This is a genomic window from Bacillus sp. UNC69MF (assembly GCF_000746035.1).
Lineage (GTDB): Bacteria > Bacillota > Bacilli > Bacillales > Bacillaceae > Bacillus > Bacillus velezensis.
The window spans coordinates 692059-749729 of record NZ_JQKM01000003.1; the positions used below are offsets into that span (position 1 = coordinate 692059).

Here is a 57671-nt window from a genome sequence, read left to right on the forward strand (position 1 = left end):
AACACGCCGGATCGTCTGGCAGAACATCGGATTTGCTTTAGGCGTAAAAATCATTTTTCTCCTGCTTGGCGCATTCGGATTCGCCACCATGTGGGAAGCGGTCTTTTCAGATGTAGGCGTCACGCTGATCGCCGTTGCCAACGCGATGCGCGTCATGAGAGTGAAAGCGGAATAATTGTCAAAGATAATTCGTTTTTCAGGGTTTTCTTAAACAAGGTTGTCTTGGTAAAATAGAGAAGCGGGCCATCCGGCATCCGCTTCTTTTTTATTTTAAAAACAATGAGGTGTCTGAGTGAAAAAGAAACAATCGTCTGCGAAATTTGCGGTGATTCTGACGTTAATCGTTGTCGTTTTATTTGCGGCCATCGTAATTATTAACAACCAAACGGAAAAAGCGGGCGAAACAGTCGCCGAACAGCCTTCTATTAAAGGACAGCCCGTGCTCGGCAAAGACAGCGCGCCTGTTACGGTAGTTGAATTCGGAGATTACAAATGTCCGTCATGCAAAGTATTTAACAGCGATATCTTTCCGAAAATCAAAAAAGATTTTATCGATAAAGGCGACGTGAAATTTTCATTTGTGAACGTCATGTACCACGGAAGCGGCTCGCGTCTGGCGGCTCTTGCTTCAGAAGAAGTGTGGAAAGAAGACCCGGCATCATTCTGGGCATTCCATGAAAAGCTGTTTGAACAGCAGCCGTCAAGCGAACAGGAATGGGTCACGCCTGCATTGCTTGAAAAGACGGTCAAAAGCACCGCAAAAAAGGTTGATCCTGACAAGCTGAAGGAAAACCTTGATAAAGAGACATTTGCAAAAGAGCTGAAAGCTGACACTGACCTGAATGATAAATTAAACATAACGGCGACACCGACGATTTACGTAAATAACAAAGTGATTAAAAAATTCTCTGATTATGAGGAGATTTCAAAAACGATTAAGAAAGAGCTGAAAAATGAAAAATAGAATTGTATTTTTATATGCTTCTTGGGTGATAGCTCTTGCTGCCATGCTCGGCAGCCTTTATTTCAGCGAGATCAGAAAATTCATACCGTGCGAGCTGTGCTGGTATCAAAGAATTCTCATGTACCCGCTTGTCCTGATTTTAGGAATCGCCACCTTCCAGGGTGACACGCGCGTGAAAAAATACGTGCTGCCGATGGCCGTCATCGGCGCGTTTATATCGATCATGCATTACCTTGAGCAGAAGGTGCCCGGTTTTAGCGGCATCAAGCCGTGTGTCTACGGCGTGCCTTGCTCATCTGAATATATAAACTGGTTCGGTTTCATTACCATTCCTTTCCTGGCATTGACGGCATTTATTCTCATTATTATCTGCATGTGTTTTGTCAAAACGGAACGCACGGCAAAATAAAGAGCCTGCTCCATGGGAGCGGCTCTTTTTCTATTATTTGTACCAAGCTTTGTTTGTCGCAATCTGTCTGTTATGGGAGCTGTCCCAAATATCCACGGAATAGGCATAATCATAATTCATGACGCAGCGGATGCCGCTGCCTTGGGCGTCATGCTGAAGTCCGAAGTTATGGGAAAACTCGTGCTGTGCCGCTTTCGCCGTGTTGGCCGTTCCTTGATCAAGGTTCACGCTGAAAGCCGGGCCGCTCGGTTTGCCGTTATATACATACGCGATACCGCCGGCGTCAAAACTTGATTTTGCGGTAAAACCGACGACAAAATGATAATTTTGATTTCTGAAGCTGCCTTGGAGATTCGATAAAATCTGAGAACTGTTTGAGCCGGAGGAATTCCAAGCCTGCACGGCCTGTACGACGAAATCAATGTTGTGATCACGGTTAAAAGCAACATCCGCCTGCTCCACGATCTGGACGATTCGCGTTTGCCAGTCGCTGTATTTGGCGCGGTATTCAGCGTCCGCCACCGCCAGCACTCTGACCTTCTGGCTGCCCGTGCTGGCTTTAGTTGAGGCTTTATCCTGACTGACATTGGCATTGAATCGTTTCGTGCCGACCTGCTTGCCGTTTTCATCCAGAATTTTTGTGTCAACCGTCTGTTCGACTTGGACCGGGCCCTTCAGATCTTTAAAATGATCGGCTTTCGGAAGCGGGTCCGTATACACCGTTTTCGCCGGCTCCGCATGAGTGTGCGAATGCGTATGGCTTTCGGCTGACGGCAGTCCGGGAATTAATCCGGCGGCCAATAAAACAGGAAAAACAAGTGAACTGATTTTCATCTCATAACCCCCTTTTTGTTAGAGAAAGTATTCAATGAAACTTCCAATAAACCTCCCAAAATAGTATAAAATAGGTAAATGTTCTTGCTCCCAGCCGTTGCGAGTGAGGTTGTCCCGGATTAGGAATCAGAATCTTTCAAAAATAAGGTTGATTTTAAGAGAAAGCGATTATAAAATCTAATGGTCGTCAGAAAATTTAACAAATAAAAAGGAGCATATGGAATGGCCTGGGAGCTGCTTAGTGTAATCGGCATCATTGCGTTTGCGGTCAGCGGAGCGATTGTTGCGATGGAAGAGGAGTATGATATTTTAGGCGTGTACATCTTGGGGATTGTAACGGCGTTCGGCGGAGGAGCGATCCGAAATCTGCTGATCGGTGTTCCGGTCTCCGCCTTGTGGGAGCAAGGCGCGTTTTTTCAAATCGCTCTCGCATCAGTTACGATTGTCTTTTTGTTTCCGAAGCTGCTGTTAAGACATTGGAGTAAATGGGGCAACCTATCCGATGCCATCGGGCTTTCGGCGTTTGCCATCCAAGGCGCTTTATATGCCGTGAAAATGGGCCATCCGCTCAGTGCGGTGATTGCGGCAGCGGTCCTCACCGGCAGCGGGGGCGGCATCATACGGGATTTGCTCGCGGGCAGGAAGCCGCTTGTGCTCAAGGCGGAAATTTATGCAGTCTGGGCCGCGCTCGGAGGGTTAATCGTGGGCCTCGGCTGGGCCGGGGATGCCGCCGGTTTGTATGTGCTGTTTCTTGTGCTTGTGGCATGCCGCATCTGCAGTTATGTGTTCAGGTGGCGCCTGCCGAATCGTTCCTATCATATAGATCAGTAAAAAACCGATTTCACAAACGAAATCGGTTTTTTTTCATAACGGCTTCTGATAAAAAAAGACGCCCGATATGATAAGAAAAAGGGTATTTGACCATAATGCTGAATAATATGTTGCATATATGTTTGTATGATGAAAGCCGGATTTGTCAGCTTGATGTCGGAGGTGCCGCTGATGGCAAAACGTGATAAAGAGTGGAAAGAAGAGCAGGAAAGAATCAATTTTGTCATGAAGGAACTGGAACAGAAACAAACTCATCTTGAAGCCTCATCGGGCGGATTGAAGCAGGATATTGTCGGGCTGAGAAAAACGTTTTGGGATGATGTCACCGTGAATATGGATGACGCCCACGAAGCGGCTGAGACATTTTCAAGCATTAAACAGCAGGCAGAAATGCTTTCAGAACGTGAACGGACGCATCGGCTTCAATACCGGCAGCTTCAAAAAATCCAAAAGCTGAAAACCTCTCCTTACTTCGGCCGTGTCGATTTTACGGAAAAAGGGGAGTCCTCTTCCGAGCGGATTTATATCGGGCTGACTTCTTTGATGGATGAAAACAACGAGCAATTTCTCATTTATGATTGGCGCGCGCCCATCTCATCTCTTTACTATCAATATTCCCCGGGAAAAGCCCGCTATGAAGTTCCCGAAGAAACGATAGAAGGAGACATCACACTGAAGCGGCAGTTTATCATTAAAAAAGGGACGCTTAAAGCGATGTTTAACACGGATATGACGATTGGTGACGAAATGCTGCAAGAGGTGCTGAGCGGGCATTCCGGACAGCATATGAAAAACATCGTGTCAACCATCCAAAAAGAACAGAACGAAATCATCCGGGATGAAAAAAGCAAATATCTCATTGTTCAGGGAGCCGCCGGAAGCGGGAAAACATCCGCGGCGCTTCAGCGGGCCGCTTACTTGCTGTACCGCGGGCGCGGGGTGCTTGATGCCCGTCAGATTGTATTGTTTTCCCCGAACATTTTGTTCAACAGTTATGTGTCCGCCGTATTGCCGGAATTGGGAGAAGAGAATATGGAGCAGGCCACCTTTCAGGAATATATCATCCGCCGGCTCGGACGAAAGTTTGATTGTGAAAGCCCGTACGAGCAGCTTGAATATTGCCTGACTGAACAAATTCAGGACGCACTTTCCGTAAGGCTCGCAGCCATTGCTTACAAAGCGTCATCAGCTTTCCAGGCCATGATTGACCGCTACGCCTGCTCGCTTTCCGGCTCTGGCCTGATGTGTAAACAGATCAGCTTCCGGGGAGACATCCTGATTTCAAAAGAACGGATTGAAGCCTATTTTTATTCGCTTGATCAGCAGCTGCCGATTCCGAACAGAGCGGAGCTGACAGCGGAATGGCTTCTCGCGGAAATCAGCGCTCTCGAAAAAAAGGAGCGTAAGAAGGAATGGGTCTTGCAGGAGAGCGAGCTGCTTGATAAGGAAGACTATGCTGAGGTTTATCAAACACTCAAGAAGCAGGCGGCAGATGATGAACCTGCATTTGACGACCATCAGCGCGAACAGCGGCTGCTTGGCGCCATTATTGTCGGCAAAGCCTTTAAACCGATTAAGCAGGCCGTCAGACGGCTCGGCTTTCTCGATATAAAACGGATGTATCTCCGGCTGTTTTCAGACTGGGGAGCTGATGAAAAGCCCGATCATTGGGAGAGCATCGGCGCTTTGACCAGAAACGCATTTGCAGAACGGTCACTTCCGTATGAAGATGCCGCTCCGTATCTGTATTTGCAGGATCTGTTAGAAGGAAAAAGAAAAAACACACAAATGAAGCACGTCTTCATTGATGAAGCGCAGGATTATTCCCCATTTCAGCTCACGTATATTCAAAGCATCTTCCCAGCGGCAAAGATGACGGTGCTCGGTGATGTCAGCCAGTCGATTTATGCCCACACCATTACGGGCCCTTCTTCCCTCGCCGGCTGCTTTCGCAATGGTGCAGAAAAGTATGTCAGCCTGAAGCGGACTTACAGATCGACGCGGCAGATTGTTGAATTTACGAAAGCGCTGCTGGCTGACGGCGATGACATTGAGCTTTTTAACCGGAACGGGGAAAAACCGCGTGTTTTGCGGACGGATACAGAAAATGCGCGGCAGGAACAATTGGCGGATACAATCCGGGAGCTCAGACAAAAAGGCTGGGAGACGGTCGCCGTCATCTGCAAAACGGCCGCGGAAGCCAAAAAAGTGTTTCAGGCGGTCAGCGCCGAGAGCGGTGTCCGCTTGATCAATAAAGAAAACCAGCCTTTTCAAAAAGGGGTATGCGTCATTCCCGTTTATTTGGCAAAAGGCATTGAGTTTGACGCCGTCATTGCCGCTGATGCCTCTGCTGCCCAGTACAAAAGCGAACATGACCGTAAGCTGTTATATACGGCCTGTACGCGGGCGATGCATCATCTGACCGTATTGTCTCCGGGAGAACACTCTCCTTTTATTAAAGAAGTGCCCGCCGGCTTATTCGTGTAAGCCCTTTGCCAAGTGCAAAGGGCTTTTTATCATTAGTAATCTTAATCGTTGTCATCATGATTATATATTTTACTTACATACAAACTTTCGGTAAAGTTTCAATTAGAATATTATTTTGACAATTCCTATAGAAATAACGTACGTTACGTTTAATTCCTTGTGAGGTGGATATCGTTGCAACTTCAGGTCATGAACAGTCCGTTTAATCAGGAGCAGGCAGAGCTCCTTAACCGCCTTCTGCCGACCTTGACAGAATCACAGAAAATCTGGCTGAGCGGTTATTTGGCTGCGGCCCGGTCCGAATCCGGTGAAACAGCCGCACCCGCTGCTCCGGCTCCTGCAGAAAGCCCGGCAGTCTCAAGAGAAGTGACCGTATTATACGGATCGCAAACGGGAAATGCGGAAGGTCTTGCGAAACAGACGGTAAAGACGCTTGAGGAACGGGGATTCCAGGTCACCGTCGCGTCGATGAACGATTTTAAGCCGAATAATCTGAAAAAAATAAACAATTTACTGATCGTTGTGAGCACGCACGGAGAAGGCGATCCGCCGGATAACGCGCTGGCCTTTCATGAATTTCTTCACGGCAGACGCGCGCCGAAGCTTGAAGCGCTCCGTTACTCCGTTTTGGCGCTCGGGGACAGCTCGTATGAATTTTTCTGCCAGACCGGCAAAGAGTTTGACGAGCGTCTTCAAGAGCTCGGCGGCACACAGCTTGCGCCGCGGGTTGATTGCGATCTTGATTATGATGAGCCGTTTTCTGAATGGCTTGACGCGGTCATCGGCGGTTTGAACGAAGGAGCGGGAAATCAAACAGCCGAAGCGCCTGCCGAGACGCCGGCTCTCGGTGAATCCGTTTATTCCAGAACGAACCCGTTTCGGGCGGAGGTTCTTGAGAACATCAATCTGAACGGACGCGGTTCGAATAAAGAAACACGCCATCTCGAGCTTTCGCTTGAAGGATCGGGCCTCGCGTATCAGCCCGGAGACAGCCTCGGCATCTATCCGGAAAATGATCCGGCGCTCGTTGATGAGCTGATCAATGAGCTGAAATGGGACCCAAAACAGGAAGTGGCGGTGAATAAACAAGGAGAGCGCCTCCCGCTGAAAGATGCGCTTACTTCTCATTTTGAAATAACCGTCTTAACAAAACCGTTCCTGCAAAAGGCCGCACAGTTTACGGCTGACCAAAAGCTGAGTGAACTTCTGGCCGAAGGAAACGAAGAGCAGCTGAAAGCATACATCAACGGCCGTGATCTGCTTGATCTCGTCCGGGATTTCGGTCCGTGGGAAGCGACAGCGGAAGACTTTCTTTCCATCCTGCGTAAAATGCCGGCCCGGCTCTATTCGATCGCAAGCAGTTTAGAAGCGAATCCGGAAGAGGTGCATCTGACAATCGGAGCGGTCAGATATGACGCGCACGGCAGAGAACGAAAAGGCGTCTGCAGCATTCTTTGTGCGGAAAGACTCCAGCCGGGAGATACGCTTCCGATATACATTCAGCACAACCAAAACTTCAAGCTGCCGGAAAACCCGGATACACCGGTCATTATGGTCGGGCCGGGGACAGGCATCGCGCCGTTCCGTTCCTTTATGCAGGAGCGTGAAGAAACCGGAGCTGAGGGGAAAACATGGCTGTTTTTCGGGGATCAGCACTTTGTCACTGATTTTCTGTACCAGACGGAATGGCAAAAATGGCTGCAAAACGGTGTTCTCACAAAAATGGACGTCGCTTTTTCCCGGGATTCGGAGGAAAAGGTATATGTGCAGCACCGCATGAAAGAACAAAGCAAAGAGTTGTATGAATGGCTGCAGCAGGGAGCCGCCGTATACATCTGCGGTGATGAACAGCATATGGCGCATGACGTGCACCAGGCGCTTCTCGATATCATTCAGGAAGAAGGCGGCATGAGCCGTGAAAAAGCGGAAAGCTTCCTGGCAGACATGCAGCAGAAAAAACGCTACCAGCGTGACGTATATTGATTTTGGTTTGAAAGGAGCTTATTCAGCATGGTGAACAACATTTTAAAAGCGCCGGAAGGCCCTCCAAGTGATGTTGAGGAAATTAAAGAAAAAAGTGATTATTTGCGCGGCACATTGAAAGAAGTCATGCTCGACCGGATTTCAGCCGGCATCCCGGACGAAGACAACCGGCTGATGAAGCATCACGGAAGCTACTTGCAGGATGACCGCGATCTCCGTAATGAACGTCAAAAACAAAAGCTTGAACCGGCTTACCAGTTCATGCTGCGCGTTCGGATGCCAGGCGGCGTGTCAACTCCGGAACAATGGCTTGTCATGGATGAACTGGCGCAAAAATACGGAAACAATACATTGAAGCTGACAACGCGTGAAACGTTCCAAATGCACGGAATTTTAAAATGGAACATGAAAAAAACGATTCAGAAAATCAATGCGGCGCTGCTTGATACCATTGCGGCCTGCGGAGATGTCAACCGAAACGTCATGTGCGCTTCAAATCCGCACCAGTCTGAAATTCATGCGGAAGTATACGAATGGTCGAAGAAATTGAGCGATGACCTTCTTCCGCGCACGAGAGCCTATCATGAAATCTGGCTTGATGAGGAACGTGTGGCGGGCACTCCTGACACGGAAACGGAACCGATGTACGGGCCGCTGTACCTGCCGCGGAAATTCAAAATCGGAATCGCCGTGCCTCCGTCCAATGATATCGATGTCTTTTCTCAAGATCTCGGCTTCATTGCCATCGTGGAGGAAGGCCGTCTTATCGGATTCAACGTTGCAATCGGCGGCGGTATGGGAATGACGCACGGCGATACGGCCACTTATCCGCAGCTTTCAAAAGTCATCGGCTTCTGCAAACCGGAGCAGCTGTATGATGTAGCGGAAAAAACCATTACGATTCAGCGCGATTACGGAAACCGTTCCGTCAGAAAGAATGCCAGATTCAAGTACACTGTTGACCGTCTCGGGCTGGAAAACGTAAAAGCCGAGCTGGAAAACCGCCTCGGCTGGCAGCTGGATGAAGCGAAACCTTATCATTTTGACCATAACGGCGACCGTTACGGATGGGTGAAGGGTGTAAAAGGTAAATGGCACTTTACGATGTTTATCGAAGGCGGCCGCGTCACGGACTATGAGAATTACAAGCTGATGACGGGATTACGTGAAATCGCCAAAGTCCATACGGGAGATTTCCGTCTCACCTCTAATCAAAACCTGATTATAGGCAATGTCTCGAGCCAGAAAAAGAAACAAATCAGCGCATTAATCGAACAATACGGTCTGACAGACGGCCGGCAGCATTCCGCCCTCCGCCGCAGTTCAATGGCTTGCGTCGCGCTTCCGACATGCGGGCTCGCCATGGCCGAAGCCGAGCGCTATCTGCCGAAATTGATTGATAAGATTGAAGACATTGTTGACGAAAACGGGCTGCGGGATGAAGAAATCACCATCCGTATGACCGGATGCCCGAATGGCTGCGCCCGCCATGCGCTCGGCGAAATCGGATTTATCGGAAAGGCGCCCGGAAAATATAATATGTATTTAGGAGCGGCGTTTGACGGCAGCCGTTTGAGCAAAATGTACCGGGAAAATATCGGTGAAGAGGAAATTCTGAGTGAGCTTCGCACCATTCTCCCGCGCTACGCGAAAGAGCGTGAGGAAGGCGAACACTTCGGCGATTTCGTCATCCGCGCCGGCATCATTAAAGCGACGACAGACGGCACGAATTTTCACGAATAAGATGAGCACTTAAAACCAAGGATAGAGACACACTGACGGTGCGTTCTCTATCCTTTACTAAGAAGCATAAACGCTGCACCGCGTCATGAAACAGATGACGCAGCTTGCGAAAAAGCCTGTTTTCAGAGAAAACAGGCTTTTTCTTTTTCCGGAAAAAATGTAGCTGAAGGCAAAAAAAGTTCCCCGTGAGCACGTTATGAGAAATTTTAAATAAAAACGGGTAAAATAAAAGAAGAATGGTTGCGTGCGGAAAATATATTGAATCTGCCCGATCATCGGCTCCGGCCTTTGGCAAAGGCAGAGATCAGGCAATAATGATATGATGCAGCAGATGAAGGAGGTCATGCTTTGGACATATTTTTAGTCGTACTCGTACTTTTAACCATCATCGCGATCTCAAATATCGTAAATCGGTTTGTCCCCTTTATCCCGGTGCCTTTGATTCAGGTGGCGCTCGGTATCATTGCGGCGTCATTTCCGCAGGGGCTTCACTTTGAACTGAATACCGAATTGTTTTTTGTTTTGTTTATCGCTCCGCTGCTTTTTAACGATGGAAAACGGACGCCGCGTGCGGAACTTTGGAATTTAAGAGCGCCGATTCTGCTGCTTGCGCTCGGGCTCGTGTTTGCCACGGTGATTGTCGGCGGTTACACGATTCATTGGATGATTCCGAGCATTCCGCTGGCTGCCGCGTTCGGGCTGGCGGCGATACTGTCACCGACTGACGTTGTCGCGGTCAGCGCGCTGTCAGGGCGAGTGAAGATGCCAAAAGGCATTCTGCGTCTCCTTGAAGGAGAAGGACTGATGAATGACGCATCCGGCCTGGTCGCTTTTAAATTTGCGATTGCGGCTGCCGTGACGGGCGCATTTTCGCTGGCGCAGGCCGCCTTCAGTTTCGTTCTGATTTCAGCCGGCGGTTTACTCAGCGGTGTCGTCATTTCTTTTTTGATTATCCGTTTCCGGCTGTTTTTGCGCCGCCTCGGCATGCAGGATGTCACGATGCATATGCTGATTCAAATTCTGACGCCGTTCGTCATCTATCTCGCGGCTGAAGAAATCGGCGTTTCCGGCATTTTAGCTGTTGTGGCCGGCGGCATCACGCATGCGGTGGAGCAGGACCGTCTTGAATCAACGATGGTCAAACTGCAAATCGTCTCTTCAAGTACGTGGAATATTATTTTGTTCATTCTGAACGGTCTTGTTTTCGTTATTTTAGGGGCGCAAATACCGGATGTGGTCTCCGTCATCTTTAATGATACCGCGTTTAACAATATGATGGTCATCGGGTACATTATCGTCATTACGCTGACGTTAATGATTCTCAGGTTTTTGTGGGTGCTGTTTTTTTGGAACGGCAAGTGGTTTTTTAACAAGGATCAGAGCATTTATAAACCCGGCCTGCGCTCGACCCTGCTGATTTCGGTTTCAGGCGTCAGGGGAGCGGTCACGCTTGCGGGTTCCTTTTCCATTCCTTACGTGCTCTCTGACGGCTCACCGTTTCCTGAACGGAATTTGATTCTCTTTTTAGCCGCGGGTGTTATTATGTGCACATTGGTGCTGGCGACAATCGTACTGCCGATTTTGACAGATAAGCCGGAAGACAATGTGAAAGAGAAGAAAGTCAAATTGCTGACAGCGAGACGGAAGCTGATAAAGGCAGCCTTAACGGCCATTAAAGAAAATATGAATGAGACAAACAAAACGGCTTCTTTTGCGGTTATTGCCGAATACAATGAGAAAATGAAAAATCTCAGATTTCAGCAGTTCACCGTCAAAAACCGCACGAAAAAAGATGAGCGGAAAGTCCGCGCCCAAGGGATACAGGCTGAACAGGAAGAATTGCTGCGGCTGATTGAGCGGGGCGACATACCGGAAGAAACGGCTGACAGCCTTCAGGAACGGTTTGATGAACTGGAAGTGCTGTATACGAATCCGTTTAAAGTCGGCTTATCTAAGAAAAAGCTGAAACGCCTGATGTACTGGATCTTTTTCGGTGAACAAAAAAAGCCGGAAATGACGATTTTAAATGAAGAAGGCCTCATCCGCGCCACAAGGGTTAAAACGGCAAAAGCGGCCATTGAAAGCCTGAAAAAACACATGACTGAAGAAAATAAAGATGTGACGCTTGCCGTCATTTCCTTTTACAATCACCTGATTTTCAGGCTGGGGCACTCGTATCACGAACAGAATCCGAGCCGCCGTTTTGAAAATCAAAAACTCGAAATCAAACTGCGGGCCGTGCAGGCCATCCGCAACGAAATCCAAACATTGTTCGAAGAGCGGGAAATTTCCCGCGATATGTCACATGAGCTTCGCCAATACATCAATGATGTGGAAGCGGCCATGCTTGACGGAGATGAATAAATCAAAAAAGTCCGGCATCTGTCGCCGGACTTTTTTTGATTACGGACGATGGAATTCGACGTGATCGCCGTCGCGGTCAAACCAGCCTCTGAAGGCCCAGTTGATCCAGCCGCCATCACCTTTATTGGTGAAGCTTCCGTCTTCAAACACCCAAATGCCGTACGTGATGCCGTCATAAACGGCGGAACCGTAAAACTGAACGCCGTTAAAATGATCTTCATATTCCTGGCTTAAATTAAACACCATGACGTTATATTTTTGTCCGGAAGCGTAGAATGAAGATTCCATTAAGTTTTTGACGAAGCCGTCACGGTTTTGCGCCGACTTAATCGCGTCAGCAATCGAATTGCCGATGCCGAGCAGGTCAACGTCAATGTTTAATCCGACATCTTTTGCTGAGGCATCTGATGATTGCTGTGCCATGTTTTGAGGGACCGGGGTTTCTTTTGCGGATACAAAGGACAGAGGAGTCAGAGACAAAGCGGCGCCAAGGGCAACGGACATCGGGATACGCATACGTTTCATATGATTTCCTCCTTCAATTGTGTGGTGGCTACAGTAGCGATTTACCCGGACAGTTACCCGGTTAACCGGAATTTTTGAAAAATAGGAAAATAATAACGGAAGTGGTGCTTGGGCACTAAAGATGGTTTTTGTGATGACGATGAGCGTATAATTGGTTTCTTACAGCGGAAATGTGAGATAATAATAACCGTTTACATAATGACTAGAAAGGATGGTTCAACGTGGCAAAAAGCTTAAAAGATACTGTAAAGCTTCATAATGGCGTTGAAATGCCGTGGTTCGGCCTTGGCGTCTTCAAGGTGGAAAACGGAAGCGTAGCGGCGGACTCCGTCGAAGCGGCAATCAGAAACGGCTACCGCAGCATTGATACGGCGGCTATTTACAAAAATGAAGAGGGTGTCGGCGAAGGCATCAGAGCTGCGGGCGTTGCCAGAGAAGAGCTGTTCATCACGTCAAAAGTGTGGAATGAAGATCAAGGATACGAAACGACACTTGACGCGTTTGAGAAAAGCCTTGAGCGCCTCGGCCTCGATTACCTCGACCTTTACCTGATTCACTGGCCGGGCAAGGATAAATATAAAGACACATGGCGCGCTCTTGAAAAGCTGTACAAAGACGGTAAAATCCGCGCAATCGGCGTCAGCAACTTCCAAGTGCATCATTTAGAAGAACTGCTGAAAGATGCTGAAATCAAGCCGATGGTCAACCAGATTGAATTCCACCCGCGCCTGACTCAAAAAGAAGTAAGAGATTTCTGCAAAGCGCAGGGCATTCAAGTGGAAGCATGGTCTCCATTGATGCAGGGACAGCTCCTCGATAACGAAGTGCTGTCACAAATTGCGGAAAAACATAACAAATCGGTTGCTCAAGTGATTTTGCGCTGGGATCTTCAGAACGAAGTCGTTACCATTCCGAAATCGATTAAAGAGCACCGCATCATAGAAAATGCCGATATTTTTGATTTCGAACTGTCACAGGAAGAAATGGAAAAGATCAGCGCATTGAACAAAGACGAGCGTGTCGGCCCGAATCCGGACGAGCTTCTGTTCTAAGAAAAAAACAGCCCTTTACGGGGCTGTTTTTCTTTACATAAATGTCTGTGTCTGACGTTTTACGCTGAACCTGTATGCGGCTATTAATAACAGGGCGGCGGCGAAGGCTCCCAAAATGATGATGTTCAGCATCAGGCTTTGGAACGTGCGGCCTTGCTGCAATTGATCCACCGTATCGAGCACCCAGCGCTGAGGCAGAAATTCGGCGATTGTCTGCACCGTTTTCGGCATAATATTGCCCGGAAAGAAGCAGCCGGCCAGCAAGCATGTCGGCACGACGATCAAATTCAAAAGCGCCGATGCCGAAGCGCTGCTATTGGAAAAACCGACGGCAATAAAGGCGACCCCGATCGCGCTTAATGCAAACAGCATCATCAGGACGAACAGCTGCCACAGCGGGAATGACGGATGAATATGAAAAGCGGCGCCCATAAAGAGAACGGCGAATAGAATTTGGACGGCCATGATAATGATATTCACCGCCGCGTTCGCCAATACATACTGCTTTGATGTGATCGGCGTTGACAGAAGCCTGTAGTATGTCCTGTTTTCTCTCTCTTTAATCATTAGTTCCGTCAGGTTGCCTGCGGAATAGAGCATAATGATAATGAGATACCCGATGACTGAGTAAGTCATTTCTTTATGGTTCGATGTATCTTGTAAAACAGCGGACTCCGTTTGAATGGGAGAATGCTTGAAATCGGCGTACATCGCCTGAAAGGCCTTTGCGTCTCCGCCGGAGGATTTGCCGATTGAGGCGATGCTGTTCATATAATTGTACAAATAAGAGCTGACATATCCGGTGACCTGGGCGCCTTTCAGCGAGGTCATGCCGATGTGAGACGGTTTCCCGTCTTTTACGCTTTGGGAGAAGCCTTTTTCAAACGTAATGAGCGCCTCCATTTTTCCTGAAGCGATTTTTGATGTGGCGGACGCAGCTGTTTCCTCCGAAATCTTCACATGATCCAGTCCTTTTAAAAACGCGGCCGTATCCTGCGCCACTTCTCCGCCGTCTTGATCGAGAATGCCGATATTGAGCGTTTCGGCTCCGCCGTTGGCATTGGTCATGAAGGAGAGGAAGACGCCGATCAGCGGAGCCCCGATATAAAGAATGAGCTGTTTTTTGCTTTTTGTAATCCCTTTGAGAGTGTGCGCAAACAGCCACCAGAAGTTTTTCATATTACAGTCCCTCCCGTCTTTGAAACGTAAATGCGGCGATCAGCAAAAAGAGTGCCGCCAATGCTGTATTTAAACCGAGTGCAGGCCATGCCGCTGATACATCATTTGCGTAAATGATGCTGTTAATCGCCTTATTGATCCAGGATAAGGGCGACAGGGCGGAAATTCCTCCGCCTTCATATTTGTAATAGGCGCCGCCGATAATGGACATCACCTGAACGATGATGACGGTGATTAATCTGGCGCTTTCGGGTTTTCTGGTCAAATAGCTCAGGCTGAGTCCGAAGCTGACGGCCAAAAGAATTTCAGAAACGAGAATCAAAAGCACAAGTCCCATGTGGCTGCCCCAATTCGCTTTTAAGATAAATTTGCTGAAGGCGACAACGGCAAGAATCGTCAGAACATTCACAGCCAAAATGCCGAGCATCTTTCCGAGAAAGATATCGCTTTTCCGGAGCGGGGCGGCGATCAGGCGATCTGCGGTGTGCCGTATTCTTTCCCCGCGGAATAAGCTGCTTGCAAAAATCGAGGCGTACAGCCCGATCATCGTCGTCATGGATATCGCGTAAAAATCTTTCGCTTTCGGTTCTTTCGCTTTGTGTAAAGACGTCTGCTTCATATAATCGCTTTTGATTTGTCCGGCGGAAGGCGCCTTATGCGCCTTGTAAGCGGCGGCGCCTGCTTTGTATTGATTGGTAAAAGCGGTCAGCATGCCTTGGACGATCGTGCCGTTTATGCCGCTCCGGTCATTTGTATAGACTTGAAAACCGGTGTTTTTTACAGTGACGAAAGCATCCGCCTGATTTTCTCGAACCTCGTTTTTGCCTTTTGCCTCCGTGTCCGCTTTTTGAAAATAGACATGCTCTTTTTTGGCGGCTTTCATAAACTCAGTGAAATCATGAGAAAGAGGGCCGTTTGACTGGTCCGTATATACGACCTTGATGTTTCCGACCGTCACCTCTGAATCAAAGGCGTTTGATAATGCCGCAGTGAAAATCAGCATGAAGACGATCGGAAAAGCAAGCATGAAAATAAAAGTCCGTCTGTCGCGAAAACTGATTTTGATTTCTTTCCCGGCGATGTGCAGAATATTCATTTGCAATCCTCCTTTCAGTGGGGTCAGTCGCGCAGGCTTCTGCCTGTCAGCGTGAGAAATACCGTTTCTAAGTCAGGGGCCTGTTCCTGCAAGGAGCGGATTTCAATTCCTTTGTCCATGAAGTACCGGATCAGGCGGTTTAAATTGTTGACCCCTGTGTCAGAGCTGATTTTCACGCTGTTTTCTTCCAGTGTGGCGGCTCTGACGCCGGGCAGCTCCTGAATATCGCCGAGGCTGATGCCGTTTCCGGATGACAGCTCAATCACGACGTCCTTCGTGTCGGTAATGATGGAGGTCAGCTGTTCTTTTGTGCCTTCTGCGATGACTTTTCCGTGGTCAATGATGGCGATGCGCGTGCATATTTCTTCCACTTCCTCCATGTAGTGGCTCGTGTAGATGATCGTGCAGCCCATTTCATTCAGCTTTTTCACTGATTGCAGAATATAATTTCTTGATTGCGGGTCAATGCCGACCGTCGGTTCATCCATGATGATCAGTTTCGGCCGGTGGGCAAGAGCGCACGCAATATTAAGCCTGCGCTTCATTCCGCCGGAAAAATGCTTCGGCAAATATTTGTGTTTATCGCTCAAGCCGACGAATGTCAGGGCCTCCTCGACCCGTTCTTTCAGAGCCGCCCCTCTCAGGCCGTACAGCCCGGCGAAGAACTTCACATTTTCATAGGCGTTTAATTCTTCGTAAATCGCGAGGTCCTGAGGGACGATGCCGATATTCATTTTCGTTGCTTTGCTATATTTGAAAATATCTTTTCCGAGAAACAGAATGTCTCCGCCTGAAGGTTTTAAAAGGCCTGAGATCATATTGATCGTCGTGCTTTTTCCGGCTCCGTTTGCGCCGAGAAACCCGAAAATCTCACCTTCTTTTACGGCAAGCGACATCTGGTCAACGGCGGCATAATCACCGAATTTCTTACTCAGCTGTTTGAGCTCCAAAATGTTCATGTTTCCACCTCTATGTCTTATGATGCTCTTATTATAAAAAAAAGAATGAACGGCCGTTAGTGCAGCTGTTCATTCCTTTGACATGAGAATCTTCATATTTTTCACATGAAAACATTCACTTATTCAACCGGAAGCAATGTCGTGACGGAAAAACCGGCCGTGCCGTCAAAAATAACGGTTCCGTGCAAGACGGCCGCCCGTTCTTCCATACCGAGCATGCCGAGGCCTTTTTTAAAGCGGACGGCGCCGTTTCCGTTATCTTTCACTTCCGCTTTCACGGCTTTGTTCAGCACATGGATATCAATGAAAATCTGCGTGGCATCGGCGTATTTCATTGCATTGGTCAAGGCTTCGGTTACGTTTTCCTGAATGACTCTCCAATGCATTTGCGTCAGCCTGTCCAAATCGCCTTGATGCGTAAACGGAACCGGCATCCCGTTTTTGGCCGAAAATTCATCAATAAACGTTCTTAATCTGTGAATGCCCATTTGTTCAGCGGGCGGTTTCATATTTTTCAGCGTAATACGGATATCCTCTATGCCCTCTTTGGAAATGGTAATGGCATTTTGGAGCAGTTCAGCCGCTTTGTCCGGATGGGAGCCGAGCATCCGTTTCGCCGCTTCCATCTGAATGAGCGCGCCTGTCATGGAATGGCCGATTTTGTCATGGATGGCTTGGGACAATCTGTTTCTTTCTTCGAGTTTGCCGGTATACTCCGATTGTTTGATATATTCCGTGCTGCTGTGCAGCTGTTTCGTCAGTTTTTCAATGCTTGAGCGCATGTTGTCTGACTGCTCTTCATATTTTTTCAGCCGGTCGCTGGACCGGGCGGCCAAAACGAATATCGCCAAGCAGAACAACGTCATGACGATATAAGTCGGAAGGTCGCCGTACGGGATAAATAAAAACGGCAAAAACACGAGCAGGCAGAACACATAGCGGTGAACCGGATATTCGGCAAGAACGGCAAAAATGGCGGGCGGCAAAAGAAATAGAAACGCCGGATGGCCTAAGGCGGAAAGCCAAGCGGTCAATGCCAGCGCCATGAGGGTGATCCCGCGCCTCCAAGCGGTCTGCCTGATCATGCAGACCGCAATGCCCAAAGATAGATAAAGCAGCAGAAACAAGACGGCGTACGGTGTGTAAAGGCGGTCTGCCGATACGAACAAAAAAGCCGTATAAAAAATGGCGATCAGTCTGCTCATCAGCATCCAAAAATCCATACCGTTCAACGCCCGTTATCCACCTTCCCGGTGATATAATAAATCGCGATCTGCGTTCTGTGCTCAAGCCCCGTTTTCCCTAAAATAGAGGAAATATAATTGGCCGTCGTCCCTTCAGAAATGAAAAGCTGTTTTGAAATTTCCCTGTTCGAGAATCCTTTCGCAATAAGCGACATGATGCTGAGCTCTCTTTCAGTAAACTGGCTTTCATCAATCTGATGCGCGGCTTCCGCCGGCCGGGAAAGGCTGTCTTTTATTTTATCCAGTACGGTGTCCTGAAGAATGCTGTGCCCGTTGAAAACGCTTTTGATCGCATCGCGGATCCGTTCCGGTTCGGTATTTTTTAATAAATATCCTTTCGCGCCGTTTTTAATCGCTTCTAAAATATACTCATCGTCGTCAAATGTCGTCAGGATCATCGGCTTCGTATCCGTTTCCTCCGCGATCCGTTTTGCGGCTTCGACGCCGTTCATCACCGGCATGCGGACGTCCAGCAAGGCGATATCGACGGGATTGTGTTTACAATACTCTGCCGCCTCGAGGCCGTTTTCCAACGTTGCCGATACAGTAAATTCCTCATATGTATGCAAAATGATTTTCATTCCTTCTCTGATGAAAGAATTATCATCCGCGATAATGACATTAATCTTCATGGCCGCACCCTTTGTGTGTTTTTTGTTTCATTATATACCATCCGATTTTAAATCAAAAAGCCTCCCGGCGAAAGGTGCGCGGAAGGCGGATCGGTCAAGCGGGTTTTTTCAATTGGATGAAAAACAGCATCAGGAAAGAAATGATCACAATACAGATCACCCACACCCAGGCGAGTGTTTCATTGCCGGAGTCCATCGCGACGTAAATCGCTGTCGGCAGCGTTTGGGTGACACCGGGAATATTTCCCGCAAACATTAAAGTCGCCCCGAATTCACCTAGCGCACGTGCAATACTGAGAATGCTTCCGGTCAAGAGGGAGGGAAAGGCAAGCGGGACGGAAATACGGGTGAAAACCTGCCACCTGCCGGCTCCGTCTACTTTCGCCGCTCCCTCAATGTCGGCATCAACCGCGGCGAAGCCCGTTTTAGCGGACTGATACATAAGCGGGAAGGCGACAATGGCCGAAGCGATCACCGCGGCCGACCACGTGAAAATGACGGGCTGGTGAAAAATCCGCTCGATCGTCCGGCCGATAAAGCTGTGTTTCCCGAAAATAATAATGAGAATGAAGCCGACAACGGTAGGCGGAAGAACGAGCGGGAGCATAAACAGGGTCTCCACAGCCGTTTTTCCGGGAAATCGCGCTTTCGCCATCCAGGCGCCGGCAAGCGTCCCGAGAATGATGACGGCGATGCCTGATGCCAAAGCCACCTCAAAAGACAATACGACTGGGGTGAAAAATTCCGAAGCCGTAATGTTACTTGGCAGTAAATCCATATTTCTTAAACACTTTCATTGCTTCATCTGACTGCAGATACTGATAAAACGCTTCTGCTTCTTTACGGTGCTTTGTATCCTTGACGATGCCGAGCGGATAAACGATCTGATCGTGCGTTTTCGCCGGCGCTTCATCGGTGATTTTCACCTTTTTCGAAATCAGCGCGTCTGTTTTATAGACAAGCCCGGCATCGACATTTCCGGTTTCAACATAAGAAAGCACCTGGCGAACGTCTTTTGCATAGACGACTTTATCTTTTACCTTGTCCCACAGGGATAATGCCGTCAATGACTGTTTGGCGTATTGTCCGGCCGGAACGGATTCAGGCGTGCCGAGCGCGATTTTTTCCGCGCTGTCTTTTTTCAGGTCATTCAGATGTGTCAGGTGTGCGCTGTTTTTCTCAGGTACGATCATGACGAGATCATTTTTCAAAAGATCCGTGCTGTCCTTTTTGTCGATATCTCCGTCATGAACGAGCTTTTCGAATTTATCTTCGGCTGCCGAGAAGAATAAATCAGCTCCCGCGCCTTGTGAAATTTGTTTTTGCAATGTGCCTGATGATCCGAAGTTGTCTTGAATGGTTACGTTTGAATGAGATTTTTCGTAGTTGGTCTGGATTTCTTCAAGTGCATCCTGAGCGCTGGCTGCCGCAGAAACGGTCAGCGTGACTTTTTCGTTTTGTCCGCCTTTGGACGATTGTCCGGATGAGCAGCCCGCAGTTGCCAGGAAAACGGCCATAGCCGCAGTTGTGAGTAGTGTCGCTTTCTTTTTCAACATTGTGCACCCCTTATAGCTAAATATCATTAGATCAAACTAATTATAACGCAATTGTACGTGATGGTGCGGTTTTTTTTCAATATCTGAACAGTTATAATAAAAACGGAGCGTGATAATATGACAGAAGCCACTTCCTATACAATAGAAGAAGTTGCGGGCCTTTTGAAGGTCTCCAAACTGACAGTATATGATTTGATAAAAAAAGGACTCATTCCGGCGTACAGGGTCGGAAGACAGATGAGGGTCGATGAAGAGGACTTAAAACAATATAAAGCAAACATGAGAATGTCAAAAAAGCCATCCGTATCAGAAGCACCTGACCCGTCCCGCGGGCGGGAGCCGGAAAAAAGGCAGTCCGTTATCATCAGCGGGCAGGATGTGTCGATGGACCTTCTCAGCAAACAGCTGGAACAAACAATACAGGCGGCTCCGCTCCGCAAGTACAGCGGCAGTTTGAACAGCCTGATCGAGATGTACCGCGGAGCTTGTGACATCGTCAGTCTGCATTTGTACGATGGGGAGACGGGGCAGTATAACATCCCGTATGTGAAGCGCATCCTTTCAGGGGAGCCGTTTGCGCTTTTTCATGTCGTGCTTCGTCAGGCCGGATTATATGTGAAAAAGGGCAATCCGCTGAACATTCAGGGCTTTCAGGATTTGAGCCGAAAGGATGTCCGCATCGTCAATCGCGAAAAAGGATCAGGCGCGAGGGTGCTGCTGGATGAACAGCTCAGATCATTCGGCATCACGCCGAATGATGTCGCCGGCTATCATGACATTGTCACGGATCATCTGTCAGCGGCTTCACAAGTATCAAGCGGAAAGGCGGATATCGGAGTCGGGTCGCAGCATGCGGCGCATATGGCGGGCACGGACTTTATCCCGGTGATCAGTGAGCAGTACGATGTGGTCGTCTTAAAACAAAACCGGGAGCTTGTTCAAAGCGTGCAGGACATTCTTAATTCTGAGGAATTCAAGTCCCAGCTTTCTCAATTATCCGGATATGATACGAAAATGACCGGACGGCTCATATATGAAACATGAAAAATCCCTCCATATAACGGAGGGATTTTTTTATTGCTTATAAAACCGCAGCAGGTCGCCGTTTAATATTTTATCGGAAAGCATCAGCTCTTGTTCCGCTTTTTCTTTCTCATCGCTGCACGCGCTCATGTCAGAAAGCGGTTCACCCGTTTTACGGCTGTAACACGTATTTTTCGTATAAATATGATCATCCGTGATAAAGCTGCCGTTTCTCAGCACCGCAAACGGCGTCCGCTCTCCGGAAAACAGATCATTGCCGAACTGAATGCTGCCTTTCGTTTCAATGCCGAGCAGGTGAAGCAGCGTCGGTCTTACATCAACCTGTCCCGCGGCCGAAGCAATCGTTTCCGGCGCACGGTCGGTCACCCCGGGAATATGAATGATAAACGGCACGCGCTGAAGCTGAACCGTATCAAACGGAGTGATTTCCTCTTTCCCTAAGAATTCGGCAAGTCCTTGATTATGGGCTTCGGATATACCGTAATGATCTCCCATCAGGACGATCATCGCGTTGTCATACAGTCCTTCTTTTTTCAGCTTCTTGAAAAAGTGTTTCAGGGCCTCATCTTCATAGCGGACCGTCGTCACATAGCGGTTTAATAACTCGCTGCTTGTGTCCGGTTCCTCAATGAGCTGATCCTGTTTATCAATTTCAAAAGGAAAATGGTTGGTCAAAGTCAGCAGGCTCGCGTAAAACGGCTGCGGAAGCTTCTTTAATTTTTCCGCTGACTGTTCGAGAAATTCCTTATCCTTCAGGCCCCAGCCTGTTGAATTTTCCTGTGTCACCTTAAATTCATCCGCGTCGAAAAAACGGTCGATTCCGAATGCCCCGTACATCTCATCCCGGTTCCAAAAGGCCTTATGATTGGCATGCAGAACGGCTGAATAGTATTGACGGTCTTTTAACATATGGTACATCGTATTGAACCGGTGGCCGCTTTTTGTAAAAAAAACGGCGCCGCTTGAAGACGGATACAGCGAATTCGCAGTAATGAATTCTGAATCTGAGGTTTTTCCCTGTTCAGTCTGCTGATAAAAATGAGTGAAGTCATAACTTTTTTTCCGCAGTTTATTTAAAAACGGGGTAATCTCCCGCCCGTTGACCCGCTCATCCATTACAAAACGCTGTGTTGATTCGAGCGTAACAAAAATCACATTGCGCCCCTTTGCAAGCCCGAATTTTGAATCGGACGGCCTGCTGTAGTCGGCTTGAGTGTAATTTGCGACCGCCGCAAGGCTGTCTTCATCGGCAAACGCTTTTGCCCCTGCATTCAGCGTCTGCGAAATGGTGTCATACAAATGAAAGTGGAACAGGCCGATTCCTTTTACGAGCGCTTCACGATCAAAAGGGTGCTTGAACAGCTTCGGCTGCTCGGCCTCAGACAGCGCAAGGTTGCACAGCATGAGGCCGGCTGATGCCCACGCATACGCTTTAACGGTACGGGTGCTGGCTTTACCTTTACCAGCTTTATGCCTTTTACCAAGATAAAACAAAACCGCAATATCCAAAAATAAAGCGATATAAAGCGGGTGAAACAGCTCTTGGACGCTGCTTCCCATATCGCCCATATTGCTCGCCTGAAACAAAACCGGTATGGTGATAAAATCAATATAAAACCCGTAAAACACCGTATTCGCGATTAAAATCCCCGTCAGCATCACATTCGCCGAAAGCAGAAAGATCCGCTGTTTTTTTTCCGTCAGCAGCAGGGCGATGCCGAACAGCGGCACAATGAAGCTCAGCGGATTAATGAGAAGCAGACATTCCTCAAGAACCGAATTGTTCTGCAGATCAAAACCGAGCTTATAAACGGCATAGGTTTTCATCCACATGAACAGGATGGACAGGCATAAAAACCGATGATTGCTGAAAAAGGTTTTCTTCATATGTATGACTCCTCACCCTAAAAGCGAAAGATGCTTTTTGTTTAAGAGATGCGGCCGTGAACCAGTTCGTATAAATAATAGCAGGATACAATCGTTAGGCCGGCCAGCACAAGCTGCTCCGAAAAGCTCCCCGTTCTCATATAAAGGGGCAGACGGAAGCGGATGGCGGACGGAAACAGCAGTTTAATGCCGTTGACGGTCCATGCGTCAAGCACAAGATGACTCGCCATTCCGATCATCAGTCCGGCGGAAATGCTCGGATTCGGAATATAAGTTGCCGTAATGAAAAACATAATAAGCATAAACAGCAGGCTGTGTGTAAACGTTCTGTGGCCGAACACCGTGCTTACGATTTTGGACAGAACGGGCAGCGTCCTGCCGATTTTGCTTTTCGTATGGCATATGTCGGGAATCAGCGCCCCGAGGGCACCCGCTGAGGTCATAAGGACCGGATCATACCCGTAATAATACGCAATTGCGGAACAAGAAGCGATGCCTCCCATGATGTGTGTTTTTCCTGTCATTTTTCGCTTCTCCTTTTTATTTTTGCCAAAATCCCCTGAATTACAAATATATCAAGAGAATGCATGTTTGATCAACAAACTTTACCTGTTCCGCCAAAAGGAAGGAGACGCGGATTCCGCATATTCTGCCGCGGAAAAAGACACATTATAGGTGTACCTATATTTGATAAAGAGGTGATACAGATGGCTTTCTTTAACAAAGAAAAAGGAAAAAACAGCGATAAAAACAAAAACGTCATTCAAGGCGCGCTTGAAGACGCCGGTGCAGCTCTGAAAGACGATCCGCTTCAAGAAGCTGTTCAAAAGAAAAAAAACAACCGCTGACCATATAAGACGGGTAGGGCGAACGCTCTATCCGTTTTCCATCTAATTTTTCCCTTTGACAGATCTTTTTATCTCTGATAACCTCTGAGTAGAATTGAATGATAAAAATCCTCACTCTTTCTCGGTGAGGTAGAGGTTGCGCTTGATGATGAGTCGCACATGCCAGGCTGATAGGGGCTGCGAAACATGTGTTAAAGGCATCAGCGCCGAAGTGTAAAGAAAGCCGATCCTTCTTTATGCTGGGACTGTATCTGAATAAGTGCAGGACTGCCGCGTGCTTTTTCGCGGAGGGCTATCCGGAGATCAAGGGTGTGTGTGTTTCTTTAAGCATGGACTTTTGTTCAGGCTTTTTTTGCGTGTAAATATGATCTCGGGGTCTGGTCCGTACGAATGAACAACCAGGAGGTACAGGAATGGAACAGACGAAAAAATGGGGTTTTTGGTTATTAACGGCGTTTGTCGTAGGAAATATGGTAGGCTCGGGCATCTTTTCGCTTCCGAGTTCGCTCGCAAAAATCGCGAGCCCGTTCGGCGCCACATCGGCATGGCTTTTAACGGGAGCCGGTGTGTTAATGATCGCGCTGGTCTTCGGCCACTTATCCATCCGCAAGCCTGAGCTGACGGCGGGGCCGCAAAGCTATGCGCGTGCGCTGTTCAGCGATCGGAAAAAAGGGAATGCAGCGGGCTTCACGATGGTGTGGGGCTACTGGGTGGCGAGCTGGATCAGCAACGTGGCGATCATCACGAGCCTTGCCGGATATTTAACATCATTTTTCCCGATTTTAACGGATAAGCGTGAAATGTTTTCGATCGGCGGTCAGGCGGTTACGCTCGGCCAGCTGCTGACGTTTGCCGTATGTACGGTTTTATTATGGGGCACTCACACGATTCTCGTCACCAGCATTAACGGTGCGAGTAAATTAAATTTCGTCACGACGTTTTCAAAAGTATTAGGATTTATCTTCTTTATCATTGCAGGTTTATTTGTGTTTCAAACGTCGTTTTTCGATCATTTTTATTTTCCGGTTCAAACAGGTCCTCACACAGTTGAGGGAATCGGCGGACAGATCCACAATGCGGCGATTTCAACATTATGGGCGTTCGTCGGAATTGAATCGGCAGTCATTTTATCCGGGCGCGCCCGTTCGCAGCGCGACGTGAAACGCGCCACCATTACCGGATTATTGATCGCGCTTGGCATCTATATCATCGTGACATTGATTACGATGGGCGTGCTTCCGCATGGTAAGCTTGTCGGCTCGGAAAAACCGTTTGTTGACGTATTGTACGCGATCGTCGGCAATGCGGGAAGTGTCATCATGGCGATTCTGGCGATTTTGTGTCTGTTCGGAACGATGCTCGGCTGGATTCTTCTTGGCTCTGAAGTTCCGTATCAAGCGGCGAAATCAGGAGACTTTCCCGCTGCTTTTGCAAAAACGAATAAACAGGGCAGCCCGGTTGTGTCGTTAATCGTAACGAACGTGATGTCACAGATCTTTATCTTTTCAGTTATTTCCCGGACGATCAGTGACGCGTTTACGTTTTTAACGACAGCGGCGACGCTCGCTTATCTGATTCCGTATCTCGTGTCAGCGTTTTACAGCCTGAAGCTCATTTTTACGGGTGAAACGTATGACGAGATAAAGGGTTCAAGAGTAAGAGACGGTATCATCGCCATCCTTGCCTGCATTTATTCTTTTTATGTCATTATTACCGGAACGGCCGATTTAACGACCTTTATTCTCGGTATCGGGCTGTTCTTCGTCGGTTTGCTGTTATATCCTTTCGTCTCAAAGAAATTTGCAAACAACAGACAATCGGTATGACAAAAAGACATCTCACGTCTGTGAGATGTCTTTTTTATTTGCGGCAGCGTGTATATAATGAATGGTCTCGAATGCGGTTAAATGGTCAGTGCGTCCGCTGAAAAAACGGTCAGTGTAAAGCGTAATAAAAAGCCGCTGTGACAGCGGCTTCGGGGTTACTTCGTTAAGCTTTTTGTGATGTAGTCGAGCTGGCCTTCAAGTGAGATCGGGTCTGAGAAATAGAAGCCGATCGGATCAATGCGGTAGACATGGTTTTGTTTGACGGCATCGAGGTTCTTCCAGATTGAGCTGTCAAGCACGCCTTTGTCGTCACCGCCGGCCTGCCATGGCCCCATAAAGATGTAGTCTCCCGCGAAGTCAGGCAGTTTCTCGAGTGAAATGCTGGCGTAGCCCGGCCCTTGATTAATGGCTTTTTCCTGCGTCAGTTTTGTGGCCTTCAGCCCGAGTTTGTCATAAATGATGGTTCCGCCGCGGCCGAAGTCTTTACCGAATACATAGATGTCTTTTCCGTTTGTCTGCATGATGGAGATGGTTTTTGACCCGACCGCTTTTTGAACCTTTGTTTTAGCGGCAGCGGTTTTCTTATCCCATTCAGCCAGCCATTTGTCTGCTTTATCTTCAGTGCCTGTCATTTTCGCAAACTCTTTGAATTGATCAATGTTGCTGAGCTTGTCATATTTAATGGCGATGGTCGGCGCGATTTTTTCCAGTTTTTCAATATCGGCGCCTTGTGTCGTCCAGACAACGATTAAATCCGGCTTTAAGTCAATGATTTTTTCAACGGACGTGCCGTCGCCGATGTTTGTGACACCTTTTGTTTTTCCTTTGTAATAAGGGTTTTTAAATACGTTTTGCGGCGCGCCGACAACATTGATGCCGAGCTGTTTAAAGTCGCCGTAGTAGCCGTCAGCCATGACGACGACCCGTTTCGGGTGCTTCGGAATTTTAATATTGCCGTTTTCGGCTTTATACGTGATGGTTTCTTCTTTTTCAGAAGAACCTTTCGTGTCTGAAGAATTGCCGCATGCGGCCAAAGCGGCGATGAGCAGCATGGCAATCAGCGCTGCGCCGATTTTTTTGTATGTATGGAACATTTGACATTCCTTCTTTCATAAAAATTAGTGATAAAGAGAATCATTATCAGTGTGATTATATCACTGCTTTCATAGAGAAGCACGCTCTTTTTTAAGAAAAACTTTCTTTTTTTATATGAAATTAGGTCTATTAAAAGAGAATATAAAAGTGCTATACTGAAACAAGTCATTGATAATCATTATCATTACCATTCTTGTTTTGAGAAAGGAAGAACGAGTGTTGGGTCTATTGAAAAAGAAACAGACAATGACGGCTCAAGGGGCATCAGGGAGTGAAATCCAGTGGACGGCGCGTTCATTCAGAGCGGCTGTGCTGCTGTGTGCCGGTATTGCGGTATTATTGATCGGCGCGGCTCTGTCTGTTTCCATCGGAGCTGCCGATATTCATCTGCGGACGGTGTGGGATGCTCTCTTTCACTTTCAGCCGCAAAATACATCTCATCAAATCATACGCGATCTGAGGCTGCCGAGAACTGCCGCCGCCGCGCTCGTCGGGGCTTTTTTAGCTGTGTCCGGGGCGATTATGCAGGGGCTGACGCGGAACCCGCTTGCTGAGCCTTCCATTATGGGCGTGACGTCGGGGTCAGGATTTGCGATCGCATTGGCGTTTGCTTTTTTTCCGGGCCTGTCTGCGGCGGGACTTGTTTTGTGGTCCTTCGCGGGAGCGGGAATCGGAGCGCTTATTGTGTTTGGCATCGGCCTGTTTTCAAAAGGCGGTCTGACACCGGTGAAGCTCGCGCTGGCCGGTACGGCAGTCGGCTATTTCTTAACGGGGCTTTCAAGCGCGATTGCGATCCGTTTTGATGTCGCCCAGGATGTGAAGTTCTGGTACGCCGGAGGAGTCGCTTCCGTGAAATGGGAAGGCGTGCAGCTGCTGTTGGCGGTCGGGGTTATCGGACTTTTGCTGGCATTTCTGATTGCGCGCTCAGTGACGGTGCTGAGCTTGGGTGAGGAGCTGGCCAAAGGGCTCGGGCAGTACACATCGCTTGTGAAAGTAATCGGAATGTTTGTCGTTGTCCTCTTGACGGGGGCTTCAGTCTCAGTCGCCGGAGCCATTTCTTTTATCGGCTTGGTGATTCCGCATATCACCCGATTTTTAGTCGGGGTAGATTACAGGTGGATCATTCCCTGTTCGGCGGTATTCGGCGCCGTTCTGTTAGTCTTCAGTGATATTGCCGCAAGACTCGTCAATGCGCCGTTTGAAACACCGGTCGGCGCTTTAACCGCCCTTATCGGCGTTCCCTTTTTCTTTTATTTGGCGCGCAGGGAAAGGAGAGGGCTGTAATGAATGTAAAATCGAAAAAACCGCTGGCGGTCATGGCCGTTACGTTTTTGCTCATATGCATCGTCTTTTTTATCAGCTTAAACATGGGCGTGATCCGGATTGCGCCTCTTGATACGCTACGTGTCTTTTTCGGACAAGGGGATGCCCGGGATCAGCTCGTTTTATTTGAATTCAGACTGCCGCGCATGGTGCTGTCATTGCTGGTCGGCGCCGGAATCGCGGTTTCAGGCGCGATTTTTCAAAGCGTGTCTCAAAATGACTTGGCGGAGCCGGGCATTCTCGGGATTAACGCCGGGGCGTCTTTGGCGGTCGTTTTGTTTATCTTCTTTTTCCAAGGATCAGCTGTTGATTTAAGCATGGCCGGTACATGGCTGCTTCCGGTGAGCGCTTTGGCGGGGGCTTTTCTGGCTGCGCTGCTCATCTATGTGATGGCTTGGAAAAAAGGCGTTTCACCTGTCCGGCTCGTTTTGGTCGGGATCGGCGTCAATGCGGGGTTTAATGCGCTGCTCTTGATTTTTCAGCTGAAAATGGACCCGCGGGATTTCATGCAGGCGCTTGTATGGATTTCCGGTTCGATTTGGAACGCCAATTGGAAAATGGTGCTGTCCATTTTGCCGTGGCTGCTGGTTCTTTTACCGTTCACCCTCTATAAAGCCAGGTATTTAAATGTGCTCCAGCTCGGTGATCAGCTGGCGGCGGGGCTTGGCACCCGGGTTGAAAAGGAGCGGCGAGTTCTGCTGATGTGCGCCGTTGCCCTGACCGCGTCATGTGTTGCGGCAGCCGGCGGAATCGCTTTTCTCGGACTCATTGCGCCGCATTTGGCCAGAAGGCTTACCGGACCGCGCCACCAGACGCTTATCCCGGTTTCGGCTTTAATCGGAGCATTTTTATTTCTGCTTGCCGATACGCTGGCGAGAAATGTGCTTGCACCGTCCGAAGTTCCCGTCGGCCTGGTGATTTCCGTGCTCGGAGCGCCGTATTTTGTATATTTGCTGATGAAAACGAAATAGAGGAAGGAGACTGCCGCGATGAACTCATTATCGGCGGAACAGCTTACTGTCGGTTATGGCGACCGTTTGATAGCGGAAGAATTGGATATCGCCATCCCGAAAGGAAAAATTACAACGCTGATCGGTCCGAACGGCTGCGGAAAATCGACGGTTCTCAAAACGATGTCAAGAATCATGAAACCGAAATCCGGCGCCGTCTATTTAAACGGACAGGCGATCATGCAAAAATCCACGAAGGACATCGCCAAGGAAATGGCAATTCTTCCGCAGACGCCTGAAGCGCCGAGCGGGCTGACGGTGTACGAACTTGTTTCTTACGGCAGGTTTCCGCATCAGTCCGGAATGGGCCGTTTGAGTGATAAAGACCGTGACATGATCAAATGGGCGCTTGAAGAGACGGGGATGGCCGAATTTTACGACCGGCCGATCGAAGCGCTTTCCGGGGGGCAGCGGCAGCGTGTGTGGATCGCCATGGCGCTCGCTCAAGAAACGGAGCTGCTGCTTCTTGATGAACCGACCACTTATTTAGATCTCGCCCATCAGCTTGAAATTTTGCAGCTGCTGGACAAATTAAACAAGGAGCAGGGCCGCACCATTTTAATGGTCATTCATGATCTGAACCATGCCGCCCGTTTTTCTCATTACATGATCGCCCTGAAAAAAGGGCGCGTCATCAAGGAAGGAACGGCGGAGGAAGTCATGACTCCCGGAATATTGGAAGACGTTTTCCAAATTGACGCACAGATTGTAAAAGATCCGCGCACGAACAAACCGGTCTGCTTAACCTACGATTTAATCCGGCATGAAAACGCAACGGTATGATGAAAAAAAACGCAGAGCCATTCCGGCCTGCGTTTTTTTATTGCGCCCGAGGCTGCTTTTGTCCGGAGACGCATTTATCCAAAACGAAAAAAACCCCCGCCACAATCAGCTCCTCCGTCGTTGACAGCCAAATCTTTTCAATCAGTTTATCCGTCGTATACGCGGTCATCCAGAGGAACAGCAGCTGAACGGTGCTGGCTAAAAGGAGAAAAGGCAGCCTGCCCGTCCCAAAAAAGGTAAAGCTATGTATCATCAGCCGCTCAAGCGGTTCAAAACATAAACCGAGAAGAATAAAAAGCACGGAAAAAAGCAAGACGTACGCCATCGATCCGTAGCTCGTCCCGGCTAATGAAAATACAGCCATCATCACGATGAAATACCCGAATAATACGGCAGCGGCTGCCAGGGCATACCGGAGCACATGAAGAAAAAACATTTTCGTCCCGTTTTGATTGATCATCTGTTCAGCTCCTTTTCACACAGAGGAGACTTGCAGAGACGGAACTCTGCAAGCCGGTGTGTATCTTCAGCATTTCTTTTTGACGACAGGGTGTTTCTCTTTCGAAAGAATATCCGTAAAGTCTTTGCCCAGATCCAGATGCTGCTGGACGAATTTCTCAGGAAGCATGGCAAGCCATTGGTTCAGGGACACATCGGCATAGTGGTCATCCTTGAAGATTTCCAGGAAGACGAGCGGCTCATCTCCCAAATTCTCCACATAGTGGCCCATTGCGAACGGGACGTAACCGACATCCCCGGCCTGATAGTTAAATGTTCTCGCATGGCCGTCCGATGCAAAAACCGTCATCCGTCCTTTACCGGAAATATAATACTGCCATTCATGCGTGTTCGGATGCCAGTGCAGCTCTCTCATTGCGCCCGGTTCGACCACGACAAGCGCTGAAGCGATCGTTTTGGACACTTTGAAGTTTGTGGAATCCGCGATATATACTTTGCCGCCATCTGTCTCAGCAGTCGGGCCTTCATCCAGCAGGCGGTAAGTGAACGGATAAGGCACTTCACCGTTCGGGCCTTCCACAATGTCATCTTTCAGCTTCCCGGGAACCGGCTCTTCAAAGATATATTTTTCTTTCCCGGGCAGGCCGGCGAGGTCTTTTTCTGAAACCCCGAAGTTGTTGGCGATGACATCAAGCGGTGTGTGGGCAAGCCAGTCAGTCACTTGGAATGTGCTGTTTTCTGAGAAAGAACCGTCATCAAAAACCAAGAGGAATTCACAGCCTTCTTTCAGCGCCTGAATGGAGTGCGGCAGGCCTGACGGGAAGTACCACAGATCTCCTTCCTTCACGTCATCGATAAAACTGCGTCCCTGTTCATCAACAATCGTGACCCGCGCTTTGCCCGTCAGCATATATGCCCATTCCGCTTCTTTATGCCAGTGCAGCTCACGGATGGCGCCCGGTTTTAAACGCATGTTGACAGATGCCAGATTCTCAGAAATCGGCAGCTCGCGAACGGTCACCTCACGCGCGTATCCGCCCTTTTCCAGCCGGTTGTGCACATCTGAGAAAGAGAATTTCATATTATCCACTGTGCCGTGATCCGTTTCCGGCGGCGTCAGCATATCCGGATTTTGGCGGTCTCTTTCAAGGTTGCGCGGAATCGTGACGGTCGCCCCTTTGTCTCCTCTGATCGGCTGCGGGATATTGCAGTTGTTTTCTTTTGACATGTAAATCGTCTCCTCTCAAGCTTTGTTTTTTCAGAAAGAGAATGTGAAAGGCCTTTCGTTTTCCCTTCTGCTTTGTTAAGTGATGCGTTCCGATGAAAAGTCAACTTCGTGTGAAAATTAATTTTTCATTTTCTGATCTTTCAGTTCCGTCATCAGTTCGATCAGGGCGTCAAACTTCTTCTCAAACCGTGTGAGAAGATACATGGCAATCAGAGCCGGAAAGCCGAGATTGCCGAGCTGTCTGACCGCTTCTTCTATAAAAACCTGATCCATTATCAGCCACCTCCTGACTTGACCTGCAGTCATGTATATAAGTGAAAGAAAGAGCGGCTCCTGTAAACCTGATATCGCGGTTGAGGGTCTTTTTTTTGTTCCGGCAAAACCGGGACATAAGGAGTGCGGAATCTTAGTCGGAAAGGAGTAGTTTACTTTTTTTTGCTTTCTTTCATTTAATTTAAATAGGGGGCGGTTTTATGGACTATCAAGTTCTTTTACGGTCAAAATGCAAGGAAATTATGAAACATCCGATCGTTAAACATTTTTTAAGTGACCCAAAGCATTACGAGAAATTTAAAAATGTGCTGGAACATTCAGACGAGAAGGATGCAAAATCACTGGACGACCATTTTAAACAGTTTTATAAGGAAATCCGGATCATCAAATATATGAACTCTATGATCCGGATTTTCTCCATCGATTTTGACAAGCGCATCCGTAAAAATCAGAAGCGCTATCCGCTGACGGTGGATCAGCCGGAGGGAGGTGAAGCGCTTCCCTATGAAATGGGAAAAGACGCGTATGAAGAGTTTCTACGGAAGCAGGGGGATTTGAGCCAGCATGTCCAAAACCGTGATTTATACGAAGCGCTTCAGACGTTAACCGATAAACAAAAAAGCGTGCTGACGAATATTTATCTTCACGGAGCGACGATGAAGGAGATTGCCGAGTCGCTGGGTGAATCACGGCAGAACATTTCCAATATTCATAAAAAAGGGCTCGACAATCTCAGAAAGCAGCTGGACAAGCAAAAAAAGGGGGAAAATAAGCAGTGAACGGGCCATTTGACTTCAACAAAGAGAACACAGATACCGACGAAATGGAACTTTTGATTTCGCGTTTTTCGCCAATGATAAAAAAAAAACTGAGCAATACATCATACCAGGAAAGAGAAGATCTTGAACAAGAATTGAAGATTAAAATCGTTGAAAAAGCGGACATGCTGTTATGCCAGGAAGTGCCGGGTTTTTGGGAATTTATTCTTCATCTTATAAATGAAAGCTCCTGACAAAAGCGGCGGAATGATGGATATTCCGCTCTGACAACGTGAGAAAAACGAGAAGAGATGTCCGGTCTCGTTTTTCTTTTCTGTTTCCCCGCAAGACCTCCGCACTAAAAAGGTACCAAATCTTATCCATATAATGATATGATGAAAAAAACAAAGAGAAAGGAACGTCCAAGGTGGAAAATGCGTCAATTTTAATTGTAGACGATGAGAAGGCGATCGTTGATATGGTCAAACGCGTTCTCGTCAAAGAAGGCTATCACAACATTAAGACAGCCGGAAGCGCTGAGGAAGCGATCGAGTTTGTTAAACATGAAACCGCGGATCTGCTCGTGCTGGATGTGATGATGGAAGGCATGTCCGGTTTTGAAGCATGCACCGAAATCCGGAACTATACCGACGCTCCGATCTTTTTTCTGACTGCCCGTTCTTCTGATGCGGATAAGCTGTCAGGATTTGCATTGGGAGCTGACGATTATATAACAAAGCCGTTTAATCCGCTCGAATTGGCGGCGCGGATCAGAGCGACGTTAAAGAGAACCTATAAGCGCGAAGAGAAAACGGCGGTAAAGACGTATTCATACAGCCATTTTTCCTATTCACCGCAAAACGCCGAGCTGATCGTCGGGGGCGAGCCCGTCAGCTGCTCCGCACAGCTTCTGCAATTGCTTCAATATTTCTGTGAACACCCTGATGTGGTGCTCTCAAAAGATCAGATCTATGAAAAAGTATGGGGATATCCGTCTTACGGCGATAACAACACCGTCATGGTGCATATCCGCAAGCTCAGAGAAAAGATTGAAAAAGACCCCAGCAATCCGTCTTATATTGTAACGGTGCGCGGCCTCGGCTATCGGTTTATTCCCGATCAAGGAGAAAAAGGAACCCGCTCATGAGAATGCGCGGAAAATTTCTGCTCCACTTTTTCGGACAGCTTCTGCTTGTCATCCTGCTGATGTCCGTTTTGGCCGTCGCTTCTTTCTTCTATTTGGATTGGCGTTTCAGCGAAGCGGAAGCCAATGCGGGACTGACCAAAGCGACGGCAGACTCGTTTGAAGCGTGGCTTGATAAAAACGAAGACGGCACATGGGATGTCGATGAATTTTTAAAGATGTCGGTCAGAAAGCAGAAGGGCTGGCTGCAGATCATTAATGACAAAGAAAAAACGGACTACGCGTACAGAGTGCCGAAAGACGTCCCGAGCCATTACAGCAGAAAAGATCTCTTATCCATTTACCAGTACCGGAATTTTGACAACTACAAGCTGAATTACTGGACGGTCACGATAAATGATGAGACCTATTTGATTCTGTTCGGCTGGAAATCCGCCAGTGAGCAGCTTCTCACTTACATCGAATCACAGGAGCCATCCCTCGCTTCCCTTTCTCAATATAAAAAGAGCACGGTTGATTATATTAAACGGGAAAAAGGGGCGGTCTACCTTCTCGAAGACAGCGGCAGACTGCTCGGGGATATCAACAGCACGAAAAAAGAACGGAGCACCGTCAATGAGCTTGAATTGCTGAAATACAGTTCCAAGCCGTGGAATTACAAACGGGAAATTTCTTTTAAAAGACTCGATAAAACGAAATGGATGGTCGCGTCGGTGCCGAACCCCGTGTACATCCCCGATCACGAGTTTAACAAATCATTTTTGAGAAATGTGATGAAAACCCTCTTCCTCTTGATCGGAATCCTGGTATTTATGATCTGCATCCTGACCATCTGGTACTCTTTCCGTTTCGGCTGGCCGCTGTTTCATACCATCAAATGGCTCGTCAATTTATCAAAGGGCCGGCTTGAAGAGCCGAAGAACCGCAAAGGACAGCCGGTCAGCAAAAACAAAAAAGGCAAAACAAAACAGCCGTTCCGCTTTTTCGCCGAGATTTTCGAATCGATGGATCAGCTGACCGACACGCTGAAGCGGGATAAGAAAAACAGAGAAAAAATCCAGGCGACAAGGGAAGAGTGGATCGCCGGGCTGAGCCATGACTTAAAAACCCCGCTGAGCACGATTTACGGCTACAGCATGATGCTTGAATCGAAGCAATACGACTGGACCCCGGAAGAAGTCAAAGAAATGGGGCAGATCGTCCGGGAAAAATCAGAATATATGTCGAAGCTGATTGAGGACTTAAACTTAACATACCGCCTCAAAAACGCGGCCCTCCCGATCGAACGGCGGCTGATCAACGTCGTGCCGTTTATCAGAAACGTCACGAACGATTTCACGAAAAACACGTTCTCGGAAGGCTATGACATCGCCTTTGAAACCAAAAAGGAAGACATTCTTTTCGCCATTGATGAAGCGTGGTTCCGCCGTATTCTGGAGAATCTGCTGGCAAACGCGGTTAAGCATAATAAGAAAGGGACCGCCATTCGGGTCGTGCTTGAGGAATCAGCCGAACAGCTCATTCTGAAGGTGAAAGATAACGGAAGAGGAATGGACGATGAAACGATTCACCAGCTGTTTAACCGTTATTATCGGGGAACGAATACGAAGGGACCGTCAGAAGGAACGGGACTCGGGCTCGCCATTGCCAAGGAGCTGGTTCACCTTCATAACGGAACCATCCATGTCAACAGCAGAATCAGCGCCGGAACGGTGATTACGATTCTTTTTAAAAAAGATTGAGTTTGGACGCCGCTTTGTCGGGAATAACAATAGAAGACTGACAAGCAAAAGAGGTGTTCACACATGGAAGCAGCATTACGAGCAGATACGAGAGCAGTTATCGGAGAAGGCCCTTTATGGGACAAGGACAAGCAATGCCTGTACTGGGTGGATATACTGGGCAGCCAGCTGCATATCTTCACTCCGGCTGACGGAATCAACCGTTCCGTTAAATTCAAATCATTTGTCACGGCTCTGGCCTTGTATTCAAAGGAAGAGCTGGTGATGACGATGAAAGACGGTTTTTACCTGTACAATCTTCGGGAAGACACATTGACGAAGATGAAGCAGCCGAAAGATATGCGGGAAGATATCCGTTTCAATGACGCAAAATGCGACCCGTCCGGCAGATTATGGGCGGGAACGACGAGCATGGAAGGCAAAGAAGAGGAGGCTTCGCTGTACCGTCTGAATACGGACGGCAGCCTTGCCAAAATAAAAGACCAGGTCTCCACCTCGAACGGTTTGGATTGGGATCGGGACCGAAACTTGATGTACTATATCGACACTCCGACGCAGGAAATCGTCTGTTATGCATACGATCCTGAAACCGGAGCCGTATCAGATCCGAAAACGGTCTACCGCTTTCCAAAGTCGCAAGGATCTCCCGACGGAATGACCATTGACCGTGACGGAATGCTGTGGGTTGCTCTGTTCGGAGGCGGCCGTGCCGTCCGGATTGACCCGTTTTTGCATAAGGAAATTGCATCTATCGAAGTTCCGGCGAAATACGTCACCTGCTGCGCGTTCGGAGGCAGAGAATTGAACACGTTATACATTACGACCGCGACGGAAAAATTGACGGAAGCCGAAAGACTTGAGCAGCCGCATGCGGGCGGCCTGTTTTCAGCAGAGCTTGAGACGGGCGGCTGGGAGCCGGTTCCGTTTGCAGGCATGATGTAAAAAAAAGCCCTGGCATATGGGGAAGTCCCCATTGTGCCGGGCTTTTTTGTGTTAAATGGAGCGGATGATGCCGCCTTCAACCCGCTGTGCGGTGCCATTAATGGCAGAAGCCGCTGATGAAGCGAGAAATACAATCGTATTGGCGACTTCTTCCGGGGTTGCATAGCGCTGAATCAATGATGTCGGTTCATTCACTTTAAAATAATCCCGGACGAAGCTGTTTGTGTCTTCTCCGGCAGCCTTTGCGGCTCCTTCCATGTAAGAAGCGACGCCTTCGGTCCATGTCGGTCCCGGCAGCACGGAGTTGACCGTGACATTTGTGCCTTTCGTCATTTCCGCCATTCCCCGGGACAAGCTGATTAACGCCGTTTTCGTCATTGAATACGGAATCATTTGCGCAAGCGGTTTGACACCGGCTTCACTGGAGATGTTCAGAATCCGTCCGCTGTTTCTCTCGAGCATTTGCGGCAGAAAACGCCGGCACAGGCGCACGGCGCTCATAACATTCACTTCAAAATACCGAGTCCATTCGTCATCAGACACCTCAGCGAAGTCTTTTACTTCAAAAAAACCGAGATTATTGACGAGAATATCGACTTCCCCGATTCCGCCGGCGCGCTTTATCAAGTCATCCGCCTCATCCTGACGCGATAAATCCGCAGCGATGCCGTGAACCGTTCCGTAAGCGGAAAGCTCCTCAACCGTCCGTTCCACAGTTTCTTTTTTTCTTCCGTTTATAATCACCTCGGCGCCTTCGGCTAAAAAGCTTTTTGCCGCAGCTTTTCCGATGCCTGAGGTTGATCCTGTAATCAACACGAGCTTTCGTTCAAGCTGTAATTCCATAATAATCCTCCTTTTTACACCATTGTGTAACAGTATACATGATGAATTTTAGTGTGTACGAACAATTTGCTTTCATGCAAAAAGGCCGGATATACAAGCCTTAAAGACTTATAGTATAATTACTGCGAAAAAAGGATACGAATGTCAAAGAGACAATCGTTTACCATAATCAGGGGGAGTTAAAAGAATGAAGAAGATCACTGCCGTCTGGGCGGCGCTTTTGGTCACCGCCTTTGTGATCGCCGGCTGTTCCGGCGCACAGGAAGAAGGAAGCGCGGCCAAACAAAAAGCCGTCTCAACCGAAGCATTCCCGGTAACCATTAAGGATGCCGCGAACGAAAAAGTAACCATAAAGCAGGCACCGGAAAAAATCGTTTCCCTCATGCCGAGCAATACGGAAATTACATACGCGCTCGGACTGGGAGATAAGGTCGCAGGCGTCACGACAAATGATACATATCCGAAAGAAGCGGTAAAAAAACCGAAAGTCGGAGATATGAATGTGAACGCTGAAAAAGTCATCGCGCTGAAGCCGGATCTTGTGCTTGCCCACGCGTCCTCTATGTCCGCTTCCGCCGATGCGATGAAGCAACTGAAAGATGCGGGCATCACCGTCTTAACGGTCAATGATGCGCAATCGTTCCAAGACGTGTACAAATCTATCAGCATGATCGGCAAAGCGGCCGGCAAAGAAAAGCAGGCGGATAAGCTGATCAAATCGATGAAATCCGACCTTTCCGGCATAGAAAAGAAAGCGGCGGCCATTTCTGAAAAAGACGAAAAGAAAGTATTCGTCGAAGTGTCTCCTGACGGCTACACGACGGGGAAAGGCACGTTTATGAACGAAATGCTTGAAGATATACACGCGAAAAACGCCGCCGGCAGCCAGACCGGCTGGGTTCAGCTGACGGATGAAGCGATTGTCAAAATGAATCCGGACGTCATCATTACGACAGACGGCGTAAAGGCCGCTGAAGTGGAAAAACGCGCCGGCTGGGGTGCCGTCAATGCGGTCAAACACCACAATGTCTATTCTGTTGATCCCGACCTTGTCACACGCTCAGGCCCGCGCCTTGTCAAAGGGGTCGAGAAGCTTGCAGAAAGCGTTTATCCTGAAACGTTTAAAAAGTAACCGCCCGCTGGCCTACACGGTCAGCCTGCTGTTTTTAGCCGTTTGTACGGCACTCGGCATTTCAATCGGCAGTCTGCATATTCCTTTATCCGACGTTTTTTGGATCGGGATCGGCCGGACATCCTCGGCTGATCCTATGAATGTAAATATTATGATGAATATCCGCCTGCCGAGAGTCGTTCTGGCTGCCCTTGTCGGAGCCGCGTTATCCATTGCGGGAGCGGCGTTTCAGGGACTTCTGAAAAATCCGCTCGCCGACCCTTATACACTCGGGGTATCTTCGGGAGCCTCGGCGGGAGCCGTTATCACCTTGTTTTTCGGCATTCAGATTCCCGTCATCGGCCGGTTCACACTACCGGTTGTCAGCATTGCCGCAGCGATTGCGGTCATGGCGGCGGTTCTGTTTTTCAGCCGCCTCGTTCATGCGTCGATGTCGGTTTCGACGCTCATTTTGACAGGCATCATCATGAATTCTTTTCTCGGAGCTCTCATATCGCTTGTGATCGCTTTAACGGGCAATGATCTGCTCCCGATTGTCCGCTGGCTGTTAGGAAGCGTGTCAATGAGGGGCTGGGGCTATGTCGCGCTGTTTCTGCCTTTTTTTCTGGCCGGGACGGCGGTTCTGCTTATCAATGGCAGAGAATTAAACATTATGACTTATGGAGAAGAAAAGGCAAGGCTGTTAGGCGTCAGTACGGGAAAAAGAAAATGGCTGATGATCGCCGCCGGATCTCTGCTGACGGGAGGAGCGGTTGCCGTCTCGGGGACGATCGGATTTGTCGGCCTTGTCATTCCCCACGTGACACGGCTTTTATGGGGAACGGATCATCGCCATTTACTGCCGCTGTCAGCATTGACGGGCGCCGGGTTTCTCATTTTGGCGGATTTGTTTTCCCGCACCGTCATTGAGCCTGTCGAATTGCCGATCGGCATTATGACGGCTTTGGCGGGAGCGCCTGTGTTTGCCTTGATTCTGCTTCACCAGCATCATGGAGGGAAACGCTTATGATCAGGGTGAGCAGCCTGTCCGGCGGGTACGGAGGCCGGATGATTGTGGAAGATGTCAGCTTTACCGCCGGAAAAGGTGAATTTGTCGGCATACTCGGTCCGAACGGCTCGGGAAAAACAACGCTGTTGAAATTGCTGACGGGAATGCTCTCTCCGTCAAAAGGCGAGGCGCTCGTAGCAGGCAGGCCCGTCGGCGGATACAAGCCGCGGGAACTTGCGAAAATCATGGCCGTTTTGCCGCAGCATACGGAGCAAGCTTTTACATTTACCGTTAAGGAAACAGTGTCTTTCGGCAGATACCCGTATCAAAAAGGACTCTTCAGACAGATGGATCAACATGACGAAGACATTGTCCGGGAAGCGATGGAAATGACGGGCATCGACCGATATGCGCAGCAATCCGTCCGCAATCTGAGCGGCGGGGAGCGGCAGCGCGTCTTTCTGGCGCAGGCGCTGGCTCAGCAGCCTGAGGTACTGTGTCTGGATGAGCCGACGACCTTTCTTGATCTCAAATATCAGAAAGACCTGCTTGATACGGTGAAGCGGCTGACGAGAGAAAGAGGCCTGACGGTCATCAGTATTTTTCACGACCTAAACGCCGCAGGCCAATATTGTGATCAGCTCCTGATGATGAAAGACGGACGCGCTTTTCCGAAGCAGACGCCGGATCAGGCTTTGAAAAAAGAGACGATTGAAGACATTTACGGCATCACCGTCAGCGCTGTTGCCCAGCAATCGTCGCCGAAACCGCTGATCGCTTTCATGCCGGAAGCGCAGGAGGAAAGAGAGCCTGTCAACGTTCCGTTCGCCTCTCTGATAAACAAAAGCGGAAATACCGTAACGCTTCATACAGAACGGCCGTTCAGAATGTTGTCAACCGCATCTGACGGCCCGGGCTTTTCGTGGAGCCGCCGGCTTTCCGGCTCAGCTGCCGCTGGTTTGATCTGCCGTACGTTTGATTCGGTCACAATTGCCGTGACTGCGCAGCATACCGTTTGGGTGCTGATCAGCGGACGTTTATCGGAACAGGGATTTGTACGGCTGTTAACGGCAGCGGCTGAAGTGAGAATGCAGGCTCTTTCCGGCAGACAGGCAAAAGGCGACATTGTCATTTGTGTCTTGCAGACAGGAGAGGCAATAGACGTCCCTCACGCGGAAAGAGCCGTCAGAAGAGGAACCGCGGCATGTGTAAAAGCGGCGGAAGAAGGAGGAATACAACGATGAAGCTGTATACGAAAACCGGCGATAAAGGACAGACAAGCCTGATCGGCGGCAGAACGGATAAAGACAGTCTGCGGGTTGAAAGCTACGGGACGATCGATGAGCTGAACAGCTTTATCGGGCTTGCGCTTGCGGAGCTTGATGATTGTGAGAATTGCGGTGATGTGAAAGCCGAACTCCGAAACATTCAGCATGAGCTGTTTGACTGCGGCGGCGACTTGGCGACGGTCACTGAACATAGAAGCTATACATTAAGAGAGACATCTATTTCCGCATTGGAAGACTGCATAGACCGTTACACGGCTGAAGTGCCCCCGCTTGAGAAATTTATTCTTCCGGGCGGGCATAAGGCGGCTGCTCAGCTTCACATCGCGCGGACCGTCACGAGACGGGCTGAGCGTCTCGTCGTCAAACTCGGCAAAACAGAAGAGATAAATGATACGGTGATGCGTTACTTGAACCGCCTGTCTGATTATTTTTTCGCGGCGGCAAGAGCGGTCAACGCAAGACAAGGCGTTCAGGATATAGAGTATGAAAGAAGCGCCGCGGTATTCCGTGATGATGAATAACGTTTTGTTCAGCCGGCAGCTGCAAGCCGGCTGTTTTTTTATAGAGATATCCATCAATTGAACCTTTATTGACAAGAGGAAAATGTATCTTATGCATTATTGACTGAAAAATTAAAAAATGAGATATTATAAGAAACATTGTAAAATAATGGGGGATTTGATAGATGGATACATATAATAAGAGCGAGAGCATCTGGAATAAAAATTTCACCCTTCTGTTTATCTCAAGGCTGGTTAAATTGTCAGGCGACGGTTTTGCCTTTAATTCCATTCTATGGTTTTTGATTTTTGACGGGGAAGGCGCGATCGGCACGTCCCTGCTCATTGCGGTCACGTTCCTTCCGGAGGCGATGCTGGCGCCGATTACCGGGCCTTTTATGAAGCAGCATACGCTGAAATTCTGGATGTATTTCTCCGACCTGACGCGCGCGGCGGTCGTGTTGATCATTCCGGTCTGTTACTTTAACGGTTTTTCTCCTTTATGGTTTGTCATGCTTCTCATGATTGTGCATTCAGCCACGGGAGCCGCTTATAATCCTGCATCTATCTCATTAATCCCCAATATTGTCGGAGAAAGCAGCCTGCAGAAAGCGAATGCGGTCATCCAGTCATCAGGCCAGATCGTCAGGCTTGCCGCCATTACGCTGAGCGGGGTGTTCTTAACATTTATCAGTCCCGCTTATTCTTTGTTTATCGCTCTTATATTCTATCTTCTATCAGGTTTTCTCGTACTCTTTATGTCATACCAAGTCCAGCATGCCAAACAGGATCCAGTCGCCGTCAGACAGCGCGGGACGTATTTCGGAAGGCTCAAACGGGGTTTCGTTCTTGTCAGGAAACACCAGATTTTATACCCGCTCGCCATCTATTGTATCTTCATGAATTTTGCGGCCGCTCCGTGGGAGGCGCTCTCTGCCGTTTATGTCGCCGAAGATTTAAACATGCCGCCGATCATCTACTCGCTTTTGAAAGCGACAGGCACGGGCGGAGCCTTTTTAATGGGTTTTATTTTGGCTAAGGTGAAGGTGAACAAATACGGTCTCCTGTTTGTGTCAGCGGGAATCATAGAAGGAGCGGCATTTTTCATCACCGGCCTCAACACTTTTCTGCCGCTCGTCTTCCTCGCCGCGTTTGCGTTCGGATCTGCCGTCAGCGCTATTAATGTGCCGGAATATACGATTATTCAGACGTCTGTGGACCATGATGACCAGCCGCAAGTCTATGCCGTCATCCATATGATCTCAAACATATCCATTCCGCTCGGCGCGGTTCTTTGCGGATACGCGGCTAACGCCTTCGGCCCCGGAAAAGTCATTGCCGCAGGCGGTCTCGTTGAAGTCCTGTCCGGTCTCGGAATATTGTTCTTTACGAAGCTGGCCAAAGCCGAACGCTCAGATCTCATCAGGGAAAAAGAAGCGAGCATCAGAATATAGATTTTTCATAAAACGCCCTGCGCCGTCCGGTGCAGCGGCGTTTTTTTATGCGAAGGTCCGGGGGCTTATACGACTCCGGTCTGATATGAAAATCAATCTCTGACTCGTTTTGCCGGCCGCGGGATTTGTTTATAGTAAAGACAAGGAAAACGAAAGGAGGATCTGCATGAATATAAATGGTAAAACGGCAGGCGGCTTTCTGCTGATTGTGTTCGGACTTTCTGTCTTTTTCGGAGGAGGCCATTTCGCATTTATCATCCCGCTGGCGATCGGAGGCCTGATGCTTTACTGGGGAATCAAACGTTTTTCAAAAGGCCGGGCGGTATCGGGTATCATCGCGGGCGTCATCGGAGCTATGATTCTCGTCGGTTCTCTTCCATTTATCGTTGCGATCGGACTGGCCGGCGCCATGGTGTATTTCGGGTGGAAGATGATGAAGCAGGGCGGCTCAGACACCGCTTCCCGCCAGTATGAACCGGAAGCGGCATCACCGGGCTATCAATCCGGATTTGACTCTGAATGGGAAGAATTTTTGAAGAAAAAATAAGGAGGAAGACAAAATGGTCTTAAAAAGAATAAGAAATATGTTCGTCGCATCTGTTAACGAAGGGCTTGATAAATTAGAAAATCCGAAAGTCATGCTGAATCAATATGTGCGTGATATGGAAAGTGACATCGCTAAGGCGAAACAAACGATTGTCAAACAGCATACGATCGTCCATCAGTTTAAGAAAAAACAGGAAGACGCCTCCGAAACGGCGGCAAAACGGAAAAACCAAGCTCAGCTTGCTTTTGACGCCGGGGAAGAGGAGCTGGCGAAAAAGGCGCTGACTGAAATGAAATACCTTGAGGGAAAAGCGGCCGAACATGAAAAAGCGTATGAGCAGGCGAAAACACAGCTGGCAGAGCTGAAAGAGCAGCTGGAAACTTTAGAAACGCGCCTCCGCGACGTAAAGGATAAAAAACAGGCGCTCATCGCCCGCGCGAACGCGGCAAATGCGAAGGAACATATGAACGCTTCTTTCGACAAAATTGACAGCGAAAGCGCCTACAGAGAGTTCCTTCGAATGGAAAGCCGCATTGAAGAAATGGAAGTCCGCGTCAAATACGGCACTTCAGCTGAGGCGAACACAGAATACAGCCGCTCCCAATATTCAGACGAGGTGGAAGCTGAGATTGAAAAAATGCGCTCGCTTTCTCTGGAAAAAACAGAGCGTCAAAAAGCGGCTCATGAATAATGTGCACAAGGGAAGATCGGCGCGTTTACGCCTCTTCCCTATACGCACGTATCAATTCTCCGGCTTTTCCTTTATAATAAAATGAATGAAAAAGGATGGAACGTAATGAAGCGTAAGATTGCCAAAGGACTGATGGCGGCGTCCGTTCTGATCTGCTGTCTGTTTTTGGTGAAAGAAGTGTTTGCCGGGCGTTTTTTTCCGCTGTACGAAACAGAAGCGGAATCGGCAAGCATACCGCCGCGTGCCGTCAACAGCCTGTCGGTTTCATCGGAACAGACGGATGTAAAAATCATCGCGGAAGCGCGGAATGATATCGCGGCAAACATGACGGGACCGGCGGGGAAAATGTTTGTCCAAAGCAGGGGAAAGACCCTCAATCTCAAAGCGAAGGAGAAAGGGTTCCAATTTCTGAATCTCTTTCAGCGCCCTCTGCTGATTGTCCGCATTCCGTATGATTATCATCGGGACATCACCGTCCATACATCAAGCGGCAGCATTGCCGTCGACGGAAACAAGGGGCTGTCTCTTGCGCACCTCGGCGTCCGTTCTGTAAGCGGGAACATGTCGCTGAAGCACGTGAAGACGGATGTGTTTGAAGCGAAGGGGCTGTCGGGCAATCTCACAGCAGCAGGCCTTGCGGCAAAAACGGGGGCTGTCCGCTTATCCTCGGGACATGTCGGGCTTCAACATGTGGCGGGCGCCCTTGACGTGCGGGTCGCTTCCGGCAGTGTCGACGCCTCGCTTGAGACGGCGGATGCTCCCGTATCCGTCAGGCTTGCGAGCGGCAGCGCAGCGATCAGCCTGCCGAAAGACGGAAGTTTTACGGTGAACGCCGAGACGGCAAGCGGAAGGATTCGGCCGTCTTATTCCTTTGAGAAAACGAGTAAGGAAGGCGGAGCATTTACCGGCATGAAAGGCAGCGGCGCCAGGCCGATTGATATAAAAGTGACGAGCGGCAATATTGCACTGCAATAGTCAAGGAAAGGAGGGGCAAGCAGCTGATGGCAAAAAAACAGATTCTCGGACTTATCATCGCCTTATTAGGCGTCAGCATGTTTTTGCGTATTATCGGCATCGGCGACTTCTTGTTTTGGCCGCTCTTTTTTCTGATTACAGGTTATATTTTTAATAAATATTCCCGCGGCTGGCTCGGCTCCGTCCTGTATATCTTTGCCGCTTTTTTATTTTTGAGGAACCTGTTCAGCGCCACCTTTAACCTGTTCGGCTATGCCTTCGCCGCCTTTCTCATATACGCGGGCTACAGGCTCCTGAAAGGAAAGCGCGTGCATGAACATAAAGAGAAGAAAATCAATCTTGAAAAAGAAGAGCAGCCAAAGTCTTCCGCCCAGACGGAAAGCAGACAGCCGGACCTCCGCAGCTTTTTTATCGGCGAGCTCCGGATGATGAAGGACCCGTTTGAGCTGAATGATTTAAATGTTTCCGGATTCATCGGCGATGTGAAAATTGATTTGTCAAAAGCGATGATTCCCGAAGGAGAAAGCACGATGACCATCAGCGGTGTCATCGGCAATGTCGATGTGTACGTCCCGCCGGATATCGAAGTGTCCGTCAGTTCATCGGCTTTTATCGGCGATATGAACCTGCTCGGCTCTAAGAAAAGCGGCATGAGCCCGAATCTGTATAAAGTATCGTCTGAGTACGGCGACTCGCCGCGGCGGATTAAAATTTCAATTTCGTTATTCATCGGCGATGTGGATGTGAAGTATTTATGAGGAAAAAATTACTCGCCAATATTCAGTGGCGCGCCATGCGGATGACCGCGGGACTCAGTCTGCTCCTTTGCGCGGTGTTTATTACGCTGATGCTGCTGTATTACGGGCTTGACCCGATGCTGCTGTTTTCTTCCGGCTGGTTCGGTATTCCGTTTGTGGTCATCCTGCTTCTGGCGTCTCTTTCGGCGGGGTTGATTTCCGGTTATGTATATGGCGGCCGCCTGAAAACAAGAATGGATACACTGATTGAAGCGGTTTTGAAATTTGAAAACGGCAATTTTGCTTATCGGGTGCCGCCGCTCGGCGATGATGAAATCGGTCTGGCGGCAGACCAGCTCAACGAAATGGCCAAGCGGGTCGAGCTCCAGGTTACATCGCTGCAAAAGCTCTCCAACGAGCGGGCGGAATGGCAGGATCAAATGAAAAAATCAGTCATCACTGAAGAACGCCAGCGGCTGGCGCGCGATCTGCACGATGCCGTCAGCCAGCAGCTCTTTGCCATTTCTATGATGACATCCGCCGTCTTAGAGCAGGTGAAAGATGCGGATGACAAAATCGTCAAACGGATTCGCATGGTTGAACATATGGCGGGGGAAGCGCAAAACGAGATGAGAGCGCTGCTATTGCATTTGCGGCCCGTCACTTTAGAAGGAAAAGGCTTAAAAGAAGGGCTGATTGAGCTGTTAAAAGAGTTCAAAGCGAAGCAGCCGCTGGATATTGAGTGGGACATCAGCGATACGGGTGTGTCAAAAGGCGTTGAAGACCATCTGTTCCGCATCGTGCAGGAGGCGCTTTCCAACGTTTTCAGACATTCAAAGGCGACCAAGGTCACCGTCAGGCTCGGCGCGAAACATCAAAAACTTCAGCTTAAAGTCATTGATAACGGGGCGGGTTTTACGATGGATCAAGTGAAAGCATCCTCATACGGCCTGCATTCCATCAAGGAAAGAGCGAGTGAAATCGGCGGCATAGCGGAAATTATCTCCGTAAAGGGAAAAGGCACGCAGATCGACGTGAAAGTCCCGATTTATCAGAAAACAAAAGGAGAGAACGACAGTGATTCGAGTGTTACTGATTGATGATCATGAAATGGTCAGGATGGGTCTGGCCGCATTTTTAGAAGCACAGCCGGACATTGAAGTCGCCGGTGAAGCATCAGACGGGCAGCAGGGCGTCGATCTGGCCGCAAAGCTTTTGCCGGATGTGATTTTAATGGACCTCGTCATGGACGGCATGGACGGTATCGAAGCGACAAAACAGATCTGCGCGACACTCAATGACCCGAAAATCATCGTGCTGACGAGCTTTATTGATGACGACAAAGTGTATCCGGTGATCGAAGCGGGAGCGCTCAGCTATTTGCTGAAAACGTCCAAGGCGGCAGAAATAGCCGAAGCCATCAGAGCGGCTGCCAAGGGCGAACCGAAGCTTGAATCGAAGGTGGCGGGAAAAGTGCTGTCAAGGCTGCGCCATTCAGAGAATCAGCTTCCGCATGAAACGCTGACAAAAAGAGAACTGGAAATCCTCTGTCTCGTCGCGGAAGGCAAGACGAATAAAGAGATTGGTGAAGAGCTGTTCATTACGATTAAAACGGTGAAAACCCACATTACGAATATATTGTCAAAGCTTGATGTCAGTGACCGCACGCAGGCAGCCGTATATGCCCACCGCAATCATCTCGTGACATAAGAAAAGGAGAGCGGTGCCAGCACACTCTCCCGAGGAACGGGGTCATTGGGACATTCCCTTTGTTCCGAAATCCCTGATGGCGACTTTGACTTTGTATTCAATATCCGATTCACTGAAGTGATGATCCCAGTCAGAGGATATCTTTTTCCATTTATCGGGATAATGAATCCGGACTTGATCGCCTAACCCGGTAATATCCACTTTCAACTCATGCTGCATGTAATCAATGAATGCCATGACATCTGAATGAATGCTGCGTTTTACCGCGTTTTTGATTTCATTTATATAGGACTCCTTGAAGGAATCTTCTTTCGGGTTCCAATCCTCAGATAGACGGCCTTCAACAAACCGGGTAACGATAAACTTGAATTTTCCGTTTTTATATTGTGTTTTTACATCATATTTGCTGGAAAATACCTCGAAAGACAAATAATAATTGTCATGCTTTGCAAACGTAACGCCTCCCTTTACCGTGCCTGTGAACAGGTTCATATTCTGGACTTGTAAAGGAGTTAGATTCGCATACCAGAATTTATTTTTAATAATGGTAGCGCCCCAGATTTCCAGTCTGCTGCCCACTTGGCGAACTTGAGGAAGGGCAAAGGTCTCGCCCTTGGCGATTCTCTCGGATATTTCCCCCAATGTCACGGGCTCCATCATCCGGATGGTGACCGCATTATTCTCCGTTAAGTCATAGATCGTATTTGACGCAGGCTCTCCCTGGTCACTGATTTTGAAAATATCTTTCGTTTTATCCGGCACCGTCATCACATTGCAGCTTCTTCTCGTACCGTTGTCCCTGATAAATTGGTTCATCAATGCGTCAAGCGGGATGTCGTCCTTTAACAGCGCCTCGGAAAACAGCATGATACGCAAGTGCTGGGAGAAAGCGGGGTGATTTTTTAATGATGCCGTTCGTAAGGCTTGATGGACGGTTTCTCCGGAAGTGGAAGTCACCTTTGTCGTGTCGCTCCCTGACGACGACTGCTGGGAACTTGCTTTTTGCGGAACCAGAATCTGCTGCGTCACTTCCACGTTTTCTTCCTCGGGTTTATCGAGCCCGACGCCGATAACGAGACTCAAATCTTCTATATTGCGGCTGTCCCAGCATCCGGCTAAAAGCAATGTGCAAAGAATGATTACGATATATTTCTTCATTGCGCTTTTTTCACCTTCCTTTTCACAGCGACGACTGCAAACATCAGTAAAGGCAGCAAAAAGAAAACCAAGAAGATATAGCCTAGAATATCACTGAACAGCATCAGCTTGTTAGCGTCTTTGGGCATCAATGATCCGAAGAATGTCGCAATGCCTACGAAAATGATGCCCTTTTTGTGCTTCAGCCCGAAAATTTTATTAAGACCCGATGTCGCGAAATATCCGTACGATACATAGGTGGCGAAAAATTGGATAATCCAGACGGCAAGCAAAAAAGACTCGAATCTTTCGATAAAAAGCCCTTTGATTTCAAATGATTGAAAAAGCGCAATCGTAGGCCAGATCATTGTTTTGACATCCTGGGTGGTTAAGGCGCCGACGACGAGCACGTAGGTAATGATGTATAAAATAATCGGGATGCCAAAGCCCATGGCCGACATACGGAACGTGTGCTTTTTATTTTTGATGTGCTCAGGGAGAAACAGCATAATCTCAATTCCTAAGAATGAAACAGAAACGACGGTCAAGGAAGCCATAACGGGAGAAAACCCCTGTCCGAGCACCGGCCGCAGGTTGTCCAGATCAAATATTTTAAAGCTGAAAGAAAACACCACCAGCAAAATAATGATCGTAATCGTTAAATAGAAAGGAAAGAGCCTGCCGAGATCGCTCATGCCGCCGATAATTAAATAAACGGAACAGGCGATAAAGATAAACAGCGTAACCGGCACGGGCGTTCTCTCCAATAAAAAGAACTTGACCATTTCCGCCATCGCCCGGGCTTCGAAGCTGGCGACTCCTATAAAATAGAGACAGATCATAAGATTGACGATATTTCCCGCCCATTTGCCGAGGCCTTCGTTCATATAATCAAACAATGATCCGTACTGATGCTTTTTCATAATGAGCGTATTGAGATAAATCAAAAAGATAAAGATGACGCCTTCCAGACATAATGCAATCCAGCCGTCCGGCGAATTCGCCCTTGATGACAGCGACCGCGGCATGGTAAGGAGTCCCGCCCCGAGCATCGTGTTGGAAATCAATGCCGTCCCTTGATAGCTTGTAAGCTTATTGAGAGTTGTTTTCTGGCTCATTTACGTTTTTCGCCTCTTTTGGTTGATTTTTAATAGGGAGACGGAGAATAGAGTCGTTTGCGTTTTTTAAGCTGAAAAATCCATTCGGCGAGAAATACGGAGAACCGAAGCTTCGCTGTCTCGATAAATGAGTGTAGATCGCCAGCATAAATAAAATCATGCCGTACAGCCCGAAAGCTGCGGCGGTAAACATCGAAATGAAACGGAGCACACGGAATGACAGACCCATCCCGTACTGCGGCACCGTAAATGAAGCAAGCGCGACAATGCTGACCACGATGACCATGATGGAGCTGACAATATTCGCTTCAACGGCCGCTTGGCCGATGACGACTCCGCCCACCAATCCGATCGTCTGGCCGAGCGGGCTGGGAAGCCTCAAGCCCGCTTCTCTCAGCAGCTCTATCGTAATTTCCATTACCATCGCTTCAATGATAGGCGGGAAGGGAACGTTTTCTCTGTTCGCCGCGATGGTGACTGCAAGCGATGTCGGCAGCAGCCCTTGGTGAAACGAAACGAGGGCGATATAAATGGACGAAAAAAACAGCGTAATAAAAATAGACGTAAACCGCAGCACCCGGATGAGCGAGGCGGAAATCCACCGTTCATAATAATCATCGGGAGACTGCATTAAAATTCCTAAAGAAGCCGGAACCACCAGCGCAAACGGCGAGTTGTCGACAAGGATGGCGACGCGGCCGTTGAACAAGGCGGAAGAGACTTTATCAGGCCGTTCCGTATTTTGTATTTGCGGAAAGGGCGAATACTTATTATCCTCAATAAGCTCCTCAAGCGTTCCGGAATCCTGAATGTCGTCCATCTTCACTTCGCTGAGGCGCTTTACAACATCGCTGACGACAGATGGGTCCGCCTTATCATCTATGTACATGACCGTGGCGTATTTTAACTTATTTTCTCCGATCGGAACCTTTTTCGTTTTCAGCTTCGGATGGTTCGTGCGCTGCCTGATCATGGCGACGTTTGTATCAGAATCTTCTATGAAGGCGATTTTCGGACCTCTTACGACCTTTTCGGATGTGGGTTCATTCACGCTTCTTTTTTCTCTTTTTCCCGTGGACAAAATGTATACGCTGTCAAGTCCGTTAATAAACACGGCGCATTTTCCCCGCAGAATGGAGATGACGGCTTCCTTCGACGTAAAGACGGGACGGGCGTCGATCTTATCAAGACGTTTCGTCACCGTATCCAGCGTCAGAGTGTCTTCCTCCCGAAGCAGCGTTTCAATCGCCTCTTTTACTTTGTCTTCGTCGTTCATTTCCCTCAGATACATATAATAAAAAACAAGCCCGTTTGGAAGCATCTTTTTATTTTGAACCAGGTCATCATTCTGCTCTACGTGGGGAAGCACTAGTGCCAGATTAACGTGTATGTATTCCTTGAATTCCGATTGCGCCATCGACAGTCACCCGCCTTCCAATCCTTAATTGAGGTTATCTTTTCCTGTTAAAAAAATGATATACTATGATAAAGTATTTAATGGTACAAGTTTTTTATGAAAGCGGAGGAGAGATGTGGCACAAGTCAGACTGGCAGGAAATGCCGAAGAAATTGAACAGCTCATCAAATCATTTGAAGCGCATTACGAAGTGGCTTACACGTCGAAAGAATACCGTAAAACAAATCCGAAGTATAAATACTCTAAGGATTCGCGCGTCTATCTTGAGCTGAAATTAAAAACGGCCAAGGCCGAAAAATAAAAAGGGTTTCATCTGTTACTGGCGAATAATACTCAGGGTGAAGCAACTGTTATGGAGGGATACATAAATGGACTACAGAATTGAAAAAGACACCATGGGAGAAGTTAAAGTTCCGGCAGATAAATTTTGGGGCGCTCAGACACAGCGCAGCAAAGAGAACTTCAAAATCGGTTCAGAAAAAATGCCTCAGCGTGTTGTGAAGGCGTTTGCAATATTGAAAAGAAGCACAGCGATCGCCAACGAACGCCTCGGCAACTTAGAGTCTGAAAAAGCACAGGCGATTGCCGCTGTATGTGACGATGTTTTAAACGGCAAATACGACGATAACTTTCCGCTCGTTGTCTGGCAGACGGGAAGCGGCACGCAAAGCAACATGAACATGAATGAAGTGGTGGCCAACCGCGCGACTGCTTTATTGAAAGAAAAAAATTCCGAGCTGAAGATTCATCCGAATGATGACGTTAACCGCAGCCAAAGCTCAAACGATACATTCCCGACGGCGATGCACGTTGCGGCGGTTCTTGCCGTATATGAGCAGCTCGTTCCGGCGCTTGATCAGCTGCGCGCGACGCTTGATGAAAAAGCGAAAGCTTATCAGGATATTGTGAAAATCGGACGCACGCATTTGCAGGACGCCACTCCGCTGACGCTCGGACAGGAAATCAGCGGCTGGGTATACATGCTTGACCGTTCGAAAGAAATGATTCTTGAGTCAACGGAAAAAATCCGCGCGCTTGCCATCGGAGGCACGGCAGTCGGCACGGGAATCAACGCCCATCCGCAGTTCGGTGAATTCGTCGCGGAAGAAATCACAAAAGTAACGGGGCAGACATTCAAGAGTTCGCCTAACAAATTCCACGCGCTCACAAGCCATGATGAAATCACTCACGTTCACGGCGCGTTAAAAGCATTGGCTGCCGACCTGATGAAGATTGCCAACGATGTCAGATGGCTGGCAAGCGGCCCGCGCTGCGGAATCGGCGAAATCGTCATTCCTGAAAATGAGCCGGGAAGCTCTATCATGCCGGGCAAAGTCAACCCGACGCAAAGTGAGGCGCTGACAATGATCGCCGCGCAAGTGATGGGAAATGACGCGACAATCGGATTTGCGGCCAGCCAAGGAAACTTCGAGCTGAATGTCTTCAAACCGGTTATTATCTATAACTTCCTGCAGACCGTGCAGCTGCTCAGTGACGGAATGAATTCCTTCCATGACAAATGCGCTGTCGGTATTGAGCCGAACCAAGAGACGATTCAGGAAAATCTCTCTAACTCATTAATGCTTGTTACGGCGCTTAACCCGCACATCGGTTATGAAAACGCCGCGAAAATCGCCAAGCTTGCCCACAAAGAAGGCCTGACGCTGAAAGAAGCGGCATTACAGCTGAACCTTCTGACAGAAGAACAATTTAATGAAATGGTGCGTCCGGAAGATATGGTGCACCCGAAAGCATAAAAAGAAAGAACGGCTGCAGTCATTGCGGCCGTTCTTCTAAATAAACTGCTGTTTCAGTAAAAATCTGAGCTGTTCTGCATCTTCAGCCAGCAGGTCGGATTCCTTCAAATTCAGTATCATTCCTTTGATGATTGCCGGTTTCGGCGACTTTTTCTTCATTTCTGCTTCCAGAATATCCAAGCTCTCGGTGAATTCAGATGCTTGCGCCTTGTCCATCGTGCCGATGCGCGTGCGGAGGGTCTGCAAGATCGATTGGCTTAAAGGATCGGGCTGCCCGTTATGAAGGGGCCCAAACAGTGAGCTTGCCTCATCAAGAGAAATAAACGCTTCATCATGTCTGTCCGCCATTCCGTTTACGATGTCATCAATTCTGTGAATCACGGTATTTGCCAAAAGCGAAGGCTGTACGGACCGGCCGGTCAGAATGAGATATTCAAGATACATCTGACTGATTCCTTCTATTAAAAAACAAAGCTCGGCTGTGTATGGTTCAGCTTTTTCTCCGTAAATCGCAAGAAGACTGTCGATATGAAACTGCAGGATCGACCGGCGGATTCTCTTTCCGCACTGCGCCGCTTCTTCGGTATAAGGAAGTGAACCGTCTTTCATCTGCACGGTAATAAAATCCTGATGGGCGAGAATCGATTCGTAAAACACCGCAAGCTGTTTTTGGTAAGCGGCTCTCGGACTGTCGCCCTCCGTTTGGATCGTCGTGATTCGGGTAAACGTTTTATCATAGTAGTAATTCAGCATGGATAGAAGCAGTGCTTCTTTGGAAGGAAAGTATAGATAAAAAGCGCCTTTTGAGATTTTGCATTCATCGGCGATTTCCTGAACCGATGTAGATTTGTACCCTTTTCGGGCAAACAGTTTAATTGCTGCTTCAATGATCAGCTTTTCTTTTTCCTTCAATGGTTCCACCCTTTCGGAGCCAGGAGGCTGGCTTGTGCTGCTCTTGTATGACTATATGGTCATATTGATATTCCGTAAATTTAACCTGATTGTAACTTGTTTTTTTGTTTTGTTTTATTTATATTATAAAGTGAGCTGACCGAATGGTCAAAGTTCTGGCGAAAGGGTGAATCTGAAAATGAAAGAATTAGATGAAATGATCAGCCGCTTGCGAAACAGAGGAATTAAAGTCGAAAAGGTGAAATATCCGAAAAAGACAATTTGTGAAAAGAAATGGGTTCATCAATGCCAAAAACCGCTGAAAGCAAACTACAGAGATTTTAACGGCTATTCCTTCACATAAAAAAAGACTGCAATGGAACACTACAGTCTACTTTGGTATGATAATTCGGTAGATTACACCCGATTGGTCATTTTCAATTGAAATTGATGCTTTATGCAAGGTTAAAATCCGTTTTACGATGCTGAGTCCTATGCCGAACTCGCCTTTCTTCCCTTTATTAAAAGGCTCGTACAAGCTGGATAGCATCTCATCCTCAATCGGAGGCCCGTCATTTTCAACCGTCATGACAATCTGCTGCTGATTTTGGCTGATCCGAATGTGAATCGCCGTTTCTGCATAGCGGATTTGATTTTCGAGAATGTTTTCAAGAAGTTTGCTCCATTGTTCCGGATCACCGGGCATCATTAATGCATCTTCTGTATCAACGGTCCACGATAATTCCTTCCGGGCCCATTTGAGCCGTTCAATGACTTCTTCCGTGACCTTCACAATGTCAAATGTCTCATGGTGCACCCGCTGCTTCATTAAATAATCAAGCTTCGTTAAATATAATAAATCCTTAATTTTCTTCTCAAGTTTTTCTGCTTCGCCTTCAATGACATCAATTGTGGTTTCCAGATCCCCCTTAGGAAAAATCCCGTCCTTTATTGATTGAGTATAGCCCCTTATCACCATGACAGGCGTTTTTAAATCATGAGAGATATTTTGCAGGAGCGTTCTTTCCGTTTCGTCTTTTTGCACCAGCTTGCTCCGCATGTCTTCAATGGTATGGCCTAATTTTCCGATTTCGTCTTTTCTGTCGACGATGACCGGATCATCCCAATCCTGTTTTGAAATCCGTTTGACATGCTTCTCTAAGGAAACGAGCGGGCGCGAGAGATATTTGGCAAGCCAAATCGCCGGAATCCAGCTTAACAAAATCACGCCGGCAATGATAAAGAGCAGCTGCTTGAACAGGGTGAATGCCAGATCATCACGATAAGAATCAAGGGCGTAAGACAGCATCATCGCATCCTGGCCGTTAATGGTGAGGCCTTTTTTAATGACGAAAAACACTTTTTCACCGCTGATGTCCGCGCTGTATCGTTTCGTGACGCTGTGCTGGCGGCCCGCGAGCTTGTACACCTTATGGATAAAGGAAGAAGAAAAGTAGTTCAAGTCTTTGTCACTGGCCGACTCCTCCCGTTCCGGCAGAAGAACGTGCTGAACGGATCGGAAAGTCGTCGGCGCGGTCGCATCCTCGCTGTAATATCCCCGCTCGATCGATCCGGGCAGCCGGTACTCCGTCAGTACATGCTGTTCATTTTCAATGGTCGTATACGTTTCATCCGTGAAAAAATTACGCAGCGTATTTGAGAACAGCACGAGAAGCAGAATCGAAATGGCTAAGAGGATGCCTGAGATGACCACCCATATTTGAAAAGCAAGCGGCTTATTTTTCATGACGTCATCATCCTGTAGCCGAATCCGTAAATGGTTTCAACCTTTAACCCGGGCATTTTTTTCCGCAGCCTCCGCACAAGATCATCGACCACCCGGTCAGTGCCGAAATAATCATGGCCCCATATATTCAGCAGGATATCTTCTCTGGAAAAGGGGTGTCCTTTATGGTGAAGAAATAAAAGCAGCAGATCAAATTCCTTAGACGTCAAATTGACCAGGCTGCCGGTTTCATCATAAACCTCTCGGGCATCTTCGATCACATTGTAGGAAGAAACGGTGATGCCGGTTTTCTTTGCGGCGGGTTGTTCTTTATACACGAGCTCGAGCAGCTTCTGGACCCGTATAATAAGTTCTCTCGGCAAAAAAGGCTTGGCGATATAATCATTGCTTCCAAGCTCTAACCCGAGGACTCTGTCAATATCGGCATCCCGCGCGGAAATGAAAATAACCGGCACATCGGGATCTTTTTCTTTTATTTCTTTTATCAATGTATAGCCGTCCGTATCCGGAAGCATGATGTCAAGAATCCACAAGTGGGGAGACGGCTGCATCTGCTTTCTGGCATCTTCGCCTTTTGTGAAAGATGTAATGTTCCAGCCTTCATTCTCTAAATATTTTGTGAGCAGTTCATTCAGGTTATCCTCATCTTCAACTAGATAAATGGTGTATGACAAGGCATTTCACATCCTTTCAACGTCATTATACTAGTTTTAACATACTCAAGCCGCATTTTCATAATTTCACATATTCTTTTCATTTTTATCCCACAATGTTTGTTTATGATGTGTATAAGGGAAGAAAGGAAGAAAAAAAGCGGGGAAGATAACATGTTCAAACACATTTTGTTTTGGAGCTTTGCTTTTCTCCTTATTATTGGGACAATAGAACTTGTACATGCGATGAATATGTAATCGATAGAATGAAAACATGCTGAAGGAGTGTGCGTGAATATGAATGATCATCGAGATGACGGCAGAAGCCGCGATCAGTCAGATCTTTCACATACGGAACAAAACAGAAATGAACAGCAGCAGATCAGCCATCAGGAGCCCGAGCTGCTCGAAGGGCCCGTCTCGAAAGAAGCGGAAAACGAGACGGCGGCCGGTACGGAATTTGAAAAAACGGCTGCCGTGAAAAAAGAAAAAAAACGGAGAGCCGCTTGGCTGAGCCCGATTTTAGGCGGCATTATCGGCGGCGGCCTCGTGCTTGGCATTGTGCCGAACCTGCCGGGTGAGCAGCATAAGACAGAAGCCGTTTCTGATACGAAACAAGTTCAGTCTTCGAATTTTACGTCAACGCCTTTGAAAAATACCTCAAGCGTAGCGGATATGGTGGAAGACTTGGAGCCCGCGATTGTCGGAGTGTCCAACTACCAAGCTTCGCAAAGCAGCCAGTTCGGACTTGACGGCGGTTCAAGCTCTGAAACGGAGAGCGGCACGGGGTCAGGCGTCATCTTCAAAAAAGACGGCGAAAAAGCGTACATCATTACAAACAACCATGTCGTAGAAGGTGCGAACAAACTGTCGGTCACTCTTTACAATGGGAAAACCGAAACGGCAAAGCTTGTCGGAAAGGATGCCATCAGTGACTTGGCTGTATTGGAAATCAGCTCGTCCAATGTCAAAAAAGCGGCCAGCTTCGGGGATTCCTCCAAGCTCCGCATTGCCGATAAAGTGATTGCCATCGGCAACCCGCTCGGCCAGCAGTTTTCCGGCACCGTCACACAAGGTGTCATCAGCGGGCTGAACAGAACGGTAGACGCCGATACATCCCAAGGCACGGTGGAAATGAACGTGATTCAGACGGATGCGGCGATTAACCCCGGAAACAGCGGCGGCCCGTTAATCAACTCAAGCGGCCAAGTTATCGGGATCAACAGCATGAAAGTCAGTGAAAACGGCGTGGAGTCACTCGGCTTTGCCATTCCGAGCAATGATGTAGAACCGATAGTCGACCAGCTGCTTGCAAAAGGAAAAGTCGAGCGCCCATTTTTAGGTGTGCAGATGATTGACATGGCGCAAGTGCCGGAAACTTATCAGGAAAACACGCTCGGACTGTTCGGCGACCAGCTGTCTAAGGGTGTTTACGTAAAAGAAGTGCAATCCGGCTCACCGGCTGCGAAAGCGGGCATCAAATCAAATGACGTCATTGTACAATTGAACGGCAAAGATGTCGGCAGCAGCGCCGATATCAGACAGATCTTATATAACCAGCTGAAAATCGGCGATAAAACGACTGTTCAAGTTCTCAGAAACGGAAGCAAAAAGACGCTGAACGTCACATTAACGAAACAAACCGAAAGCGCAAGCTGAACGCATAAAAAAAGCTGAACCTTCAACTGAGGTTCAGCTTTTTTCGTCATTCTCCCAAGTAGGCTGACAGCATCCACACATGCTTGTCCGCTTCTTCAACTAATCCGACAAACAGGTCGGCAGTTGACGGGTCATTTTGTTCCTCGGCGATGCCGATGACAAATTTTGATTCGCGGCTGATTTGTTTATAGTCTTGAACCAGTGAT

General features: G+C 48.3%; 58 protein-coding genes and 1 riboswitch (2 of these 59 only partly in view). Of the genes, 35 read left to right on the forward strand and 23 right to left on the reverse strand.

The features are described 5' to 3' along the window. The 3 genes from BR62_RS0103460 to BR62_RS0103470 all read left to right on the forward strand — a co-directional run. On the forward strand, positions 1-175 hold the final stretch of the coding sequence (locus tag BR62_RS0103460; RefSeq protein ID WP_032869680.1) for a heavy metal translocating P-type ATPase. Its footprint begins 1937 nt before the window's first position; the window shows 175 of its 2112 coding nt (coding positions 1938-2112); its start codon lies beyond the left edge, outside the window; the stop codon is at positions 173-175. A 117-nt stretch (positions 176-292) separates the two neighbouring features. Then, complete coding sequence (locus BR62_RS0103465; protein WP_032869683.1) at positions 293-964, forward strand: DsbA family protein; 672 nt, start codon at positions 293-295, stop codon at positions 962-964. Beyond that, positions 954-1373 carry a disulfide oxidoreductase gene (locus BR62_RS0103470; protein WP_007410015.1) on the forward strand — a complete coding sequence of 140 codons (420 nt, stop codon included), beginning with the start codon at positions 954-956 and terminating at the stop codon, positions 1371-1373. The genes BR62_RS0103465 and BR62_RS0103470 overlap by 11 nt, the downstream gene beginning before the upstream one ends. Positions 1374-1406: 33 nt before the next feature. Here the strand turns inward: BR62_RS0103470 and BR62_RS0103475 are convergent, their stop codons facing one another. Next, positions 1407-2207 (reverse strand): zinc-dependent metalloprotease, encoded by an 801-nt coding sequence (locus tag BR62_RS0103475; protein WP_007410016.1) that lies wholly within the window; start codon positions 2205-2207, stop codon positions 1407-1409. 222 nt (positions 2208-2429) lie between these two features. Between BR62_RS0103475 and BR62_RS0103480 the strand changes: the two genes are divergently transcribed. The 5 genes from BR62_RS0103480 to BR62_RS0103505 all read left to right on the forward strand — a co-directional run bounded on the left by BR62_RS0103480 (position 2430) and on the right by BR62_RS0103505 (position 11615). Continuing rightward, a complete protein-coding gene (locus BR62_RS0103480; protein ID WP_007410017.1) occupies positions 2430-3038 on the forward strand; it encodes a trimeric intracellular cation channel family protein in 609 nt (202 codons plus the stop codon). Between the two features lie 171 nt (positions 3039-3209). Continuing rightward, entirely contained in the window at positions 3210-5525 is a 2316-nt protein-coding gene (gene helD, locus BR62_RS0103485) for an RNA polymerase recycling motor HelD (protein ID WP_032869686.1), read from the forward strand. 174 nt (positions 5526-5699) lie between these two features. Further along, on the forward strand, positions 5700-7508 hold the full coding sequence (locus BR62_RS0103490) for an assimilatory sulfite reductase (NADPH) flavoprotein subunit (protein WP_032869688.1): 1809 nt from the start codon (positions 5700-5702) through the stop codon (positions 7506-7508). A 27-nt stretch (positions 7509-7535) separates the two neighbouring features. Next, a complete protein-coding gene (gene cysI / locus BR62_RS0103495; protein ID WP_017418922.1) occupies positions 7536-9251 on the forward strand; it encodes an assimilatory sulfite reductase (NADPH) hemoprotein subunit in 1716 nt (571 codons plus the stop codon). Between the two features lie 348 nt (positions 9252-9599). Next, the gene (locus BR62_RS0103505; RefSeq protein WP_012118437.1) at positions 9600-11615 is read left to right on the forward strand and encodes a Na+/H+ antiporter; all 2016 of its coding nucleotides are present in this window, start codon (positions 9600-9602) and stop codon (positions 11613-11615) included. A gap of 39 nt (positions 11616-11654) precedes the next feature. Here BR62_RS0103505 and BR62_RS0103510 read toward each other — a convergent pair whose 3' ends face one another. Beyond that, on the reverse strand, positions 11655-12140 hold the full coding sequence (locus BR62_RS0103510; protein ID WP_012118436.1) for a hypothetical protein: 486 nt from the start codon (positions 12138-12140) through the stop codon (positions 11655-11657). Positions 12141-12361: 221 nt separating this feature from the next. On the opposite strand from BR62_RS0103510, the gene BR62_RS0103515 reads away from it, so the two are divergent. Continuing rightward, positions 12362-13192 (forward strand): aldo/keto reductase, encoded by an 831-nt coding sequence (locus tag BR62_RS0103515; RefSeq protein WP_007410023.1) that lies wholly within the window; start codon positions 12362-12364, stop codon positions 13190-13192. 33 nt (positions 13193-13225) lie between these two features. Here the strand turns inward: BR62_RS0103515 and BR62_RS0103520 are convergent, their stop codons facing one another. From BR62_RS0103520 to modA, 7 genes are all read right to left on the reverse strand, one after another. After that, positions 13226-14371 (reverse strand): ABC transporter permease, encoded by a 1146-nt coding sequence (locus BR62_RS0103520; protein ID WP_012118435.1) that lies wholly within the window; start codon positions 14369-14371, stop codon positions 13226-13228. Position 14372: 1 nt separating this feature from the next. Further along, positions 14373-15467 (reverse strand): ABC transporter permease, encoded by a 1095-nt coding sequence (locus BR62_RS0103525; RefSeq protein WP_012118434.1) that lies wholly within the window; start codon positions 15465-15467, stop codon positions 14373-14375. Positions 15468-15490: 23 nt separating this feature from the next. Next, positions 15491-16426, reverse strand: coding sequence for an ABC transporter ATP-binding protein (locus tag BR62_RS0103530; RefSeq protein ID WP_020956334.1), 936 nt, complete (start codon positions 16424-16426; stop codon positions 15491-15493). Between the two features lie 119 nt (positions 16427-16545). Then, positions 16546-17649, reverse strand: a complete 1104-nt coding sequence (locus BR62_RS0103535) for a sensor histidine kinase (RefSeq protein ID WP_032869868.1) — start codon at positions 17647-17649, stop codon at positions 16546-16548. A 5-nt stretch (positions 17650-17654) separates the two neighbouring features. After that, on the reverse strand, positions 17655-18302 hold the full coding sequence (locus BR62_RS0103540; RefSeq protein WP_007613734.1) for a response regulator transcription factor: 648 nt from the start codon (positions 18300-18302) through the stop codon (positions 17655-17657). A gap of 94 nt (positions 18303-18396) precedes the next feature. Beyond that, on the reverse strand, positions 18397-19080 hold the full coding sequence (gene modB / locus BR62_RS0103545; RefSeq protein WP_025285254.1) for a molybdate ABC transporter permease subunit: 684 nt from the start codon (positions 19078-19080) through the stop codon (positions 18397-18399). Further along, positions 19061-19858, reverse strand: a complete 798-nt coding sequence (gene modA / locus BR62_RS0103550) for a molybdate ABC transporter substrate-binding protein (RefSeq protein WP_032869691.1) — start codon at positions 19856-19858, stop codon at positions 19061-19063. The genes modB and modA overlap by 20 nt, the downstream gene beginning before the upstream one ends. 117 nt (positions 19859-19975) lie before the next feature. Here modA and BR62_RS0103555 point away from each other — a divergent pair, with 117 nt between their 5' ends. Continuing rightward, positions 19976-20902, forward strand: a complete 927-nt coding sequence (locus BR62_RS0103555; RefSeq protein ID WP_032869694.1) for a substrate-binding domain-containing protein — start codon at positions 19976-19978, stop codon at positions 20900-20902. 30 nt (positions 20903-20932) lie between these two features. Here the strand turns inward: BR62_RS0103555 and BR62_RS0103560 are convergent, their stop codons facing one another. Both BR62_RS0103560 and BR62_RS0103565 read right to left on the reverse strand, forming a co-directional pair. Beyond that, positions 20933-22789: an LTA synthase family protein gene (locus BR62_RS0103560; RefSeq protein ID WP_032869696.1), complete on the reverse strand. Its 1857-nt coding sequence runs from the start codon at positions 22787-22789 to the stop codon at positions 20933-20935. A 41-nt stretch (positions 22790-22830) separates the two neighbouring features. Continuing rightward, a complete protein-coding gene (locus BR62_RS0103565; protein ID WP_003151759.1) occupies positions 22831-23313 on the reverse strand; it encodes a metal-dependent hydrolase in 483 nt (160 codons plus the stop codon). A 183-nt stretch (positions 23314-23496) separates the two neighbouring features. Between BR62_RS0103565 and sspJ the strand changes: the two genes are divergently transcribed. Both sspJ and BR62_RS0103575 read left to right on the forward strand, forming a co-directional pair. Continuing rightward, positions 23497-23637 carry a small acid-soluble spore protein SspJ gene (gene sspJ, locus BR62_RS0103570; RefSeq protein WP_007410034.1) on the forward strand — a complete coding sequence of 47 codons (141 nt, stop codon included), beginning with the start codon at positions 23497-23499 and terminating at the stop codon, positions 23635-23637. Between the two features lie 122 nt (positions 23638-23759). After that, positions 23760-23940: riboswitch (Lysine riboswitch) on the forward strand. 110 nt (positions 23941-24050) lie between these two features. Continuing rightward, positions 24051-25463 carry an amino acid permease gene (locus BR62_RS0103575; protein ID WP_007613722.1) on the forward strand — a complete coding sequence of 471 codons (1413 nt, stop codon included), beginning with the start codon at positions 24051-24053 and terminating at the stop codon, positions 25461-25463. Between the two features lie 155 nt (positions 25464-25618). On the opposite strand, the gene BR62_RS0103580 is transcribed toward BR62_RS0103575, so the two are convergent. Further along, positions 25619-26557 carry an iron-hydroxamate ABC transporter substrate-binding protein gene (locus BR62_RS0103580; protein WP_032869699.1) on the reverse strand — a complete coding sequence of 313 codons (939 nt, stop codon included), beginning with the start codon at positions 26555-26557 and terminating at the stop codon, positions 25619-25621. 247 nt (positions 26558-26804) lie between these two features. On the opposite strand from BR62_RS0103580, the gene BR62_RS0103585 reads away from it, so the two are divergent. The 3 genes from BR62_RS0103585 to BR62_RS0103595 are packed head-to-tail and all read left to right on the forward strand — an operon-like array spanning position 26805 to position 29674. Next, the gene (locus tag BR62_RS0103585) at positions 26805-27842 is read left to right on the forward strand and encodes a FecCD family ABC transporter permease (protein ID WP_029973587.1); all 1038 of its coding nucleotides are present in this window, start codon (positions 26805-26807) and stop codon (positions 27840-27842) included. Further along, entirely contained in the window at positions 27842-28852 is a 1011-nt protein-coding gene (locus BR62_RS0103590; RefSeq protein ID WP_032869701.1) for a FecCD family ABC transporter permease, read from the forward strand. The genes BR62_RS0103585 and BR62_RS0103590 overlap by 1 nt, the downstream gene beginning before the upstream one ends. Before the next feature lie 18 nt (positions 28853-28870). Next, a complete protein-coding gene (locus BR62_RS0103595) occupies positions 28871-29674 on the forward strand; it encodes an ABC transporter ATP-binding protein (protein ID WP_015240565.1) in 804 nt (267 codons plus the stop codon). A 37-nt stretch (positions 29675-29711) separates the two neighbouring features. Here BR62_RS0103595 and BR62_RS0103600 read toward each other — a convergent pair whose 3' ends face one another. The 3 genes from BR62_RS0103600 to BR62_RS18990 form a co-directional block, all read right to left on the reverse strand. Further along, the gene (locus BR62_RS0103600; RefSeq protein ID WP_015240564.1) at positions 29712-30134 is read right to left on the reverse strand and encodes a regulatory YrvL family protein; all 423 of its coding nucleotides are present in this window, start codon (positions 30132-30134) and stop codon (positions 29712-29714) included. Positions 30135-30200: 66 nt separating this feature from the next. Further along, positions 30201-31361 (reverse strand): oxalate decarboxylase family bicupin, encoded by a 1161-nt coding sequence (locus BR62_RS0103605; protein WP_007410043.1) that lies wholly within the window; start codon positions 31359-31361, stop codon positions 30201-30203. Positions 31362-31478: 117 nt separating this feature from the next. Continuing rightward, positions 31479-31634 carry a YvrJ family protein gene (locus BR62_RS18990; protein ID WP_007410044.1) on the reverse strand — a complete coding sequence of 52 codons (156 nt, stop codon included), beginning with the start codon at positions 31632-31634 and terminating at the stop codon, positions 31479-31481. 242 nt (positions 31635-31876) lie between these two features. Between BR62_RS18990 and BR62_RS0103610 the strand changes: the two genes are divergently transcribed. The 5 genes from BR62_RS0103610 to BR62_RS0103630 all read left to right on the forward strand — a co-directional run bounded on the left by BR62_RS0103610 (position 31877) and on the right by BR62_RS0103630 (position 36220). Further along, complete coding sequence (locus BR62_RS0103610) at positions 31877-32413, forward strand: sigma-70 family RNA polymerase sigma factor (protein ID WP_087920805.1); 537 nt, start codon at positions 31877-31879, stop codon at positions 32411-32413. Continuing rightward, entirely contained in the window at positions 32410-32646 is a 237-nt protein-coding gene (gene rsoA / locus BR62_RS0103615) for a sigma-O factor regulator RsoA (protein WP_003151778.1), read from the forward strand. Before BR62_RS0103610 ends, rsoA begins: the two co-directional genes overlap by 4 nt. Positions 32647-32819: 173 nt before the next feature. Continuing rightward, positions 32820-33539: a response regulator transcription factor gene (locus BR62_RS0103620; RefSeq protein WP_003151779.1), complete on the forward strand. Its 720-nt coding sequence runs from the start codon at positions 32820-32822 to the stop codon at positions 33537-33539. Beyond that, positions 33536-35278: a HAMP domain-containing sensor histidine kinase gene (locus tag BR62_RS0103625; protein WP_032869704.1), complete on the forward strand. Its 1743-nt coding sequence runs from the start codon at positions 33536-33538 to the stop codon at positions 35276-35278. The genes BR62_RS0103620 and BR62_RS0103625 overlap by 4 nt, the downstream gene beginning before the upstream one ends. 63 nt (positions 35279-35341) lie before the next feature. Beyond that, positions 35342-36220 (forward strand): SMP-30/gluconolactonase/LRE family protein, encoded by an 879-nt coding sequence (locus BR62_RS0103630; RefSeq protein ID WP_032869706.1) that lies wholly within the window; start codon positions 35342-35344, stop codon positions 36218-36220. Positions 36221-36271: 51 nt separating this feature from the next. Here BR62_RS0103630 and BR62_RS0103635 read toward each other — a convergent pair whose 3' ends face one another. Further along, a complete protein-coding gene (locus tag BR62_RS0103635; protein ID WP_025285249.1) occupies positions 36272-37063 on the reverse strand; it encodes an SDR family NAD(P)-dependent oxidoreductase in 792 nt (263 codons plus the stop codon). A 187-nt stretch (positions 37064-37250) separates the two neighbouring features. On the opposite strand from BR62_RS0103635, the gene BR62_RS0103640 reads away from it, so the two are divergent. The 11 genes from BR62_RS0103640 (at position 37251) to BR62_RS0103690 (ending at position 47086) form a co-directional block, all read left to right on the forward strand. After that, the gene (locus BR62_RS0103640) at positions 37251-38195 is read left to right on the forward strand and encodes an ABC transporter substrate-binding protein (RefSeq protein ID WP_012118415.1); all 945 of its coding nucleotides are present in this window, start codon (positions 37251-37253) and stop codon (positions 38193-38195) included. Continuing rightward, complete coding sequence (locus tag BR62_RS0103645; RefSeq protein ID WP_032869709.1) at positions 38158-39204, forward strand: FecCD family ABC transporter permease; 1047 nt, start codon at positions 38158-38160, stop codon at positions 39202-39204. Before BR62_RS0103640 ends, BR62_RS0103645 begins: the two co-directional genes overlap by 38 nt. Next, the gene (locus tag BR62_RS0103650; protein ID WP_032869712.1) at positions 39201-40427 is read left to right on the forward strand and encodes an ABC transporter ATP-binding protein; all 1227 of its coding nucleotides are present in this window, start codon (positions 39201-39203) and stop codon (positions 40425-40427) included. Before BR62_RS0103645 ends, BR62_RS0103650 begins: the two co-directional genes overlap by 4 nt. Then, positions 40424-40993, forward strand: a complete 570-nt coding sequence (locus BR62_RS0103655; protein WP_032869715.1) for a cob(I)yrinic acid a,c-diamide adenosyltransferase — start codon at positions 40424-40426, stop codon at positions 40991-40993. Before BR62_RS0103650 ends, BR62_RS0103655 begins: the two co-directional genes overlap by 4 nt. A gap of 164 nt (positions 40994-41157) precedes the next feature. Further along, entirely contained in the window at positions 41158-42426 is a 1269-nt protein-coding gene (locus BR62_RS0103660; RefSeq protein WP_012118411.1) for an MFS transporter, read from the forward strand. Between the two features lie 166 nt (positions 42427-42592). Next, complete coding sequence (locus tag BR62_RS0103665; RefSeq protein WP_007410056.1) at positions 42593-42973, forward strand: protein liaI; 381 nt, start codon at positions 42593-42595, stop codon at positions 42971-42973. Between the two features lie 13 nt (positions 42974-42986). Then, complete coding sequence (gene liaH, locus BR62_RS0103670; protein ID WP_007410057.1) at positions 42987-43664, forward strand: stress responsive protein LiaH; 678 nt, start codon at positions 42987-42989, stop codon at positions 43662-43664. 105 nt (positions 43665-43769) lie between these two features. After that, positions 43770-44639 (forward strand): LiaG family protein, encoded by an 870-nt coding sequence (liaG, locus tag BR62_RS0103675; RefSeq protein ID WP_015240556.1) that lies wholly within the window; start codon positions 43770-43772, stop codon positions 44637-44639. A 26-nt stretch (positions 44640-44665) separates the two neighbouring features. Next, positions 44666-45397: a cell wall-active antibiotics response protein LiaF gene (gene liaF, locus BR62_RS0103680; protein WP_032869717.1), complete on the forward strand. Its 732-nt coding sequence runs from the start codon at positions 44666-44668 to the stop codon at positions 45395-45397. Next, on the forward strand, positions 45394-46476 hold the full coding sequence (gene liaS, locus BR62_RS0103685) for a two-component system sensor histidine kinase LiaS (protein ID WP_003151796.1): 1083 nt from the start codon (positions 45394-45396) through the stop codon (positions 46474-46476). The genes liaF and liaS overlap by 4 nt, the downstream gene beginning before the upstream one ends. Further along, a complete protein-coding gene (locus BR62_RS0103690) occupies positions 46454-47086 on the forward strand; it encodes a two-component system response regulator LiaR (protein WP_007410060.1) in 633 nt (210 codons plus the stop codon). The genes liaS and BR62_RS0103690 overlap by 23 nt, the downstream gene beginning before the upstream one ends. A gap of 42 nt (positions 47087-47128) precedes the next feature. On the opposite strand, the gene BR62_RS0103695 is transcribed toward BR62_RS0103690, so the two are convergent. From BR62_RS0103695 to BR62_RS0103705, 3 genes are read right to left on the reverse strand one after another with little or no spacing between them, the layout of a single operon-like run. Next, complete coding sequence (locus BR62_RS0103695; RefSeq protein ID WP_020956323.1) at positions 47129-48244, reverse strand: Ger(x)C family spore germination protein; 1116 nt, start codon at positions 48242-48244, stop codon at positions 47129-47131. Further along, the gene (locus tag BR62_RS0103700) at positions 48241-49341 is read right to left on the reverse strand and encodes a spore germination protein (protein WP_007410062.1); all 1101 of its coding nucleotides are present in this window, start codon (positions 49339-49341) and stop codon (positions 48241-48243) included. Before BR62_RS0103700 ends, BR62_RS0103695 begins: the two co-directional genes overlap by 4 nt. Continuing rightward, positions 49316-50758: a spore germination receptor protein GerAA gene (locus BR62_RS0103705; RefSeq protein WP_015240554.1), complete on the reverse strand. Its 1443-nt coding sequence runs from the start codon at positions 50756-50758 to the stop codon at positions 49316-49318. Before BR62_RS0103705 ends, BR62_RS0103700 begins: the two co-directional genes overlap by 26 nt. Before the next feature lie 115 nt (positions 50759-50873). Between BR62_RS0103705 and BR62_RS0103710 the strand changes: the two genes are divergently transcribed. Then, positions 50874-51059 carry a YvzF family protein gene (locus tag BR62_RS0103710; RefSeq protein ID WP_003151806.1) on the forward strand — a complete coding sequence of 62 codons (186 nt, stop codon included), beginning with the start codon at positions 50874-50876 and terminating at the stop codon, positions 51057-51059. A gap of 67 nt (positions 51060-51126) precedes the next feature. Then, positions 51127-52515, forward strand: a complete 1389-nt coding sequence (gene fumC / locus BR62_RS0103715) for a class II fumarate hydratase (RefSeq protein ID WP_007410064.1) — start codon at positions 51127-51129, stop codon at positions 52513-52515. A 36-nt stretch (positions 52516-52551) separates the two neighbouring features. On the opposite strand, the gene BR62_RS0103720 is transcribed toward fumC, so the two are convergent. Further along, positions 52552-53427 (reverse strand): TetR/AcrR family transcriptional regulator, encoded by an 876-nt coding sequence (locus BR62_RS0103720; RefSeq protein WP_017418948.1) that lies wholly within the window; start codon positions 53425-53427, stop codon positions 52552-52554. Positions 53428-53605: 178 nt separating this feature from the next. Here BR62_RS0103720 and spxO point away from each other — a divergent pair, with 178 nt between their 5' ends. Further along, a complete protein-coding gene (gene spxO / locus BR62_RS19460; protein ID WP_003151811.1) occupies positions 53606-53770 on the forward strand; it encodes an anti-adapter protein SpxO in 165 nt (54 codons plus the stop codon). A 27-nt stretch (positions 53771-53797) separates the two neighbouring features. Here the strand turns inward: spxO and BR62_RS0103725 are convergent, their stop codons facing one another. Together BR62_RS0103725 and BR62_RS0103730 are read right to left on the reverse strand one after the other, a co-directional pair. Then, positions 53798-55153: a two-component system sensor histidine kinase CssS gene (locus tag BR62_RS0103725; RefSeq protein WP_020956320.1), complete on the reverse strand. Its 1356-nt coding sequence runs from the start codon at positions 55151-55153 to the stop codon at positions 53798-53800. Beyond that, positions 55150-55827, reverse strand: coding sequence for a two-component system response regulator CssR (locus tag BR62_RS0103730; RefSeq protein ID WP_032869720.1), 678 nt, complete (start codon positions 55825-55827; stop codon positions 55150-55152). Before BR62_RS0103730 ends, BR62_RS0103725 begins: the two co-directional genes overlap by 4 nt. Before the next feature lie 276 nt (positions 55828-56103). Between BR62_RS0103730 and BR62_RS0103735 the strand changes: the two genes are divergently transcribed. Next, a complete protein-coding gene (locus BR62_RS0103735) occupies positions 56104-57465 on the forward strand; it encodes a S1C family serine protease (protein WP_007410070.1) in 1362 nt (453 codons plus the stop codon). Positions 57466-57511: 46 nt separating this feature from the next. Here the strand turns inward: BR62_RS0103735 and BR62_RS0103740 are convergent, their stop codons facing one another. Further along, positions 57512-57671, reverse strand: partial view of a Dps family protein gene (locus tag BR62_RS0103740; RefSeq protein ID WP_007410071.1) — the 3' end only. It continues 305 nt past the right edge of the window; the window shows 160 of its 465 coding nt (coding positions 306-465); its start codon lies off the right edge, out of view; the stop codon is at positions 57512-57514.

Coding starts and splice junctions, on each gene's coding strand:
- BR62_RS0103470 (WP_007410015.1), top strand. CDS start 954: ATGAAAAATAGAATTGTATTTTTATATGCTTCTTGGGTGATAGCTCTT.
- BR62_RS0103475 (WP_007410016.1), bottom strand. CDS start 2,207: ATGAAAATCAGTTCACTTGTTTTTCCTGTTTTATTGGCCGCCGGATTA.
- BR62_RS0103480 (WP_007410017.1), top strand. CDS start 2,430: ATGGCCTGGGAGCTGCTTAGTGTAATCGGCATCATTGCGTTTGCGGTC.
- helD (WP_032869686.1), top strand. CDS start 3,210: ATGGCAAAACGTGATAAAGAGTGGAAAGAAGAGCAGGAAAGAATCAAT.
- cysI (WP_017418922.1), top strand. CDS start 7,536: ATGGTGAACAACATTTTAAAAGCGCCGGAAGGCCCTCCAAGTGATGTT.
- BR62_RS0103510 (WP_012118436.1), bottom strand. CDS start 12,140: ATGAAACGTATGCGTATCCCGATGTCCGTTGCCCTTGGCGCCGCTTTG.
- BR62_RS0103520 (WP_012118435.1), bottom strand. CDS start 14,371: ATGAAAAACTTCTGGTGGCTGTTTGCGCACACTCTCAAAGGGATTACA.
- BR62_RS0103525 (WP_012118434.1), bottom strand. CDS start 15,467: ATGAATATTCTGCACATCGCCGGGAAAGAAATCAAAATCAGTTTTCGC.
- BR62_RS0103530 (WP_020956334.1), bottom strand. CDS start 16,426: ATGAACATTTTGGAGCTCAAACAGCTGAGTAAGAAATTCGGTGATTAT.
- BR62_RS0103535 (WP_032869868.1), bottom strand. CDS start 17,649: ATGGATTTTTGGATGCTGATGAGCAGACTGATCGCCATTTTTTATACG.
- BR62_RS0103540 (WP_007613734.1), bottom strand. CDS start 18,302: ATGAAGATTAATGTCATTATCGCGGATGATAATTCTTTCATCAGAGAA.
- modB (WP_025285254.1), bottom strand. CDS start 19,080: ATGGATTTACTGCCAAGTAACATTACGGCTTCGGAATTTTTCACCCCA.
- modA (WP_032869691.1), bottom strand. CDS start 19,858: ATGTTGAAAAAGAAAGCGACACTACTCACAACTGCGGCTATGGCCGTT.
- BR62_RS0103555 (WP_032869694.1), top strand. CDS start 19,976: ATGACAGAAGCCACTTCCTATACAATAGAAGAAGTTGCGGGCCTTTTG.
- BR62_RS0103560 (WP_032869696.1), bottom strand. CDS start 22,789: ATGAAGAAAACCTTTTTCAGCAATCATCGGTTTTTATGCCTGTCCATC.
- BR62_RS0103565 (WP_003151759.1), bottom strand. CDS start 23,313: ATGACAGGAAAAACACACATCATGGGAGGCATCGCTTCTTGTTCCGCA.
- sspJ (WP_007410034.1), top strand. CDS start 23,497: ATGGCTTTCTTTAACAAAGAAAAAGGAAAAAACAGCGATAAAAACAAA.
- BR62_RS0103575 (WP_007613722.1), top strand. CDS start 24,051: ATGGAACAGACGAAAAAATGGGGTTTTTGGTTATTAACGGCGTTTGTC.
- BR62_RS0103580 (WP_032869699.1), bottom strand. CDS start 26,557: ATGTTCCATACATACAAAAAAATCGGCGCAGCGCTGATTGCCATGCTG.
- BR62_RS0103585 (WP_029973587.1), top strand. CDS start 26,805: ATGACGGCTCAAGGGGCATCAGGGAGTGAAATCCAGTGGACGGCGCGT.
- BR62_RS0103590 (WP_032869701.1), top strand. CDS start 27,842: ATGAATGTAAAATCGAAAAAACCGCTGGCGGTCATGGCCGTTACGTTT.
- BR62_RS0103595 (WP_015240565.1), top strand. CDS start 28,871: ATGAACTCATTATCGGCGGAACAGCTTACTGTCGGTTATGGCGACCGT.
- BR62_RS0103600 (WP_015240564.1), bottom strand. CDS start 30,134: ATGATCAATCAAAACGGGACGAAAATGTTTTTTCTTCATGTGCTCCGG.
- BR62_RS0103605 (WP_007410043.1), bottom strand. CDS start 31,361: ATGTCAAAAGAAAACAACTGCAATATCCCGCAGCCGATCAGAGGAGAC.
- BR62_RS18990 (WP_007410044.1), bottom strand. CDS start 31,634: ATGGATCAGGTTTTTATAGAAGAAGCGGTCAGACAGCTCGGCAATCTC.
- BR62_RS0103610 (WP_087920805.1), top strand. CDS start 31,877: ATGAAACATCCGATCGTTAAACATTTTTTAAGTGACCCAAAGCATTAC.
- BR62_RS0103625 (WP_032869704.1), top strand. CDS start 33,536: ATGAGAATGCGCGGAAAATTTCTGCTCCACTTTTTCGGACAGCTTCTG.
- BR62_RS0103630 (WP_032869706.1), top strand. CDS start 35,342: ATGGAAGCAGCATTACGAGCAGATACGAGAGCAGTTATCGGAGAAGGC.
- BR62_RS0103635 (WP_025285249.1), bottom strand. CDS start 37,063: ATGGAATTACAGCTTGAACGAAAGCTCGTGTTGATTACAGGATCAACC.
- BR62_RS0103640 (WP_012118415.1), top strand. CDS start 37,251: ATGAAGAAGATCACTGCCGTCTGGGCGGCGCTTTTGGTCACCGCCTTT.
- BR62_RS0103650 (WP_032869712.1), top strand. CDS start 39,201: ATGATCAGGGTGAGCAGCCTGTCCGGCGGGTACGGAGGCCGGATGATT.
- BR62_RS0103655 (WP_032869715.1), top strand. CDS start 40,424: ATGAAGCTGTATACGAAAACCGGCGATAAAGGACAGACAAGCCTGATC.
- BR62_RS0103660 (WP_012118411.1), top strand. CDS start 41,158: ATGGATACATATAATAAGAGCGAGAGCATCTGGAATAAAAATTTCACC.
- BR62_RS0103665 (WP_007410056.1), top strand. CDS start 42,593: ATGAATATAAATGGTAAAACGGCAGGCGGCTTTCTGCTGATTGTGTTC.
- liaH (WP_007410057.1), top strand. CDS start 42,987: ATGGTCTTAAAAAGAATAAGAAATATGTTCGTCGCATCTGTTAACGAA.
- liaG (WP_015240556.1), top strand. CDS start 43,770: ATGAAGCGTAAGATTGCCAAAGGACTGATGGCGGCGTCCGTTCTGATC.
- liaF (WP_032869717.1), top strand. CDS start 44,666: ATGGCAAAAAAACAGATTCTCGGACTTATCATCGCCTTATTAGGCGTC.
- liaS (WP_003151796.1), top strand. CDS start 45,394: ATGAGGAAAAAATTACTCGCCAATATTCAGTGGCGCGCCATGCGGATG.
- BR62_RS0103695 (WP_020956323.1), bottom strand. CDS start 48,244: ATGAAGAAATATATCGTAATCATTCTTTGCACATTGCTTTTAGCCGGA.
- BR62_RS0103700 (WP_007410062.1), bottom strand. CDS start 49,341: ATGAGCCAGAAAACAACTCTCAATAAGCTTACAAGCTATCAAGGGACG.
- BR62_RS0103705 (WP_015240554.1), bottom strand. CDS start 50,758: ATGGCGCAATCGGAATTCAAGGAATACATACACGTTAATCTGGCACTA.
- fumC (WP_007410064.1), top strand. CDS start 51,127: ATGGACTACAGAATTGAAAAAGACACCATGGGAGAAGTTAAAGTTCCG.
- spxO (WP_003151811.1), top strand. CDS start 53,606: ATGAAAGAATTAGATGAAATGATCAGCCGCTTGCGAAACAGAGGAATT.
- BR62_RS0103725 (WP_020956320.1), bottom strand. CDS start 55,153: ATGAAAAATAAGCCGCTTGCTTTTCAAATATGGGTGGTCATCTCAGGC.
- BR62_RS0103735 (WP_007410070.1), top strand. CDS start 56,104: ATGAATGATCATCGAGATGACGGCAGAAGCCGCGATCAGTCAGATCTT.